Origin of the sequence: Frankia sp. Mgl5 (genome assembly GCF_023242985.1) — a bacterium.
Taxonomy (GTDB): Bacteria; Actinomycetota; Actinomycetes; order Frankiales; family Frankiaceae; genus Parafrankia; species Parafrankia soli.
The window spans coordinates 1-57,184 of sequence record NZ_JALKFY010000682.1 but is presented as its reverse complement, the minus strand read 5'-3'; the positions used below and the strand labels follow the sequence as shown (position 1 = coordinate 57,184).

General features: G+C 70.5%; 44 protein-coding genes. 29 read left to right on the top strand and 15 right to left on the bottom strand.

Annotated elements, in window-relative coordinates:
- Positions 1-718: 718 nt before the first annotated feature.
- The 5 genes from MXD62_RS24630 to MXD62_RS24610 all read left to right on the top strand — a co-directional run bounded on the left by MXD62_RS24630 (position 719) and on the right by MXD62_RS24610 (position 13,528).
- The gene (locus MXD62_RS24630; RefSeq protein WP_248831825.1) at positions 719-1,078 is read left to right on the top strand and encodes a hypothetical protein; all 360 of its coding nucleotides are present in this window, start codon (positions 719-721) and stop codon (positions 1,076-1,078) included.
- Positions 1,079-2,798: 1,720 nt separating this feature from the next.
- A complete protein-coding gene (locus MXD62_RS24625; protein WP_248831824.1) occupies positions 2,799-4,433 on the top strand; it encodes a GMC oxidoreductase in 1,635 nt (544 codons plus the stop codon).
- Positions 4,434-4,520: 87 nt separating this feature from the next.
- The gene (locus MXD62_RS24620; protein WP_248831823.1) at positions 4,521-5,276 is read left to right on the top strand and encodes a response regulator; all 756 of its coding nucleotides are present in this window, start codon (positions 4,521-4,523) and stop codon (positions 5,274-5,276) included.
- Between the two features lie 92 nt (positions 5,277-5,368).
- Positions 5,369-6,694, top strand: a complete 1,326-nt coding sequence (locus MXD62_RS39845; protein WP_248831822.1) for a beta-ketoacyl synthase — start codon at positions 5,369-5,371, stop codon at positions 6,692-6,694.
- Between the two features lie 144 nt (positions 6,695-6,838).
- Positions 6,839-13,528: a type I polyketide synthase gene (locus tag MXD62_RS24610; protein ID WP_248831821.1), complete on the top strand. Its 6,690-nt coding sequence runs from the start codon at positions 6,839-6,841 to the stop codon at positions 13,526-13,528.
- Positions 13,529-13,802: 274 nt separating this feature from the next.
- Here the strand turns inward: MXD62_RS24610 and MXD62_RS24605 are convergent, their stop codons facing one another.
- Positions 13,803-13,976 carry a hypothetical protein gene (locus MXD62_RS24605; protein ID WP_248831820.1) on the bottom strand — a complete coding sequence of 58 codons (174 nt, stop codon included), beginning with the start codon at positions 13,974-13,976 and terminating at the stop codon, positions 13,803-13,805.
- Between the two features lie 456 nt (positions 13,977-14,432).
- On the opposite strand from MXD62_RS24605, the gene MXD62_RS24600 reads away from it, so the two are divergent.
- From MXD62_RS24600 to MXD62_RS24585, 4 genes are all read left to right on the top strand, one after another.
- Positions 14,433-14,702, top strand: a complete 270-nt coding sequence (locus MXD62_RS24600; RefSeq protein WP_041254262.1) for a metal-sensitive transcriptional regulator — start codon at positions 14,433-14,435, stop codon at positions 14,700-14,702.
- Positions 14,703-14,903: 201 nt separating this feature from the next.
- The gene (locus MXD62_RS24595) at positions 14,904-16,304 is read left to right on the top strand and encodes an MBL fold metallo-hydrolase (protein ID WP_248831819.1); all 1,401 of its coding nucleotides are present in this window, start codon (positions 14,904-14,906) and stop codon (positions 16,302-16,304) included.
- Positions 16,301-16,894 carry a rhodanese-like domain-containing protein gene (locus tag MXD62_RS24590; protein ID WP_248831818.1) on the top strand — a complete coding sequence of 198 codons (594 nt, stop codon included), beginning with the start codon at positions 16,301-16,303 and terminating at the stop codon, positions 16,892-16,894. The genes MXD62_RS24595 and MXD62_RS24590 overlap by 4 nt, the downstream gene beginning before the upstream one ends.
- A gap of 27 nt (positions 16,895-16,921) precedes the next feature.
- Positions 16,922-17,701 carry a sulfite exporter TauE/SafE family protein gene (locus tag MXD62_RS24585; RefSeq protein WP_248831817.1) on the top strand — a complete coding sequence of 260 codons (780 nt, stop codon included), beginning with the start codon at positions 16,922-16,924 and terminating at the stop codon, positions 17,699-17,701.
- 142 nt (positions 17,702-17,843) lie between these two features.
- Here MXD62_RS24585 and MXD62_RS24580 read toward each other — a convergent pair whose 3' ends face one another.
- Positions 17,844-19,799, bottom strand: a complete 1,956-nt coding sequence (locus tag MXD62_RS24580) for a M13-type metalloendopeptidase (RefSeq protein WP_308301316.1) — start codon at positions 19,797-19,799, stop codon at positions 17,844-17,846.
- A 321-nt stretch (positions 19,800-20,120) separates the two neighbouring features.
- On the opposite strand from MXD62_RS24580, the gene MXD62_RS24575 reads away from it, so the two are divergent.
- Positions 20,121-21,011 carry an SDR family NAD(P)-dependent oxidoreductase gene (locus MXD62_RS24575; protein ID WP_368862448.1) on the top strand — a complete coding sequence of 297 codons (891 nt, stop codon included), beginning with the start codon at positions 20,121-20,123 and terminating at the stop codon, positions 21,009-21,011.
- Between the two features lie 86 nt (positions 21,012-21,097).
- Here MXD62_RS24575 and MXD62_RS24570 read toward each other — a convergent pair whose 3' ends face one another.
- Entirely contained in the window at positions 21,098-22,312 is a 1,215-nt protein-coding gene (locus MXD62_RS24570) for an ABC transporter substrate-binding protein (protein WP_248831815.1), read from the bottom strand.
- Between the two features lie 778 nt (positions 22,313-23,090).
- Here MXD62_RS24570 and MXD62_RS24565 point away from each other — a divergent pair.
- The 5 genes from MXD62_RS24565 (at position 23,091) to MXD62_RS24545 (ending at position 28,598) form a co-directional block, all read left to right on the top strand.
- Positions 23,091-24,539: an aldehyde dehydrogenase gene (locus tag MXD62_RS24565; protein ID WP_248831828.1), complete on the top strand. Its 1,449-nt coding sequence runs from the start codon at positions 23,091-23,093 to the stop codon at positions 24,537-24,539.
- A 194-nt stretch (positions 24,540-24,733) separates the two neighbouring features.
- Positions 24,734-25,732: an aldo/keto reductase gene (locus tag MXD62_RS24560; RefSeq protein ID WP_248831827.1), complete on the top strand. Its 999-nt coding sequence runs from the start codon at positions 24,734-24,736 to the stop codon at positions 25,730-25,732.
- Between the two features lie 853 nt (positions 25,733-26,585).
- Entirely contained in the window at positions 26,586-27,035 is a 450-nt protein-coding gene (locus MXD62_RS24555) for a hypothetical protein (protein ID WP_248831814.1), read from the top strand.
- 100 nt (positions 27,036-27,135) lie between these two features.
- Positions 27,136-27,495, top strand: a complete 360-nt coding sequence (locus MXD62_RS39350) for a hypothetical protein (RefSeq protein WP_285224168.1) — start codon at positions 27,136-27,138, stop codon at positions 27,493-27,495.
- A gap of 80 nt (positions 27,496-27,575) precedes the next feature.
- Positions 27,576-28,598 carry a TIGR03621 family F420-dependent LLM class oxidoreductase gene (locus tag MXD62_RS24545; protein WP_248831813.1) on the top strand — a complete coding sequence of 341 codons (1,023 nt, stop codon included), beginning with the start codon at positions 27,576-27,578 and terminating at the stop codon, positions 28,596-28,598.
- A 146-nt stretch (positions 28,599-28,744) separates the two neighbouring features.
- Here MXD62_RS24545 and MXD62_RS24540 read toward each other — a convergent pair whose 3' ends face one another.
- Positions 28,745-29,695, bottom strand: a complete 951-nt coding sequence (locus MXD62_RS24540; RefSeq protein WP_368862447.1) for a LysR family transcriptional regulator — start codon at positions 29,693-29,695, stop codon at positions 28,745-28,747.
- Between the two features lie 155 nt (positions 29,696-29,850).
- On the opposite strand from MXD62_RS24540, the gene MXD62_RS24535 reads away from it, so the two are divergent.
- From MXD62_RS24535 to MXD62_RS24525, 3 genes are all read left to right on the top strand, one after another.
- A complete protein-coding gene (locus tag MXD62_RS24535; protein WP_248831812.1) occupies positions 29,851-30,723 on the top strand; it encodes an SDR family oxidoreductase in 873 nt (290 codons plus the stop codon).
- 120 nt (positions 30,724-30,843) lie between these two features.
- The gene (locus MXD62_RS24530; protein ID WP_251082252.1) at positions 30,844-31,617 is read left to right on the top strand and encodes an SDR family NAD(P)-dependent oxidoreductase; all 774 of its coding nucleotides are present in this window, start codon (positions 30,844-30,846) and stop codon (positions 31,615-31,617) included.
- A gap of 432 nt (positions 31,618-32,049) precedes the next feature.
- The gene (locus MXD62_RS24525) at positions 32,050-32,715 is read left to right on the top strand and encodes a TetR/AcrR family transcriptional regulator (RefSeq protein WP_248831810.1); all 666 of its coding nucleotides are present in this window, start codon (positions 32,050-32,052) and stop codon (positions 32,713-32,715) included.
- Between the two features lie 223 nt (positions 32,716-32,938).
- On the opposite strand, the gene htpG is transcribed toward MXD62_RS24525, so the two are convergent.
- The gene (htpG, locus tag MXD62_RS24520) at positions 32,939-34,870 is read right to left on the bottom strand and encodes a molecular chaperone HtpG (RefSeq protein ID WP_248831809.1); all 1,932 of its coding nucleotides are present in this window, start codon (positions 34,868-34,870) and stop codon (positions 32,939-32,941) included.
- An 886-nt stretch (positions 34,871-35,756) separates the two neighbouring features.
- Between htpG and MXD62_RS24515 the strand changes: the two genes are divergently transcribed.
- Both MXD62_RS24515 and MXD62_RS24510 read left to right on the top strand, forming a co-directional pair.
- Positions 35,757-36,173 (top strand): OB-fold domain-containing protein, encoded by a 417-nt coding sequence (locus tag MXD62_RS24515; RefSeq protein ID WP_248831808.1) that lies wholly within the window; start codon positions 35,757-35,759, stop codon positions 36,171-36,173.
- Positions 36,174-36,207: 34 nt separating this feature from the next.
- On the top strand, positions 36,208-37,350 hold the full coding sequence (locus tag MXD62_RS24510; protein ID WP_248831807.1) for a thiolase family protein: 1,143 nt from the start codon (positions 36,208-36,210) through the stop codon (positions 37,348-37,350).
- Positions 37,351-37,407: 57 nt separating this feature from the next.
- Here MXD62_RS24510 and MXD62_RS24505 read toward each other — a convergent pair whose 3' ends face one another.
- The 3 genes from MXD62_RS24505 to MXD62_RS24495 form a co-directional block, all read right to left on the bottom strand.
- A complete protein-coding gene (locus MXD62_RS24505; protein WP_248831806.1) occupies positions 37,408-38,082 on the bottom strand; it encodes a response regulator transcription factor in 675 nt (224 codons plus the stop codon).
- Positions 37,985-39,322 carry a sensor histidine kinase gene (locus tag MXD62_RS24500; RefSeq protein WP_248831805.1) on the bottom strand — a complete coding sequence of 446 codons (1,338 nt, stop codon included), beginning with the start codon at positions 39,320-39,322 and terminating at the stop codon, positions 37,985-37,987. Before MXD62_RS24500 ends, MXD62_RS24505 begins: the two co-directional genes overlap by 98 nt.
- A gap of 115 nt (positions 39,323-39,437) precedes the next feature.
- A complete protein-coding gene (locus MXD62_RS24495; protein ID WP_248831804.1) occupies positions 39,438-41,672 on the bottom strand; it encodes an MMPL family transporter in 2,235 nt (744 codons plus the stop codon).
- A 313-nt stretch (positions 41,673-41,985) separates the two neighbouring features.
- Here MXD62_RS24495 and MXD62_RS24490 point away from each other — a divergent pair, with 313 nt between their 5' ends.
- Positions 41,986-43,500, top strand: coding sequence for an MFS transporter (locus MXD62_RS24490; RefSeq protein ID WP_248831803.1), 1,515 nt, complete (start codon positions 41,986-41,988; stop codon positions 43,498-43,500).
- A 7-nt stretch (positions 43,501-43,507) separates the two neighbouring features.
- Here the strand turns inward: MXD62_RS24490 and MXD62_RS24485 are convergent, their stop codons facing one another.
- From MXD62_RS24485 to MXD62_RS24465, 5 genes are all read right to left on the bottom strand, one after another.
- Positions 43,508-45,091 carry an ABC transporter substrate-binding protein gene (locus tag MXD62_RS24485; RefSeq protein ID WP_248831802.1) on the bottom strand — a complete coding sequence of 528 codons (1,584 nt, stop codon included), beginning with the start codon at positions 45,089-45,091 and terminating at the stop codon, positions 43,508-43,510.
- 27 nt (positions 45,092-45,118) lie between these two features.
- Positions 45,119-46,687, bottom strand: a complete 1,569-nt coding sequence (locus tag MXD62_RS24480; protein WP_248831801.1) for an acyl-CoA synthetase — start codon at positions 46,685-46,687, stop codon at positions 45,119-45,121.
- Positions 46,688-46,806: 119 nt separating this feature from the next.
- Positions 46,807-47,895, bottom strand: coding sequence for a hydrogenase expression/formation protein HypE (hypE, locus tag MXD62_RS24475; protein WP_248831800.1), 1,089 nt, complete (start codon positions 47,893-47,895; stop codon positions 46,807-46,809).
- Positions 47,892-48,980, bottom strand: coding sequence for a hydrogenase formation protein HypD (gene hypD / locus MXD62_RS24470; protein WP_248831799.1), 1,089 nt, complete (start codon positions 48,978-48,980; stop codon positions 47,892-47,894). The genes hypE and hypD overlap by 4 nt, the downstream gene beginning before the upstream one ends.
- Positions 48,977-49,219 carry a HypC/HybG/HupF family hydrogenase formation chaperone gene (locus MXD62_RS24465; protein ID WP_071065878.1) on the bottom strand — a complete coding sequence of 81 codons (243 nt, stop codon included), beginning with the start codon at positions 49,217-49,219 and terminating at the stop codon, positions 48,977-48,979. The genes hypD and MXD62_RS24465 overlap by 4 nt, the downstream gene beginning before the upstream one ends.
- Positions 49,220-49,354: 135 nt before the next feature.
- Between MXD62_RS24465 and MXD62_RS24460 the strand changes: the two genes are divergently transcribed.
- From MXD62_RS24460 to MXD62_RS24440, 5 genes are read left to right on the top strand one after another with little or no spacing between them, the layout of a single operon-like run.
- Positions 49,355-50,533, top strand: a complete 1,179-nt coding sequence (locus MXD62_RS24460; RefSeq protein WP_248831798.1) for a hydrogenase small subunit — start codon at positions 49,355-49,357, stop codon at positions 50,531-50,533.
- Positions 50,530-52,251 carry a nickel-dependent hydrogenase large subunit gene (locus tag MXD62_RS24455; RefSeq protein WP_248831797.1) on the top strand — a complete coding sequence of 574 codons (1,722 nt, stop codon included), beginning with the start codon at positions 50,530-50,532 and terminating at the stop codon, positions 52,249-52,251. The genes MXD62_RS24460 and MXD62_RS24455 overlap by 4 nt, the downstream gene beginning before the upstream one ends.
- The gene (locus MXD62_RS24450) at positions 52,248-52,934 is read left to right on the top strand and encodes a cytochrome b/b6 domain-containing protein (protein ID WP_248831796.1); all 687 of its coding nucleotides are present in this window, start codon (positions 52,248-52,250) and stop codon (positions 52,932-52,934) included. The genes MXD62_RS24455 and MXD62_RS24450 overlap by 4 nt, the downstream gene beginning before the upstream one ends.
- Positions 52,931-53,470: a HyaD/HybD family hydrogenase maturation endopeptidase gene (locus MXD62_RS24445; RefSeq protein WP_248831795.1), complete on the top strand. Its 540-nt coding sequence runs from the start codon at positions 52,931-52,933 to the stop codon at positions 53,468-53,470. The genes MXD62_RS24450 and MXD62_RS24445 overlap by 4 nt, the downstream gene beginning before the upstream one ends.
- Entirely contained in the window at positions 53,463-53,783 is a 321-nt protein-coding gene (locus MXD62_RS24440) for a hydrogenase maturation nickel metallochaperone HypA (protein WP_248831794.1), read from the top strand. Before MXD62_RS24445 ends, MXD62_RS24440 begins: the two co-directional genes overlap by 8 nt.
- Positions 53,784-53,791: 8 nt before the next feature.
- Here the strand turns inward: MXD62_RS24440 and MXD62_RS24435 are convergent, their stop codons facing one another.
- Positions 53,792-55,546 carry a serine/threonine-protein kinase gene (locus tag MXD62_RS24435; RefSeq protein ID WP_248831793.1) on the bottom strand — a complete coding sequence of 585 codons (1,755 nt, stop codon included), beginning with the start codon at positions 55,544-55,546 and terminating at the stop codon, positions 53,792-53,794.
- 63 nt (positions 55,547-55,609) lie between these two features.
- A complete protein-coding gene (locus MXD62_RS24430) occupies positions 55,610-55,777 on the bottom strand; it encodes a hypothetical protein (protein WP_248831792.1) in 168 nt (55 codons plus the stop codon).
- A 96-nt stretch (positions 55,778-55,873) separates the two neighbouring features.
- On the opposite strand from MXD62_RS24430, the gene MXD62_RS24425 reads away from it, so the two are divergent.
- The 3 genes from MXD62_RS24425 (at position 55,874) to MXD62_RS24415 (ending at position 56,863) form a co-directional block, all read left to right on the top strand.
- Positions 55,874-56,104: a hypothetical protein gene (locus MXD62_RS24425; RefSeq protein WP_248831791.1), complete on the top strand. Its 231-nt coding sequence runs from the start codon at positions 55,874-55,876 to the stop codon at positions 56,102-56,104.
- A complete protein-coding gene (locus MXD62_RS24420) occupies positions 56,101-56,265 on the top strand; it encodes a hypothetical protein (protein ID WP_248831790.1) in 165 nt (54 codons plus the stop codon). Before MXD62_RS24425 ends, MXD62_RS24420 begins: the two co-directional genes overlap by 4 nt.
- Positions 56,266-56,362: 97 nt before the next feature.
- The gene (locus MXD62_RS24415) at positions 56,363-56,863 is read left to right on the top strand and encodes a DnaJ domain-containing protein (RefSeq protein ID WP_248831789.1); all 501 of its coding nucleotides are present in this window, start codon (positions 56,363-56,365) and stop codon (positions 56,861-56,863) included.
- Positions 56,864-57,184: the final 321 nt, after the last annotated feature.

The window sequence follows — 57,184 nt, the reverse complement described above, 5'->3', positions numbered from 1 at the left end:
CGACCCTTGGGGCCGAGCGTGACCTTGACCGCGTCGGCCAGCTGGTTCATGCCGCGCTCCAGGCCGCGCCGTGCCTCTTCATCGAAGGCAATGATCTTCGGCATATGGGGTGTTTCCTCCTGGGCTTGGGCCATGCGGAGGAGTGCCGGCCGCCGGCGGGTGCCTGACAACGAAGACGATGGGCTCGCGTGGCCCAGGCACCCGTCGCTCCGGAGGTTGGCACTCGACCTAGCTGAGTGCCAGCCACTGTATAGCTCTCGGCACCCCCGGAACCGAGGCCATCACCACCCCGCGTGATCGAGCCGAAGGGAAGAGTGCGGTGTACTGGCGACCACGCCGGGCGCCGATCCCGCCCGGCGCGAGAATTCGCAGGGGGAAGGCCTGGGTCCGCCTGCGTTCGGCCCGCGCCGGTGCCCACCGGCGCCCGCGCTGGCAGCCGGCAGGTCGGCACCGAGGTGCTCCGCCTCGTGGGCAACCCTGTTGGTCGGGCCCGCCGTCCAACCCTTCAGTGCCAGTGCCGCTTGAACCCGTCACCTGGAAGGCCTGACATGCGACGCAGCGAGTTCACCGTCACCGCCGACCATCACCAGTTCCTCGTGTAAAGCGGGAACTCGCTGGTGATCACCGCTGCTTCTGTCAGCGACACCGGCGACGGTCTCGTTGCCGTCAGCGATGGGGACTGAGGACAGTCGCGGGGACGAACTACGGTCCGCTCGCCGTGCGGGTCGAGCTGCACAACAACGAACCGCCGCCGCCCACGGCCGAGTGGACCGAGGTATCCGAGATATCCGAGGTGAGTTTCCGCGTCCAGGTCGGCCCGGTGGAGGTCGGCACCCTCATGGGCGTGCCGCTTCTGGACGGCCCGGATCTCGCGTTCGCCGGCCCCGGCTGGTACCGGATCAGGATCGCGGCGCGGGGAAGGGACGAGGCGAGCGGTGGCTCCGAGTCCCTGACCGGCCCGTTTTTCGAGCACGATGCGATCGCGGTCCGGCGGGCCCCGCGCGCACCGGCGATATCGCGGGAAAGGCTGCCTTCGGCATCGGTGGCGTCGTCACATCCTGGGATTACCGGAGGTTGACAGAACCCTCGTAGGACGACCCATCTCCTCGCTTCGAGTCGCTTCTTCCGGAGCCATCCGTGGTGGACATCGGCTGGGTCTCCGTGGAGGGGGAACACGCGTCACGTTGCGGCACGAGAACCTTCCGGAACTTCTCGGTCCCGCTGTGACCGATCTGTGGCGCTACTATCTTGCCAGGCTCACGCGCCATTGCGAAACGGGGCCTGGGGCGACCACCCGTGGGACGACGCGCGCCGTACCGACGGGCGTCCCCGGGCCTCTCGACGCCCTGCTGGATGATCTCCTGTTACTGCTGTTGCGAAACCGCGGACAGGGTGTCGCTGTCGAGAGTGACGTCGAGATCGGACTCCAGGTGCGGGACGGAGTTCGAGCGGAGCCGGGTCAACCGCACCGGCGAGATGCGCCATCTGCGGTCCGGGCGGCGAACCGGTGAGGTAGTCGTAGTCGAGGCTGTCCGCCGCCTCGGCGATCCGGCGCACGTCATCGGACCCGCCGTCCCGTTCCCAGTCGGGATGCGTTCCCGGCGCAAGTGGCAGGACGGGCATGAGGAGACCGAACTCCGTCATGAGAGCCGACCCTGACGTGACTGGACCTTAGTGAATGAGCGAGCACTTATCTCGGTGGTGGCGTGCTCGCCGGCTTCGCCGTTGACGGCGCCCACGCTGTGCCGCGTGGTGCCGGCTGCTCCGGGTGCGGCGGGCCCGACGCGGCTGCGGCCGCGCCTGACGCGAAGTCGGTGATCTTCGACGGCGTGGGCCACCGTCTGCCCCGCGAATGTGGGCGGGTGCTCGGCGGCCACATCCCTGACCTCGGTCATCGCGCAGAAGGGCGACCATCGGCTGGTCGGCCATCCGTGTCACCCGCGGGTATGACCTGTGCCGGCATCCTGCTCGTCGCGCATGCCGAACGCGAGCCGGGTATGGATCTTCAAGCGGTCCGGAATCGGCCGACCAACTGCGGAAATGCATGCTCGTAGGTCGACCAGTTGACAGAAAAGTGATCGCTCACAATACTGGGCGCCATCCCGGAGTCGAGTGCTGGAGGCGGCATGGACGACCGGGGCGACAATTCGGAGAGCGACAGCCGCGCCGGCGTCGTCTGTTGTGTTCGAAGGGAGAGGTGGGACGGGGCGCGGGCGATATGCGCGACCCTGTGCTGGCCGGCATGGGTCGCATCGCGGGGGCGGTGCGACCGGTATCCGGCGGTGGTTCGAGGTGGAGTGTTGCCACGGATGAGCGGGTGTTGATTTTTCGCGGAGGTCGTCCGGGGTAGTTACGCTGCCTGTGCTCATGCGTGACCGCCTGAGTCGCATGGTGTTGTGTCCGCGTGGCGATTTTTCCTGCGACGGGTTTCGTGGCGCGGGCGGATTCCGAAGATCGCGAGCGCGCCCCACCGGCGCTGGGAACTTCGAATCGCCTGTCCGGGCGGTGGTTGCTGTCCATTTTCCGCATTGCACCGCGCCGCGCACCGGTGTCGTGAGTTGACGCATCCTTTTTCGCGCCGCTGGATGGGGAGGTTCAGACGGCCCTGTGCGCCTGCGCGAAAAACGTCCAACTGATTTCTGTGTGCCGTAGGTCCTCAGGGGGCGCCGAGCGGCCTCTGTTCGGCGCGCCGGCAGGCCCGGAACCGGCCGAACCACTGCGTTCCCCTGGATCCATACAGCGCACCGCCGATACGGGGCGGCGGCCTTTCGTAGTGCGACGAAAGAGATGGAGACACCATGTCTGACAACGCTTCCACACCCCTGGAATCCGGCCCGGGGCTGACCCGTCGGAGGATCCTCGGCACAGTGGCGCTTGGCGCGGCTGCGGCTGGTGGGCTGGCGGCCGGCCCTGGCAGCGGACGGGCACGGGCCGCCACAGCCCCGCCGGACGCGGCCGTCACCGAGCAGCGGGAACGGGCCGTCGTCATCGGCAGCGGATTCGGCGGCGGCGTGACCGCGCTGCGGCTGGCACAGGCCGGAGTGCCCACTCTTGTCCTGGAACGTGGCCTGCGGTGGCCGACGGGGCCGAACGCGACGACCTTCTGCCGCTGGGCGAACATCGACAACCGGTCCGCCTGGCTGACCGACCACAGCACGACCCCGGGCGTGGACAAGACCTGGACGCCCTACACCGGGGTGATCGAGAGCCTGCCGGGCGACGGCATAACGGTCAACTGCGGTGCCGGCGTCGGTGGCGGCTCGCTGGTGTACCACGGGATGACACTGCAGCCGACCAGCCAGAACTTCGCGGCCTCCATCCCGGAGGCCGCGAGTCTCTACCGCGACCTGAACCAGTGGGCCTACCCCACCGTCGCCACCATGCTGGGCGTCTCCACGGTGCCGAACGACGTGCTGAACGCGGATCAGTACCGGTCGTCCCGGCTCTTTCTGGATGTGGCCGCCAACAGCGGCCTGGAGCCGTTCCGGGTTCCGCTGCCGGTCGACTGGAGCTATGTCCGGGGTGAGCTCACCGGTCAGTACGAGCCGACCTACACCACCAGCGACATCGTCTTCGGCGTCAACAACGGCGGCAAGCACTCGATAGACGTCACCTACCTCGCCTCGGCCGAGGCCACGGGCCGGGTACGGGTGAGCCCACTGCACGTGGTGCGGGACGTCCAGATGGACCCGGACGGCCGCTGGGTGCTCTCCGTCGACCGCATCGACACCGGCGGCACCGTGCAGGAGCGGAAGCGGATCACCGCGGACGCGGTGTTCCTCAACGCCGGTTCCGCCGGTACCACGCGGCTCCTGGTCAAGGCGCGAGCCAAGGGGCTGGTACCCGACCTCCCCGACGCCATCGGCACGAAGTGGGGAAACAACGGTGATCGGATCTACGCCTGGGTCGGCATGAACGGTGATCCTGGCACCCGGCAGGGCGGCCCGGCGTGTGTGGGCGGCCGGGACACGCAGGGGCCGATTCCGGCCACCATCATCCATGCGGGTGCGCCCGCCGACACCGGCGGCGTGAAGCTGATGACGGTCGTCGGTTTCGGGATCGTCGACGCCGCCGGCACGTGGGCCTACGACCCGAACACGGACGACGCCAGGCTCACCTGGCCGGCGACCGGTGACGCCGCGCTCCAGACCCAGATCGCCGCCCGGATGCAGGCGATCGCCGCCGCGGGTGGCGGGATGATGATCGACACGAACGCCCAGGCGAACTCGACCTGGCATGCCCTGGGCGGGGTGCCGATGGGATCGGCGGTCGACCTGTACGGCCGGATCATCGGCCACAAGGGCCTCTACGTACTCGACGGGTCGCGGATCCCGGGCTCCACCGGTGCCTGTAACCCCTCCATGACGATCGCGGCCCTGGCCGAGCACAGCATGTCCACGATCATCCGTGAGGACGTCGGACGTGTCTTCTGACGGCACCACCGCTTCCTGAGCCTCCGCGCGGCCGCATCCGGCGGGAGCCGTCCAGGCTCCCGCCGTGAGGGCGGCGCTCCCCGCCCGATGCCCGATGTCCGACGCCTGCACCTGGAGCGTGAGCGTATGCCCGACGGCCGGATTCGCACGCTGATCGTCGAAGCCGACCCGATGACCGCTGAGGCCCACAGCGTCTATGTGGAGAAGCTCGCCGGCTTCACCGTCAGCGGGGTGACCCACACCGGCGCCCAGTGCCTGCGGCAGCTCACCCGAGACGGCCACGATCTCGTGCTGCTTGATCTCAACCTGCCCGACATGACGGGCTTCGACGTGTGTCGCACGCTGCGGTGCCGGGGGGCCGGACCGGACATCATCGCCGTCACGGCGGCCCGGGACGTCGCGACCGTGCGCACGGCGGTGGCCTACGGGGCCGTCCAGTATCTGGTGAAGCCCTTCGGTTTCGCCGCGTTCCGGAGCCGGCTCGAGTGCTACGCGGCGTTCCGCAGCGAGCTCATGCTGGGGCGCACCGGCCCGATCGGCCAGCGTGAGGTGGATGCGGCCCTCGCGGCGCTGCGGCCCGGAACCACCCTGTGGCCCGAGCAGCCCAAGGGCACGTCGATCGCGACTCTCGACGCGGTTGTCGCCTACCTCCGGCAGGCGGCCGGGCCGATGTCGGCGGACGAGATCGCCAGCGCTGTGGGCCTGTCCAGGGTGACGGCGCGTCGATACCTGGAGCGTCTCACCGATCAGCGGCTCACGAGCCGGACGCAACGGTACGGGCGGCCCGGCCGGCCGGAGCACCTGTACCAATGGCGAGACGTCCGCGTCGCTTCGACCAGATAAAGAACACTATGACCGAAATCGTGACTTCTCCCTGATGGTGCGCGATCTTGTGTGTCAAGATGCCGACCATGTTGGAGACCTGAGTGGACGAAGTGAGCGCACAGCCGGCTGACCGCGGCGAGCGGGACGTCCTTGTCACCGGAATGGGCTTCTGCCTCCCCGGCGAAGACGGTCCGGTCCTCACCGCCGAGGAGGTGTGGGACATCGCGTCGAACGGGCGTTCCTGCCTGGTCAAGGACGGTATTTACCACGGTCGGGTCGACCTGGCGCCGGAGATGTTCGAGGAGCGGCTGCCGGAGATTCCCAAGCTGTACTCGGCTCAGCTCACCAAGTCGCACCGCTTCGGGCTTCTCTCCTTCGTGGAGGCGTGCTCGGACGCGAAGATCGATTTTCGGGCGGGCGCCCTGCGTCACGCCGCGATCCTCACCGGGCGAGGGGGGCTCGACGACAACGTCGACCCGTACCGGGCCCTGCACGAGGCGACACCCGAGACGCTTTCCGCGGACGCCGCGACCGCGTTGTTCATCCGGGCCCAGCTCGGCATCACCTCGTACGACGTCACGCTCCTGCAGGCGTCGATCGCCCGGTCGACGGGCCCGAGCTTCACGGTTTCCTGTGGCTGTTCCTCCTCCACCATCCAGCTCGGCAACGCCCTGCGGATGATCGCCGCCGGGGAGGTCGACATCGCGGTCGTCACCGGTGTCGACGCGTTCAGCATGGACCTGATGCGCAACGCGCAGCGGCTTCTGCTCGCCGCGACGCGCGGCGGCCCGCGGCCCGGCGCGGACACCCTGCCCGAGACGCTGCCGTCGATGGACCGGCCGATGCGCCCCTACGACGTCCGCGCCGACTGCGTGAACTTCGGCGAGGGCTCGGTCACCGTGGTCCTGGAGAGCCGCCGGCACGCAGAGTGGCGCGGAGCACACGTCTACGGGCGCCTGATCGCGCAGGCCACCACACGTGACGGCCTTGCCAGCCCGCTGTCGCTGGACGACTCGGGCGCCTCACTGGTCGCCGCGGTGCGCAAGTGTCTCGGGGACCGCTGGAGCATCGACCAGATCCCGTACATCAACGGTGGCAGCGACGGTGACACGAACGTCACGAACACCGAGGCGAACGCCGTCCGGGAACTGTACGGGCCGGCGGTCCCGTCGGTTCTTCTCAGCTCGCAGGAGGCGTGTTTCGGGCACAGCGGGGCCCAGTCCGGAAACCTCGGCCTGGCGTTGACTCTCCTCATGATGGAGAAAAGCCTGGTGTGCCCCACCGCGAACTGCGAGCAGCCGATCGAGGGCCTGCCTTTCGACCCGATTCCGGGAACGCGGCCGCGGCCGTTGCGGTTCGATCACGCGCTGAGCTTCACCTACCAGATCGGCGGCCTGAAGAGCGTGATCCTCATGAGTTCCGCCGATGCTTCCTGACGATGGTTCCTGAACATCTGAACATCTGAATACCTGAACACCTGCTGAGATCGGCCTGGGATCTCGGCTGGCCGTTTCGCGCGCGACCGGGTCCGCGCGGCCGATTCGGCCGCACACCTGTAGAGAGGCACGGACCGACCGAGAATGAGCACATTTGCCGACGCGTGGTCGAATACCACGGCCGCCGACAAGGAATCCTGCGTCAAACGGGATGACATAGCGATCGTGGGGATGGGGTGCCGCCTTCCGGGCGGCGTGGATTCGCCGGCCGCACTCTGGCGGCTCCTGGTGGAGGAACGGGACGCGGTCGGCGATCCACCTGCGGGCAGGTGGGAGGCCGACGCGTTCGTCGACCCTGTCCTGACCGCGGCGGGCCGCTCCGTTCCCCGCCAGGGCGGTTACCTCGAGGACGTGTCCGGTTTCGACGCCGACTTCTTCGGCGTCTCACATCGGGAGGCCGCCGTCCTCGACCCGCAGCACCGGCTGCTGCTCGAGGTCGCCTGGGAGGCTCTGGACAACGCCGGTCTCCCTGCCGACCGGCTCGAGGCCACGCCGACGGGCGTGTTCACCGGGCTCAGCTACACCGACTACATGGATCGGCTGGCCGGGCACCCGGACGAGCTCGAGGGCTCGGTCCTCACCAACGGGATCTGCGTGGCGGGTGGCCGGATCTCCTACCTGCTCGGCCTGCGCGGGCCCAGCATGTCGGTGGACACCGCCTGCTCGTCGTCGCTGGTCGCCGTGCATCTCGCCTGCCAGAGCCTGCGGTCCGGGGAGTGCACGGTGGCGCTCGCGGGCGGGGTGACTCTCATGCTGTGGCCCCGGGTGACCAAGTCGTTCGTCCGGATGGGCATGCTCTCGCCGACGAGCCGCTGCCACACCTTCGACGCCGCCGCGGACGGGTTCGTCCGCGGCGAAGGTTGCGGAGTCGTCGTCCTGAAGCGGCTTGCCGACGCCAACCGCGACGGTGACCGGGTCCTGGCCGTGATCCGCGGGTCGGCGGTGAACCAGGACGGCCACACCGACGGGCTGACCGTTCCCTCCGCGCAGGCCCAGTACGAGGTGGCGGCCGCCGCGCTGCGGCGCGCCGAGGTCGACCCGGCCGAGGTCGGGCTGGTGGAGGCGCACGGCACCGGCACGAAGGTCGGCGACCCCGTCGAGTTCGCCGCACTGAGTCGCGCCTACGGCACCGATGGCGCGCGGTGCGCGCTCGGTTCGGTGAAGACGAACCTGGGGCACCTGGAGCCCGCGGCGGGTGTCGCCGGCCTGATCAAGGCGGTGCTGTGCCTGCGGCACGGCCAGATACCGGCGAACCTGCACTTCATCCGGTGGAACCCGGCGATCGACGCTGACGGGTCGCGGTTCTTCGTGCCCACCGGGCTGACCGACTGGCCTGGCGCCGCGCCGTCGCGGCTGGCCGCCGTTTCCTCGTTCGGGTTCTCCGGGACGAACGCGCACCTGGTGCTCGAACAGGCCACGGCCGGGGTGAGTCGTCCCCCGATTCCAGCCGCGCGTACTCCGGCACGGGCCGAACACGAGTCCGGCCGGGTCGACGGCCGGTCGTCGGCCGTCCGGGCCCGCGGGGCCCGCGGGCCGGAGGTGGTCCTGGTGCCCGCCGGGTCGCCCGCGGTGCTGCCCGCCGCCGCGGCGCGGCTCGCGGACTGGCTGGAGCGCGAGCCCGGAGATGCCGCGGCCACCGGAGGTGATCCCGCGGCCGGTGCCGGCGTGCCTGCCCGGGGCGCGGGTCTGCGGGACGTCGCCTACACCTCGGCGCGCAGGCGGTCCCCCGGGAACGGCCGGCTGGCTGTCGTGGCAGCCTCGCGGAAGGACCTGATCCGGGACCTGCGCGCCTACGCGGACGGCCGGTTGGTCCCCAACGTCGTCTCCGGGGCCGCCGCCCGGGGCGTGCGGCGCGGCGCGGTGTGGGTGTTCTCCGGCCAGGGCTCGCAGTGGGCGGGCATGGGGGCCGACCTGCTGGACGCGGAGCCGGTGTTCTCGGCCGCGTTGGCCGAGGTCGACCCTCTCATCGCCGCCGAGGCCGGTTTCTCGGTGCTGGAGGTGCTGCGCCGCCGGGAGGCGGTCACCGGGTGCGACCGGGTGCAGCCCCTGCTCTTCGCGGTACAGATCGGGCTGGCCGCGTTGTGGCGCGCCCACGGTGTCGAGCCCGCGGCGGTCATCGGTCACTCGATGGGGGAGACGGCCGCGGCTGTCGTCGCCGGCGCGCTGACCCTGGCCGACGGTGTCCGGGTGATCTGCCGCCGTTCCCGGCTGCTCACCCGGGTGGCCGGCCTCGGCGCGATGGCCACCGTCGGCCTGGACCGGTACGCGACCGAGGCCGAGCTCGCCGCGGCCGGCGCGAGCGGCGAGGTCGCTGTCGCGGTCCTGGCGGCTCCCGGCTCCACCGTCGTCTCCGGCGCCGCGGACAGGATCAGGGATCTAGTCATCGACTGGACCGCGCGTGGCCTGGCGGCCCATCAGATCGCGGTGGACGTCGCCTCGCACTCACCCCAGGTCGACCCGCTGCTCGCCGACCTCACCGCGGAACTGGCCGAACTGCGCCCCCGGCCGGCCGAGGTCCGCTTCTACTCGACCGCGGCGGAGGACCCGCGGGGGAAGCACGAGCTCGACGCCGCCTACTGGTGCGCGAACCTGCGCCGTACCGTGCGCTTCAGCGACGCCGTGACCGCGGCCGCGGCCGACGGGCACCGGGTCTTCGTGGAGATCTCCCCGCATCCGGTCGTCACCCGGTCGGTCACCGACATCCTCGCCGCGGCCGGGCGGGAGCCGGTGGTACTGCCGACGCTGCGTCGCGACGAGGACGGCGTGGCCGCCTTCCGTACCAGTCTCGCGACCGCGCACTGCGTGGGAGTTCCGGTGGACTGGTCCGTGCTCTACCCGACCGGCGACCTCGTGGACCTGCCGACGATCTCCTTCGACCGCCGGCGCCACTGGGCGGACCGCGCGGCTCCGGCGGCGGCTCCGGCGGCCGCCGGTGGCCGTGGCGGGCCGGCGGCGCTCGACGGCCGGGAGGCCGTGGACCGGTCGCTGCCCGGGGAGCACCTGGTGGTGCCCGGCGAGCATCTGCGCCACGTCTGGCGGGCCGACGCCGGGACCGCGGTCATCCCCTGGCTGGCTGACCACCTGGTACACGACCGCGTGGTACTGCCCGGCGCCGCGTACTGCTCGCTGGCGGTCACCGCCGCCGCCGAGGTGTTCGAGGTGGGGCCGGCCCGGGTGCGGGTCACCGGCATCGCCTTCGAGGAGGTGCTCTACCTGGGCGAGCACACCGAGATCACGATGACGGTCGCCGTCACCGGCCCCGGCGAGGCGGAGTGCGAGATCCACGCGCGGGCCGGTGACGGCGCCTGGACCCGTCACATGGCCGCCACCGTCACGTGCGCCGACGACGACCCGCCGCCGGACACCGCCGCCGGCGGCCTGGCGGAACTCGCCGGTGCCCATCCTCGTCGGGTCGGCCCCGCGCGCCTGTACGAGGCGATGCGGGAGCGGGGCATCCACCACGGCCCGGCGTTCACGGCGCTGTCCGATCTGCACCTGTCCGAAGACGGTAGGAGCGCCTGGGCGGGCATCGGGATCCCGACCGAGGCGTACGCCACCGAGGACGCGTTGGCCGTGCACCCCGTGCTGCTGGACGCCGCCGCCCAGACGTTGCTGACCTGCATGCCCGGCCTGGTCGCCGGCTCGGCGTCCGGTGGTCTGGTGCTGCCTGCCGGGACGGACAGCATCCGGATCCACGGCGATCCGGCGACCGTGCGCTACTGCCACGCCCGCCTGGACGCCACCGGGACGGGCACTCTCACCGGCGAGGTCCGCCTGCTGGACGAGGCCGGCGCGCTCGTCGTCGCCATCGACGGCATGAGACTCGTCCACCAGGACGGCCAGCGTCGCCTCGACGGTTCCGGGTACGCCCGGGCGTCCGGCGGTCCCGGGGGCTGGATCTACGGGATCGACTGGGAGCCGTCACCCCGCCCGGAGCCGGCCCAGCCGCGGGCCGCCGGCCGATGGCTGCTGCTCGGCGACGCGAGCGGTTCGGTGGGCGCGCTCGGCACGGCCCTGTCCGCCGCCGGGGCGGACGTCGACGTCCAGCCGCTGCCCGGTCCCGACGACGCCCGGCGGGCCTGGGCGGCGTCCCTCACCGGGGACGCCGGGGGAGCCGTCGGCCGGCGGGTGGTCGTCGTCCTCGACGGCGCGACCGCGCAGCCAGCGCCCGGTGCCCAGGCCGACCCGTCGGCCCTGGCCGGCCCGCCGTTCCCGCCGTTCCCGCCGGATCCGGCGGGGGCGCAGCAGCGGACCATGACGGTGCTGGGCGTCGCCGCGGCGTTGGCCGAGCTGCCCGGAGTGCCGCCCGGCCTGACCGTGGTGACCCGAGGTGCACACGCCCTGGGCGGGAACGCGGCCCCTGATCTTGATCACGGCGGGATCCGTGGACTGCTCCGGGTGCTCACGCTGGAACACCCCGAGCTGCGCGCCGCCCACATCGACGCCGATCCCGGCCCGGATGTGGCGGCCGTCGCCGCCGAGTTGCTCGGCGATGTCCACGGCGCCCGCTCCGGCCCCGCCGATGACGAGGTCGCGCTGCGGGCCGGTGTCCGTTTCGTCGCCCGGTTGACCCCCGCGCCGGTGACCGCCGCCGAGCGTGGTGCCGCCGGGCGGCGTACGGTCCGGTACGGCCACGACCGGTTCGCCCTGCAGCCGCCCGGCAACGGGAATCTCGACGACCTGCGGCTCGTCGCCGCCGACCGGCGCCCACCCGGGCACGGCGAGGTCGAGGTCCGAATCCAGGCCGCCGGCCTGAACTTCCGGGACGTCCTCATCTGCCTGGGGGCATTGCCGCAGACACCGATCGGCTTCGAGTGCGCCGGCGTGGTCACGGCGGTCGGGCCGGGCGTCACCGACCGCCGGCCCGGCGACGCGGTACTCGCGGTGAACTTCACTGACGGCGGCGCGTTCGGCTCGTTCCTGACCATCGACGCCGACCTGACCATGCCTGTACCCGTCGGACTCGACCCGGCCACCGCCGCGGGCATCCCCACCGGCTTCCTCACCGCCTGGTACGCGCTGCGGGACGTCGCCCAGCTGCGGGCTGGCGAGCGGGTGCTGATCCACTCCGGCACCGGCGGGACCGGTCTCGCCGCGATCGCCGTCGCGCGGCTGCTGGGAGCCGAGGTCCTCGCCACCGCCGGCACCCCGGAGAAACGCGCCTATCTGCGCGGCATGGGCATCACCCACGTCATGGACTCGCGTTCGGTCGACTTCAGCGCGCAGACCCTGGCCGCGACCGGCGGGCAGGGCGTCGACGTCGTGCTCAACTCGCTGTCGGGGCCGGCGATCCGCGCAGGAATGGAGTGCCTGCGGCCCTTCGGACGTTTCGTCGAGCTCGGGCTGCGCGACATCCTCGCGGACTCGGCGCTCGGGCTGGCGCCGTTCCGCAACAGCATCACCTTCGCCGGGGTGAACCTGATCGAGCTCTACCGGCACCAGCCGGAGCGGGTCGCCCGGCTGCTGCGGGAGCTGACGGCGGCGCTCGCCGCCGGCGAGCTCGCGCCGCTGCCTGTCACGACCTATCCGCTGGAGGCCGCCACGGATGCGTTTCGGCTGATGGCCGGTGCCGCGCACATCGGCAAGGTCGTGCTCGAGGTCCCCGACGACGCGGTGACCGAGGCCGTGCTGCCCGACGGGCCGCCGTCGCCGGTCGGCGTGGACGGCTCGTACATCGTCACCGGTGGCCTGCGCGGCGTCGGCCTGGAGACCGCCGCCTGGCTGGCGGAGAAGGGCGCGGCCAGAGTGGTGCTCAACGGGCGGTCCGAGCCCACCGAGGCGGTCCGGGAGCGCGTCGCGAAACTGGTCGCGGGCGGCACGGACGTCCAGGTGGTGCTCGGCGACGTCGCCGAGCCCGGGGTGGCGGAGCGCCTCGTCGCCGCCGCCACCGCCGGGGGCGGCCGGCTGCGTGGCGTCGTTCACGCGGCGATGGTCCTGGACGACGCCACGCTCACCACGATCACCGCCGACCAGGTGCGTCGGGTCTGGCATCCGAAGACGTTCGGCGCGTGGCGGCTGCACGAGGCGACGGCCGGGGCGGACCTCGACTGGTTCGTGCTCTACTCGTCGATGGCCTCCCTGCTCGGCAACCCCGGGCAGGGCGCGTACGCCGCCGCGAACTCCTGGCTCGACGGCTTCGCCGACTGGCGGTGCGCTCAGGGGCTGGCGACCACCGTCGTCAACTGGGGTCCGTGGGCCGAGGTGGGCGCCGCCACCGACTTCGCCGAGCGTGGGTACGCGATGATCCCGGTGCGGGCCGGGCTCGCCGCGCTGGAGACGCTGCTCGTCCACGGGCGGCGGCGCGCGGGTGTGCTCCCCGGCGAGCCGGGCTCCTGGATTCCGGCCACGGGCCGTTCCTCGTCGCTGTTCGCCCGGTTCGTCGACGACGAGCACGCCCCGTCGGCCGCCGCCGGGGGCGCCGTGGCCGTTCCGGGCGCCGGGGGTGCCGCCACCGCGGTCGCGGACGGGCCGGGCGCTGTCCTGGCCGGGCTACGCACGGTGGCTCCCGGCCTCCCGCGGCGCACGGCCTTCGAGGCGTACCTGACCGAGCACCTCAGGGCCGTCCTCCGGCTGGGCCAGTCCGTGCTCGACCCGGACATCCCGCTACGGTCCCTCGGCTTCGACTCCCTGCTGGCTCTCGAACTGCGGTCCCGCCTGGAACCGGGGCTCGGGATATCCCTGCCGGGGAACTTCATCTGGAAGTACGACACCGTCGCGGCTCTCGCCGCCGGTCTCGCCGACCACACGAAGCTCCCGCTCGACGGCGGCGAATAAGACTCACTGCGAACTGAACCGTCGGCGCTGCTCGAAGGGCGGCGCCGGCGGTTCATGCGTGCGGCCCGGATCCGTAGTTGTGCCTATACCCTCTGGGGTATATAGAGTGGCGGCGCGGAGGTGGTCAGGTGGGGAGGTCGGAATGGGCCTGAGCGGTGCGGTCATGATCTCGCCTTCCTGTCAATGCGTACGCGGTTGGCGTTCCAAGCCGCGTCCGCAGGTGGCGGAATGGCGGGCCGAGAGTTCGGCGGTTGCTCTCCGGAAGGGGGCATTGTCAGCTCCAGGTGACGACGGTGTGGTCGTCAATGAAGCCCATCATTGCTCCTAGCGTGGTTCGGCTCTGAGTGTCATCCGTGTTCGGCTCGACAGCGTGGACGTGGGCGCCGTTGAAAACATAGACGTCGCCGGCGTTGATTTTGATCAGATTCGCCTCGTGGCCGTCGACCAACTGGGCCGCTCCTTTCGCCCTTCCATGGCTTCGCGTCCCCGGCGACGCCAGCTGCCATCGGGCTTGGACGAGCTCTGTATCGTCCGTCTACTCTGCCACAGACGGGCCGGTCGGCGGCTCCTTTTGCTGGCGAGTGGGTTAATTCCGACAGATAGCCGAACGCCGGCTCCTCGACGGTTCGTATCCCCTGGCGAGGTTCCGGCATATTGGGGCCATGTCCGTCGTGTTGGAACCGGGGTATCCATCGGGTTCTCAGGGCGACTTCGGGACGCGGTGGATCGTGGATCCGGCGGTAGCACCACCTCGCGCCGTAAGCGGCCGCGGCCGCGGTGGCGGTGGCGGTGGCCTCACGAGTGCAGGGGCGGAGCCGTTGGGATCGGGTGGCCAGCGTCGCCGTCCGCCTCGTTCGCGCGATACCCCCCGGGGTATGTAGGGTGAGGTTGTGGAGGTGGGCGGATGGAGATGAACGCGACGGTGCTCGCGGATGCGCTGACGCGGTTGCGGCGGGCGCATGGTCAGTTGGGCGCCGTGGTCAACATGATCGAGAACGGCGACGAGTGTGAGCGGGTGCTGATCCAGCTCGCCGCGGTCTCGAAGGCGCTGGACCGGGCCGGATTCAAGATCATCGCGACGGGGATGCGGCAGTGTCAGGCCGCCCGCGAGCGGGGGGAGCAGCCGCCGCTCAGCGAGGAACAGCTGGAGAAGTTGTTCCTCGCCCTGTCATGAGAGCCGTGTCGTGAGGGCGTGACGTCGGTCGGCCCGCCAGGCTGACCGGCTCGACCCCTACCTGCTCGACCGGCTCGATGGGAGATGGGTGGCTGTGTCGCCCATCTCCCGGCGTTGCCATGGCCCAACTCTGTCGTCGATATACCCCCGGGGGTATCTGGATGGGTATCCCCGGCGGTGAACGAAGGGTGGATGGATGAGATGACGATTGCCGTTGAGGTCGTGGAGACCTCCATGCTCGGCGACCGCAGCTACCTGGCGCACGACGGCCGGCTGGCGGTGGTGGTCGACCCGCAGCGTGACATCGACCGGATCCTGGCCCTGGCCGGCGGGATCGGCGTGCGGATCAGTCACGTGGTGGAGACCCATCTGCACAACGACTACGTCTCGGGCGGGCTCGCGCTGGCCCGGGTGACCGGCGCCCGCTACGGGGTGGCGGCGGCCGACGACGTCCACTTCGACCGGCTGCCGCTGTCCGACGGCGACGAGATCACGATCTCCGACGAGGCCGCGATGACGGTGGTGGCCACCCCCGGCCACACCTTTCATCACCTGTCGTTCCTGCTCCACGGCCCGAAGGGTCCGGTCGGGGTGTTCACTGGCGGGTCGCTGCTGTTCGGCACCACCGGCCGCACCGACCTGCTGGGCACCCAGCACGCGCACACCCTTGCCCGGCACCAGCACGCGTCGGCGCGGCGGCTGGCCGACCTGCTGCCGCAGGGGGCGCAGGTCTGGCCGACGCACGGCTTCGGCAGCTTCTGCTCGGCCAGCCAGTCCGACGTTCCCGCGTCGACCATCGGACAGGAACGGACGATCAATCCGGTGCTGCGGCTGGCGGCGGACGACTTCGTCACCGAGATCCTCGCCGGCCTGGACGCGTTCCCCGCCTACTACGCCCACATGGGCGCGCGGAACGCCGGCGGGGCCGACCTGGTGGATCTCACCCCGGTCAGGGTCGCCGACGCGGGCGAGCTGCGCTCCCGGATCACGGCCGGCGAGTGGGTGGTCGACCTGCGGTCCCGGAAGGCCTTTGCGCACCGGCACCTGACCGGGACGCTGAGCCTTGGCCTGGACGGTCCGATGTCGACCTGGCTCGGCTGGCTGATGAGCTGGGGGACGCCGGTGACGCTGCTCGGCGAGTCCGACGCCCAGATCGGCCAGGCACAGCGGGAGCTGGCCCGCATCGGCATCGACCGCCCGGCGGCCGCCGCGACCGGAACCCCCGAGCAGTGGGCCGCGGGCGACCAGTCGAGCCTGGGCCCGCTGCCTTCGGCGACGTACCCGGAGCTGGCCGCGGCGCTGGCCGGACGTCCGCCGCGTGGCCTGCCCGCTCCCGATGTCGTGCTGGACGTCCGGCTGCGCAACGAGTGGCGGAACGGACACCTCGCCGGGGCCGTGCACATCCCGCTGCCCGAGCTGCCCGGCCGGATCGGGGAGGTGCCGGGCGAAGCCGTGTGGGTGTACTGCGGGTCCGGGTACCGCGCCGCTGCCGCCGCCAGCCTCCTTGCCCGCGCCGGCCGCACCGCGGCGTTCATCGACGACTCCTACACAGCTGCCGCCGACGCCGGCCTGCCGATCGTCGCCGGGGAGGGAGCGGAATGAACACCCACGATGCCGCCAGGACGGCCCACATCGACGTCGCCAGCCTGCGCGAGCTGATGACGGTGGCAAGCCCGCCACCGCGCCTGATCGACGTGCGCACGCCGGGGGAGTTCGAGGCCGTCCACATCCCCGGCTCCCGCAACGTGCCGCTCGATCTGCTTCGCAAGCATCGCGACGAGCTGCGTGGCCACCTCGGCGCGGGCGCGATGCTCGTCTGCCGTACCGGTGCCCGGGCCCGGCAGGCCGAGCAGGCGCTCGCCGCCGCCGGCCTGGCGAACCTGCGGGTGCTCGACGGCGGGATCGTCGCCTGGCAGGCCGCGCAGGCCCCGGTGCGTGCCGGCCGCCCGCGCTGGGCGCTGGAACGCCAGGTCCGCCTGATCGCGGGTTCGGTGGTTCTCGCGTCGGTGCTGGTCGGGATGGCGGTGCCGCCGGTGACCTGGCTGGCGGCGGTGATCGGCGCGGGGCTGACGATCGCCGCGCTGACCGACACCTGTCTGATGGGCATGCTCCTCGCGCGGCTGCCCTACAACCGGGGGCCGCGGGCCGATCTGGAATCCGTCCTGGCCGCGCTCGCCGGCGACCGGGCCTGAGCGGCCGGGCTCGGGTCCGGGCATCCGATGACTATTTCGCTGGGACTGGGCCTGATCGTCGGTGCGCTGCTCGGGCTGTTCGGCGGCGGCGGGTCGGTCCTGGCCGTGCCGGCCCTGGTCTACGGCGCCGGACTGCCGTTGCGCGCGGCGGTGCCGGCGTCCCTGCTCGTTGTGGGGATCTCCTCGGCCACGGCCGCGGTGGCTCGCGTGCGGGCCGGGCAGGTGCGGTGGCGGATCGCCGCCGTCTTCGGGGTGACCGGCGCGGCCGCGGCCTTCGTCGGCGCCGCGGTGAACCGGCGGCTCGACCCGGCCATCGTGCTGATCGGCTTCGCCGCGCTCATGGTGGCCGCCGGTGCCCAGATGCTGCGGGGGCGCTCCAGGCTCGGTGCCGACTGCGCGTTGCCCAGCGGCGGGACGAACTGGCGCGGCTGCCTCCCCAAAGCGCTCGGCGCCGGCCTGGGCGTGGGGTTCCTGACCGGCCTGTTCGGGGTCGGCGGCGGCTTTCTCATCATCCCGGCCCTGGTCCTGCTGCTGGGCCTGCCGATGCCGGCCGCGGTCGGCACCTCGCTGGTCGTGATCGTGACGAACGCGGTGGCCGGGTTCGCCGCACACGCCGGGGACGGTGCGCTGGATGTTCCCGTCGTGGCGGCGTTCACCGGCGCGGCAGTGGTCGGTGCGCTGGGTGCCGGGCGCGTGGCCGACCGGCTGCCCGCCGACCGGTTGCGCCGTTGGTTCGCCTACCTGGTCTTCGCCGTGGCGGCCTTCGTCGTGGCGCAGGCTGTGCTGAACCCGTCAGCGGGAGGCTGAGCCAGCGCCCGAGCGCTTCCGCCTGACCCCTTCGGCGCGGACCCCACGGCGGGGGGCGGGTACCTCGGCGGCGGGCCGGAGGTGCGCCCGCGGGCCGAAACCCGCGGGCGCGATGCCGGTGAACAGTCCGAACGCGGAACGCCTACCAGATGCGGACCCGGTCGGCCGGGTCCAGCCACAGCCCGTCGCCGGGCTCGGTGCCGAAGACGTCGTGGAACTCGTCGAGGTTGCGCACGATGTTGGCGCGCAGGTCCGGCGGGCTGTGCGGGTCGGTGGTGAGGTACTGCCGCTCGAGCTCGAGCCGGCGCTTGCTGCGCCACACATAGGCCCAGTTCATGAACAGCCGACGTCGGTCCTCCCGCGACGCCTCGCCGCCCTGGGAGATGACGTAGGCCTGGTGGGCGATGGTCAGGCCGCCGAGGTCGCCGATGTTCTCGCCCACGGTGAGGGCGCCGTTCACCTTCTCGCCCGGCAGGTTGCGTGACTCGAACCCGTTGTACTGCTCGACCAGCGTCTTCGACTTCACCTCGAAGGCCGCCTTGTCGGCGGGCGTCCACCAGTCGTTGAGGTTGCCGGCGCCGTCGTACTGCGCGCCCTGGTCGTCGAAGCCGTGACCGACCTCGTGGCCGATCACCGCGCCGATGCCGCCGTAGTTCTCGGCCGGGTGGCCGTCCGGGCTGAAGAACGGCTTCTGGAGAATGGCGGCCGGGAAGCAGATCTCGTTGGTGCCCGGGTTGTAGTAGGCGTTGACGGTCTGCGGGAGCATGAACCACTCGTCGCGGTCCACCGGCGAGCCGATCTTGGCCAGCTCCCGGTCGGTCTCGAACGCGGCGGCGGCGCGGGCGTTGCCCATCAGGTCGCCGCGGCGCACCGGCAGCGCCGAGTAGTCCCGGAACCGGTCGGGGTAGCCGATCTTCGGCCGGAACGTCTCGAGCTTCTCGTACGCCCGCTGCTTGGTCTCCTCCGTCATCCAGTCCAGCTGGGAGATCGACGAGTGGTAGGCCGCGAGCAGGTTCGCGACGAGGTCGTCCATCTGCGCCTTGGCGCGCGGCGGGAAGTGCCGGGCGACGTACTCCCTGCCGACGGACTCCCCGATCGCGCCCTCGACGAACGCCACCGCGCGCTTCCAGCGGGCCCGCAGCTCGGGCGTGCCGCTGAGCGTGCGTCCGTAGAAGTCGAAGTGGGTCTCGGTGAACACGTCGGGCAGGTAGGCCGCGGCCGAGCGCAGCACGCGGCTGACCAGCCAGTCGCGCCACACCTCGACCGGCGTGTCGGTCAGCACGGTCGACAGGTGCTCGAAGAACGACGGCTGCCGTACGCATGCCTCCGCCAGCGTGGCGTTCGGGCCGGTCAGCGACCCACCGAGGCCGGTGACGTAGGCGTCCCAGTCGAACGCCGGGCAGAGCGCGGCCAGCTGTCCGCCCGTCATCAGGTTGTAGGTCTTCTGGACGTCGCGGGTCTCGGCCCGCTCCCAGTGGCCCTTCGCGAGCAGGGTTTCCACGTCGAGGATCCGCTGCGCGGCGCCCTCGGGGTCGGGGTGCCCGCCCAGCCCGAGCATCCGGGTCAGGTAGTCGACGTACTTCTGGCGGGTCTCGGCGAACTTGTCGTCGTGGTAGTACGACTCGTCCGGCAGGCCGAGGCCGCCCTGGCGCAGGTGGAACAGGTAGCGGTCGGAGTTGCGGTCGTCGGTGTCGACGTAGGAGCCGAACAGTCCGGCGCCGCCGATCCGCTCGAGCTCGCCGAGGAACGCGGCGAGGCCGCGGACGTCGCTCAGCCCGCGCGCGCCGTCCAGCAGCGGCCGCACCGGGCCCAGGCCGAGCGCCTCGATCGCCTCGGTGTCCATGAAGGAGTTGTAGAGGTCGCCGATCTTCCGCGCGTCCTCGCCCTGGGTGGCCGGGTCCCGCGCGGCGAGGTCGGTGATGATGTCGCGGACCTGCCGCTCGGCGTCATCGGCCAGCTGCACGAACGGGCCCCAGCTCGACCGGTCGGACGGGATCTCCGTCTCGGCGAGCCACCGGCCGTTCACGTGGCCGAACAGGTCGTCCTGCGGTCGGACGTCGAGGTCCATGCCCTCGCGGGCGTCGTCGAGGATGCTCACAGAACGGAAGTCTCCAATCGATTGCCGCCGGGCCATGGAGCAACGCCGAGCTGTCCAGCCCGTCCGGTGCACCCCCTCGACGGTATCTGCCCGCATGTAGGCATCCGTTCTGTTCGCGGACACCCGTTGTCGATCACGGGCGGTCGACGGGCCGGCCGTGATCAGGTGCTGTCGGGCTTGACAAATGACACCTTGTGGGTGTCATTATGGCCGGGCGCGCGATCTACGCCCGCTGCGCGGACAAGGCCCCACTGCTCCGGGCCGCGGTGCGGCACGCCACCGTTCGCCTGCTCCGCGACGGCCTCCGGCCCCGCCGACCTGATGGAGATGTCCTTGCCGCCTTACGCAGACCGGCCCGTCGCCGTCGTCACGGGCGCCAGTTCGGGGATAGGCCGGGCGACCGCCCGCACTCTCGCCGAGCAGGGCTGGCAGGTGATCGGCGTCGGCCGAGATCCGGTACGCAGCGCCGCCGCCGAGGCCGAGATCGCCGCGGCGGCGCGCGAGGACGGCGGCTTCACGATGCTGCGCGGCGACTTCACCCTCATGGCGGACGTCCGGCGCGTCGCCGGCGAGATCCAGCACCTCACCCCGCGCCTCGACGTCCTCATCAACAACGCCGGCGGCGTGCGAGACCGGCAGATCATCAGCGCGGAGGGCACCGAGGCGACCTTCGCCGTCAACCACCTCGCCCCGTTCCTGCTGACCCGGGAGCTCACGCCCCTGCTGCGGGCGAGCGCGGCCAGCCTGCCCGCCGGATCGACGCGGGTGATCGCCGTGTCGTCGAGCGGCCACCGCGCGGTTGACGGGCTCGACTGGGACGATCTGCAGAGCCTCGGCGAGTTCCGTCCCGCCGTCGCCTACTGCCGGGCCAAGCTCGCCAACATCCTGTTCACCCGCGAGCTGGCCCGGCGGGCCGGGCCGGACGGGATCGTCGCCCAGGCCATGCATCCCGGCGTCGTGGCCAGCAACTTCAGCGCGCACGGCGACGCGGCGATGCGGGCGCACATGGCCGCGGCCGACACGGTGCCACCCGACGAACCGGCGGAGACGCTGGCCTGGCTGGCCACCGAGCCCGAAGGCGGCCGCACCGGCGGGCGCTACTTCCATCGCAGGGCGGAGGAGCTACCCGCCGAAGCCGCGCGGGACGATGCCGCCGCCGCCCGCCTCTGGACCGAGAGCGAGCGGCTGCTGGACGGGCTCGGCTTGCACTGATCCGTTGATCCGTTGATCTGTTTCCGCCTCCGTCGGTCCACCCTCGGCGGGCGGGCGCGGAAACCGTGGCGCTCCTGGAACGAAGATCAGAGCGTGTTGCCGCACAGGCCCGGCTCGACGACGAGGAACGCGTCGCCCGAGCCGTTGACCTGGACGAACGAGTAGCACGTGGTGGGCCGGCCCGCGCCCGTCCGGAAGCTGATCGGGCTGATCAGGCCACCGGCGGCGTAGCTGTTCTGGGCGCGCAGCCGGTCGATGAAGCCCTGACGCGTCGGGCAGGCGTCGGCGAGGCGCAGGCCCTCCAGGAACATGTCGGTGCTGATGTAGGCGAGCACCGAGCTGTCGTTCTCGGGCTGGGCGACCTGCGGCGCGTACCGGTTCATCGCCTCCAGGTAGGTCCGGATCGCCGGGCCGCCGAGCTCCAGTGGCCGGTAGACGAGCGGCACGGTGATTCCCGCCGCCTGCGCGCCGAAGGTCTTCAGGAACCCCTTGTCGTAGCCGTTGCCGGAAAGGACGACCTTCGGCGGGTGGCCGGCCTGCCGTAGTGTGCTCAGGATGCCGACGAGGCTGTCCGGCGGGATGAGGCCGATGACCGTGTCCGCCTTCGCCGCGACGATCCTGGAGGCCGCCGCGGCCGGGTTGTCGACGTTCGGGGTGAAGCTCACCGTGTCGACCACGGGTATTCCGCTGGCGGCGAGGCTGCGCGCGTACTTGTCGGCGGTATCCGAGATGCCCGCGGACAGCGCGGGCTGCAGGATCACCGCGCGCCGGCCCCCCTGGGAACGCACGAACTGGCCCTGGGTGTCGACGGCGACGCCGGTCCCATAGGTGAAGGCGAACATGTTCCGCATCGTCGACCAGACCTGCTCGTGGGCCAGGCCCGTCACGGGAACTCCCTGGTCGGCGAGGTAGCGCGCGCTTCCTGAGGCCGCGACGGACAGCTCGATGAGACCGAAGACGTTCTGGTGCTCGACAAGGTCGCGGGCGCCCATCGCGTTCTCCGTGGCGGACCCCTTGTCGTCGCGCCACTGGTAGACGACCTTGCGGCCGTGCACGCCCCCGGCCGCGTTCACCTCACCGATGCGGGCGTCGATCCCGCCCCGGACGGCGTCGGAACGCTCCGCGGCCGGCCCGGTGTCCGGGTACAGCACACCGAGATCGATCTGCTGGGCGCCCACACCCGGTGCGGCGCAGCCGGTCGCCGCGCTGGCCTCGGGCGACGAACAGCCGGCGAGGAGACCCGCCGCGCCGACGGAAACCGCGGCCAGCACCGAGCACAACATTCGACGACGGGAGAACATCGGGCCCCCTGGATGATGGTCTCGAAAGAAAAACGGGACCGGGAAGTTTCGCGTGTCACACGCGCCGTGAACGTGGCATCCCGGTCACTGGTGAATCTCCCGTGGAGCGCTGCCTCTGAACGGTGATCCGTCCGCCGGCCGTCTGAATGGTCGGCAGGTGCGCCCCGACGATACCAAGACAGGCGGCCTTGCCTGCGGTCAGTTGGTCCGTGCGGGACCAGACGGCTGTGTCGTGGATCTCAGGTTTCGAGTTCGTAGGCTCCGCTTTTCCTTTGATTCATCGGGAAGTCATTTGTGTGTGGCAAAAGAACACCTCGCTGTGCTACCCGCGCCACCGCTCGGTGCGATATCCGATGCGTGCGGCGCCCCCGTTCGCCGTCGGCGGGACGGTCGGCCGGCGGCCTTCGGGGACGTGTCGTCCCGCGGGGGCCTCCGCGGCTCCAAAAGCGGGCTTAGGCCCGTGAGCTGGCCTTCTGCTGCCGGCGTGATCTTTCTTAGTCAAGCGACGGGAACCGGCGGATCTGGATCGCGGCCGCGTCGAGGTCCCCGGCACCGGACAGGGCGATGTGTTCGACATCGCCACGCTGGGTCACGTTCACCTCCGCGCGCGACCAGTCGGCCTCCACCGGAACACGGTGCGGAGCCTGGAGCATCGACCTGGTGCGCGGAAGGACATGAGCCGGGCAGCAGATGTGGCGCCGGCACGTGGAGAACCGGGAAGCTGACCGTGTCCCAAAGATCGCGGTTCAGGGTGTTGGCGTCGGCGCAGGGAGCACTCATGTGGGAGCGGGAGCAGATGTTCGTCGGAGGCGCATGGGTCGCGCCGAGCACCGACAGCAGGATCGAGGTGACCTCGCCGCACACCGAGAAGCTGATCGGTCGCGTCGCCGCGGCGAGCACGGAGGACGTCGACCGCGCCGTCGCCGCGGCGCGGCGGGCCTTTGACGAGGGGCCGTGGCCGCGGACCGATCCGGCCGAGCGGGTCGAGGTGATCCGGCGGCTGGCCACGCTCTACCGCGGGCATCGCGACGGGCTGGCCGAGCTCATCACCGCAGAGCTGGGCGCGCCGATCTCGTTCGCCAGACGCGCGCAGGTCGCCCTGCCCGGGGCGCTGATGACCGCGCTGGCCGACACAGCGGCCGGCTACTCCTGGCAGGAGAAGCGGCCAGGCGTATACGGCCAGGACATCATCCTGCGCAAGGAGCCCGTGGGCGTCGTCGCCGCGGTGGTCCCCTGGAACATGCCGCAGTTCCTGACCGTCACCAAGGTCGTCCCGGCGCTTCTCGCCGGCTGCACCGTCGTGCTCAAGCCGGCGCCCGAGTCGTCGCTCGACGCGCTGTTCTTCGCCGACCTGCTCGACCAGGTCGGCCTGCCGCCGGGCGTCGTCAACGTCATCCCCGCCGACCGTGAGGTGAGCGCCTACCTCGTCGCCCACCCCGGCATTGACAAGGTCTCCTTCACCGGCTCGACGGCGGCCGGCAGGCAGGTGGCGGCGGCATGCGCTCCCAACCTCACCAAGGTCAGCCTCGAGCTCGGGGGGAAGTCGGCGGCCATCGCTTTGGACGACGCCGACCCGGCCACCGTGGCGCGCGCCGTCCGCCTCTCGGGCATGGGCATGGCCGGGCAGATCTGCAACTCCCTCACCCGGGTACTCGTGCCCACGAGCCGCGTCGGCGACTACGCCGATGCGCTCGCGGCAACCCTGTCGGCCATCAGAATCGGCGATCCGGCCGATCCCGCGACCGAGATGGGCCCGCTCGTGGCCAGGCGTCAGCAGGAACGGGTCCGCCGGTACATCGACACCGGCGTGCGGGAGGGCGCCCGGCTCGTCGTCGGCGGCACCGATCTGCCCGACGGGATCGATCGTGGATGGTACGTGCGACCGACCGTCTTCAGTGAGGTGGACAACTCGATGACGATCGCCCGGGAGGAGATCTTCGGCCCGGTGCTCGTCGTCATCCCCTACGGCGACGAGGACGAGGCCGTTCGCATCGCCAACGACTCGGAGTACGGCCTGGCCGGCTCCGTGTTCACCGCGGACACCGAGCATGGGCTCGAGGTGGCGGGCCGGGTCCGGGCCGGTACCTTCGGCGTGAACCAGGGCTACTCCATGGACCCCGCGGCTCCCTTCGGGGGAGTGAAGGCCAGCGGCTACGGCCGTGAGCTCGGCCGTGAGGGCCTCGAGGGCTACCTCGACGTCAAATCGATCTCCGTCGCCACCGCGTAGCGGGTTCTACCCGCGTATCGGCCGCAGCCGGGAATCGAGCTGAGCGCCGCCCGGCCCGGCCCGGCACGGCCCCGGCACGGCACGGTGCACCGGATTTTCCGCCTGTATATCAGGGGAAAATCTCGCTTCCGGTCAGGCTGGGGGGCACTGGCGGTGCCTCCCGGCAGCGGTGGGTACCGGTGTTGGATGAGCACATGGAGTACACCCGGCTGGGATCATCAGGATTGAAGGTCAGTCGCATAGCGCTCGGCTGCATGAGCTTTGGCAAGCCCAACACCGGGCGAAACTGGGCGCTCGACACGGACGCGGCGGAGCCGATCTTCCGGCAGGCCGTCGAGCTCGGCATCACGCTCTGGGACACCGCGAACATCTACGGTGTGGGCACCTCCGAGGAGATCACCGGAGAGGCGATCGGGCGCTACACGAGCCGTGACCAGGTCGTCATTGCCACGAAGCTGTTCGCCCCGATGAGCCAGGGGCCTGGCGGAGGCGGTCTTTCCCGCCGCGCGGTGTTCGAGCAGATCGACGCCTCCCTGCGCCGCCTCGGCACCGACTATGTCGACCTGTACCAGATCCACAGGTTCGATCCGGAGACGCCGGTCGAGGAGACAATGGAAGCTCTCCACGACATCGTGAAGGCGGGGAAGGTTCGCTATCTGGGCGCCTCGTCGATGTGGGCCTGGCAGTTCTCCAAGATGCAGTACACCGCTGATCTGCACGGCTGGACCAAATTCATTTCGATGCAGGATCAGTACAGCCTTGTGGCGCGCGAGGAGGAGCGCGAGATGTTCGGGCTGCTCGCCGACCAGGGCGTGGGCAGCCTTCCGTGGAGCCCGCTCGCCGCGGGACTCCTCACCCGGCCGTGGGGTGATGTGAGCACGACTCGTGGGTCGTCCAATCCGACGACCGACGGATCGGGCAGGCCCCTTTTCCTCGACAGCGACCGAGGCACGGTCGACGCGGTGCAGCAGATCGCGGAGACGCGAGGCGTCTCCATGGCACAGATCGCGATGGCCTGGGTGCTGAAGAATCCTGTCGTCACCGCGCCGATCGTCGGCGCGACGAAACCACACCACCTGGCGGACGCGGTCGCTGCCCTGGACATCGACCTCAGGGACAAGGAAGTAGCCGCGCTCGAGGAGCACTACTCTCCGCGTCAGCCTACCTACTACGGGTCGAAGTCCGGTTACTGATCTCGCGGGCGACCTGACCCTGTGGGCATAGACACGTCGTCCGCCGCCCTGGCCCCGGTCGATGGTCTACCGGATCGTGGAAGCCGACCCGTATCCCGCGAGCTGTATCGCCACCGTCCAGCGCAACGTGCGGGAAACCGGGCAGCCGCCTGGATGCCGATCCGCGCCGCGACAACCTTCAAAGCCGCAGAGAACCGGGAAAAGGCCATTCCACCTCGCCGGACAACGTCCGGCGACGAACACGGTCCACGCCGGGCCCGCGCCGATCCACAGGTGGTTCGGGTTCGGCGGTTCCACCATGCCGTCGTCGTGACGATACGTGCCTGAAATCCCCTCCAGTGCGGCCTACGAGTTCGCGACGCGGCCGAGGTGATGTTCGACGCTCAGTGGACTTCGGGTGAGGCGACCGCCTGCGGACCGAAACCCTACGTTCCGATGCGCTGATGGCCCAGATCGTCATCGACACGCGGGTAGCAGGGTTGCCGGCGTGGCCGGAGATTCACTGGCTACCATCGCGCGGTGCTGGTCCTGGACCTTCGCTCGAACAAGGAGCCAAATGGATATCGGGAGATACTCGAGAAGCGTGTTTCTTACCGGCGGACTGTCCGCGGCAGCCCTGCTGTTGGCGACTCCTGCGTCGGCGAGTACTGTTTCCGCCAATCCGTCGAAGGAGGGAAAGAAGGGGGCGAGCTCGGCTGCGGCTCCGATTTGCTGGGGAAGCGGTGGCGGAGTGCCCGGGAACACCGGAAACGGTGTGACGTGCTATCAGCTCGTTCCCGCTGATGAAGCCACGACGGCGGCGTGGTCGCAGTCGCAGGCCGGCCCATGCCTCGTGGATCCGGCCGGTGGGGCGGTGGACTCGGACGGGGACGACTGGTTCGAGGACGACTGGTTCGATGAAAAGCGGGCGGTCAACCTGATCATCGGAAGTCTCACGATCGGCGGCCTTGGGCCGACTGTGGGCGGCACCGGAATCGTCGGTGGAACGGGGAACACGGCCGGCGGTACGACTGCCGCATTCGGGGGGATCGCCGCGGGCGGGACCACCGTCGGCGGGTCCGGTAACTCCGGCAACATCGGGGGAACCACGATCAACGCCCCGGCCGCCGCCGACACGGCCGCTGTCGCAGGTCCTCGACCGGCGATCGTCGTGTCTGGTCAGCAGTGTTCGGTCGGCTCGACTGGATCCGGTCAGGCGCCCACCACGGGCCTTCAGGATCAGCAGGGCGCTGCGGAAGACGAGTGGGCGATCCTCGAGGACGACGACCTGACCGAATGGGAGATCTCCCTTCCTGAGCTGTGAAGGTGTGCTACTCGAGGATCCCGCTAGGGCGTGTATCCAGTTGTGATCTATCTGTGGGATTCGCTCTCGTGGCGGGGCCTGATCCGGTAGATCGTCCTGCATGACGCGGGTGCAACTGACGGACGAGGAGTGGGAGTTCATCGAGCCCTACCTGCCGATCGGCAGGCTCGGCCTGTACCCCGAGCGGTTGCGGCGGCAATTCGAGCGCCTGATCAACAAGCTGAAGGCCTGGCGAGGCATCGCCACCCGCTATGACAAGACCCCGCAGAGCTATCTCGCCGGCCTCCCGACGCACGGCTACCGGGAGGCGCCGGGCGGCAGCTCTTGCTGCTCGACCAGGATGCGACTACCGTCGCATGTTGATGTTGGTGTCAGATTGTGTCGGATCTCCCAACTGACGGCGTGCTCCGCGGACGTCGGCGCCGCGCCGGGGCGTGTGAACGGTGAGGTGGCCCCCTAGCGCAGTCGATGCCGCTGGAGCGGAGAGCGGGACGAGTGATAGCGGAGCCCGCGAAGGCCCACCCGAGGCCGAGGCCGAGGATGCCGGTAACGGGCGAGCCGAGCGAGGCTCATCCGTCACCGGCGCGGCCGATCCGGTTCAACACCGGCCCGGGCCGGATCTCCGACCTCTCGGAGCTCCGGGAGGCCGGGCAGGCCATCGAGCGTCTCGGCTATTCGACCTTCGCTCTCGCCGACCATTTCATGATCCGGTACGCTCCGCTGATCGCGCTCCAGGCGGTCGCCGACGCGACCAGCACGCTGCGGCTGACCCAGACTGTCCTCAACCAGGATCTACGGCATCCCGCCGTCCTAGCCAAGGAGCTCGCCACCCTGGACGTGCTGTCCCAGGGGCGTCTGCAGGTGGGGCTCGGCGCGGGATGGATGCAGGCCGAGTACCAACAGGCCGGCATCCGGTACGACCCGGCCGCCGCGCGGATCGCGCGGCTCGAGGAAGTGGTCATCATCCTGAAAGGCCTGTTCGGAGACGCTCCGTTCAGCTACTCAGGCGCGAACTTCACGATTGATGCTCTTCGTGGCACCCCACGACCTCTGCAGCGCCCGCACCCGCCGATCATGATCGGTGGCGGTGGCCGCAAACTGCTCTCGGTCGCCGGGCGCCACGCCGACATCGTGCAGATCATGCCCCGGCTTCCGCAGGAGGTCCGGCCGGCCGAACCGCATCCGTTCAGCGGCGAGGCCTACGAGGAGAGAATCGGCTGGGTCCGCGCTGCCGCCGGGGACCGCTTCGGCGACATCGAGCTGGGAGCCCAACTGCTGAACGTGACGATCACCGATGATCCGGAAGCGGCGTTCGAGACCTGCTTCCAGAGCTTTGGCCGGCAGGTCCGAGGATCGTCCGGGGGCGCCGTCCCGTCGCGAGCGGACCTCGGCTCGTCGCCGATGGTCGCCATCGGTTCGCTGGACGACGTCTGCCGGAAAATCCTGGACGTCCGTGACCGGTTCGGGATCAGTTACTTCACAACGCCGCTCGGTGCGAGCCCCGAATCCTTCGCGCCGGTCGTGGAACGGCTGGCGGACGCGCCAGCCGGCGCCGCGGCGTGACTCCGGCGGGGAGCCATCGACCCTTCGGTCCTGCGCCGCGAGCCGGCGGAACAGGCAGCGGCGCAGGTAAAGGCCTGACCGTCGGACCGGGCCCTGCGCAAGCCGTGGGGCCCGGAGCGGCGAAAGCCGCGCGCGGGCAGCCGAGATCAGGCCCCCCGCTGTGGCGGGGAGATCCGCGCTGCCCACACGCCGGACCCGACGAGCCGCTCCGCCTCGTCGCGGATGACCTGGCCGACCTTCGTCGCGAAACCGCGCGGCAGTTCCAGGTGGGACGTGGTGCCGGTGCCCAGCTGTTGCGTGAGTGCGGGATCGCGAAGCGGGGCGTAGCGCAGCCTTTTGTTCTCGATTTCGGTAGCGCAGGCGGAAAGCGGGAGAATTCCGTATCCGCGGCCTGCGGCGATGAGATCCTTTGCCACCTGAAGTGAGTCGGTCGCGAATCTGGACGTCAGTTTCAGCTTGAGCTTCAGCGCCGTGTTCTCGAGACTGTTGCGGATTCCGGTCTGGGAGGCCGGCAGGACGAGCGGGAAGTCGGCGAGCTCGGCGAATCCGATCGCTCGGCCAGGCATGAGGTCCGACGCGGCGCCCCCGACAACGACAAGATCCTCCACCAGTAGCTCCTCCTGGAACAGTCGGCCGTCCAGGACGGGATGGATCACGGCGATATCGACGGAGCCCTTCAACATGCCGTCGACGAGTTCGTCGGTACTCCCGACGCGCACCTGGAAGTCGACTTTGGGAAAAACCATGCTCAGGCTGTCCAGTAACGGTGCGGCCAGCACGCAGGCGGCGGTCGTCGGCAGGCCGATATTCAGCGCCCGCTCAACTCGCGCCAGGCGGGACCCGACGTATCGCATAGCGAGCTCCAGCTGACGCAGCGGCGCCGTCGTGGTGGCGCGCAGCCGTTCTCCCTCTTCTGTCAGTTGCACACCGCGAGCTGTTCGCCGGAACAGTGTGACGCCGAGGTCCTCCTCGAGGAGTCGGACCTGACGGCTCAGTGCGGGTTGAGCGATCCCCAGCACGCTCGCGGCGCGATTGATCGATCCTTCGTCGGCGACTTGTAAGAAGTATCTGAGGCGATGTGTGTCCATGGCACGCATGCTACACCAGTCATGCCGAACCGGTATACCCAGGCGTCGAAATTTGTATTGGCATGCTCCGGCGGTATGGCCGTAACATCCTTGGAACCAGACGAGATGGTGCGCCTTGCTGTGCTGGATAAAACCTTTTCTTTGGGTCGGCGATAGGGGATCTCATGGATTCGGATACGCAGTACCTGACTCAGGCGCTGGGGCTGGACCGGCTGCCCACCCATATCATCGACAAGCGGGTAAGTGAGCTGCTGGACCTGAGTGGCCAGAAGGCGATTGTCATCGGTGCGGGGGGTGACGGATTAGGTCATGCGATCGCCAATCGGCTGGCTGGTTCCGGTGCCGATATCGCGCTGGTCGGCCGGACCTTCGAGAAGGTCGAGCGGCGCGCGGGGGAGATCACGAAGCGCTGGGGCGTGAAGACCGTTCCGATCCGCGCGGACATGTCGGACTGGGACCAGGTCCATCGGGCGGTGCGGGAGAGCCGGGAGGCGCTCGGCGGCCTGGACATCATGGTGAACAACCCGGTCATGGTGGCCGCCGGGGCCTTCGAGAAGCACACGAAGGAAGAGATCGACCGGACCGTCCTGGGTAGCCTGACCATGATGATGTACGGCGCGCACGCGGCGCTGGAGTACCTGCTGCCCCAGGGCTCAGGGAAGATCATCAATATCGGGGCGGTGGGTGGGCGGATTCAGCAGCCCGGCCTGACGGTCTACTGTTCGTGCAAGGCCGGGGTCATCGGTTTCACCCGTAATCTCGCGCACGAGGTCGCGTCCCGTGGCGTCAACGTGCTTGGTGTGGCTCCGGGTATCATGATCAAGTCCGAGATGAAGGCGATGCTCTTCGAGCCGCAGAACGAGGCGCAGCTCGCGGGCCGGAAGTCCATCATCGATGCGCTGAAGAACCAGGTGCAGCTGGGCCGGGTCTGCCTGCCGGAAGAGGTCGCCAACATGGTCGCGTACCTCTGCTCGGAGGCCGCCGACTACATGTGCGGTCAGACCATCGACGTCGCGGGCGGTCAGTGGATGGGATGATCTGATCGCTGGGCGATTGGACGGTATGTGCTGTCGTCGCGCCAGGGGCGCGGCCGATGATCCTGGCGCGACGACACGCGGGGGAATGGCTTTTCAGTACCAGAGTGCGGGAGCAGTGAGATGCGCGGACTGGCGGACAAGGTCTTCATCGTGGCGGGCGGGGCCACCGGAATCGGTGCGGGGGCGGCAAAAAGGCTCGCCGAGGAGAGTGCCAAGGTAGTAGTTGGCGACATCAACCTCGCCGGAGCGCAGAGCACCGTCAGCAAGATAAACGAGGCCGGCGGCAGTGCGGTCGCTGTCTACTTCGACCTCGCCGACGAGCGCTCGGTCAATGAGATGGTCGATACGACGCTGGAGGAGTTCGGCGCCGTCCACGGCCTGTTCAACGTCGGCGCGGACCTGTCGCCCGGCAACCTCGGGCGGGACAAGTCGGTACTGGACACCGATCTCGACGTGTGGCATCGAACACTGGACGTCAACGTGGTCGGGTTCGTGCGGACCATTCGCGCCGTCCTGCCTCATCTGCTCGCGAACGGTGGCGGTGGCATCGTCAACACCTCGTCCGGTGCGGCGGTCAGCGCAGGCGACCGTCTCCGGCCCGCCTATGCGGCCTCGAAATCGGCGGTCAATGCGCTCACGCGGCACGTCGCCGGGAACTGGGGATCCAGGGGCGTGCGCTGCAACGGGGTGATGCCGGGTCTGGTGATGGGTGAGACGCAGGAGGTCCAGAACGACGTCGCGCTCCAGGAAAGGTTCCTGAAGGAGGTCCCCACCACCAGGCTGGGCCGCCCGAGCGATCTGGCCGCCGTTGTGTCCTTCCTGCTCTCGGACGACGCCGAATGGATCAACGGTCAGGTCTGGGCGATCGACGGCGGCGCCAACATGCGTGCCTGACGAACGACCCGGCATCCGGCCAGGGATGGCCGACACCGTGAACGCGGTGACCGGCGTCGGCAGGTCGGCTGGGAGGCACAGGTCGTGCTGCGCGACATCCGCGGGCTCGACTCCGAGCAGGAACGCGAGGTTCCGGCTTGGGCCGCCCGGGCGCTCGTCGATGATACGGCTGGCCTGCCGTCGCCGTCCGGTCGGCCCCGAACCAGACGTGCCCGCTCGGATGGCCGCCGTCCTCGGCGGGGACCTCGGCGCGCTGGCGCAGCAACTGCGGGACGACCACCACGTCGGAGCGGCGGGGTGCCCCTGACGGCACGCCTCCGCCCCACCTGCCTGGCTGCCCCACCTGCCCGGCCCCCGACTTGTCCGGGAACCATCCCGCGATCCGAGAAGGGGTGTCCTGCAAGATCGGAATGGTCGCGGTCCGCGCTGCGTATGATTCCCGTGATGGAACCCGGCCGAACGCGTACCCCGCCCCGCCAGCGGGCGACGCTTGTGAACACCAGGTCACGGGAGAGTCGTCTGGCCCTCACTCGCGCCGCCCTTCGTCTTTGGAGCGAGGGTGACTTCGATGCGGCGTACGAAGCGAGCACTGTAGCTGATATCGCTCACGCAGCCGGGGTCAGCAAGGGAACCTTCTATTTCCATTTTCCCAACAAGGAGGCGATTCTCCTTGAGATGAGCTCGGCGACGATCCAGGCGATGATCGACGAGGTTGAGGCTGGAACCGCGCGAGGTGTCCCCCTGCGCTCGTTGAGCGAGCAGGTGATGACCTCGATGGCTCGACGCGTTGTTCGCGCGCCCAGGGGGGCCGCGCTGCGGGCCGGCGCCCTTGGCTTCGTGGGGCGGCCGGATGATGGAACCCTGGCGATCCCTCGCCTGAGTGTCGCCTTCGAATCCCTCCTCCGCCACGGTAGGGAACGCGGCGAGCTTGGCGAGCAGATCGATGTGGAAGAAGTCGCCGCGATGATGACGGCCGTGACAATGGAAGCAATCACCCGCTGGGGGGCGGGAGACCGCTCCGCCTCCTGGCTGCGCCAGACGCTCCGTGATCGAGTGACCGTCATCCTGCGCGGTATCAGCCACCCGGATGAGAGTTAGCCGACCGCTGCGCAGGCGGGCGTCCGAGGCGACGGCGGTCGCCGTCGCCTCGGGCCCGGACCTGCACGCTGACTCGTACCGGACGAAGCGAGCCGGTCATCCGAGGTCTGCCTCAGTTGTTCCTCGGACGGGCGACCCCGGCGCCGAGCATGTCGCCGGCGCCGAGGTCGGCTGCGCGAGCCTGGGCCCGCGGAGCTTCACCGTGGTTTCGGGTGCACGCCCCCTACAGGGTGTTCGCGAGCCGGTCGGCGAGAATGCGGGTGAAGCGGGACGGGTCGGCGAGCTCCCCGCCCTCGGCCAGCAGCGCCATCCCGTACAGCAGCTCCGCCGTCTCGCTGAGAACGTCGGAGCTCGCGTCCTGCTCGTGGGCCTTCCGTAGCCCCTCCACCAGGGGATGCGTCGGATTGAGCTCCAGGATGCGCTTGGAGTGCGGCACGTTCTGCCCCATGGAGCGGTACATCTTCTCCAGGGTCGGCGTGATGTCGTGGGTGTCCCCCACGATGCAGGCCGGCGACGTGGTGAGGCGTGAGGAGAGGCGGACCTCCTTCACCTGCTCGTGCAGGGTTCTGGTCAGCCAGGAGAGCAGCTCGGCGAAGTCCTTCCGCTGCTGCTCCCGTTCGGGCTCGGTGCTCTCCTTCTCGTCGGCCGTGCCGAGATCGACCTGGCCCTTGGCGATCGACCGCAGTGGCTTGCCGTCGAACCGCGCCACCCGCTCGACCCACACCTCGTCGACCGGGTCTGTCAGGAGCAGCACCTCATACCCCCTGGCGAGGAAGGCCTCCATGTGTGGCGACTTCTCGATCATCAACCGGGAGTCGCCGGTCATGTAGTAGATGTCGTCCTGGCCGTCCTTCATCCGGTCGACGTACTCCCGCAGGGTCGTCGTCTGCTCCGGGTCGCGCGTCGAGGCGCAGGAGACGATCTCCAGGATCGCCTCCTGGTTGTCGACGTCGTCCAGCAGCCCCTCCTTGACGACGGGCCCGAACTCCTTCCAGAAGGTCCGGTAGCGCTCGGCGTCGTCCGTCTGCAGGCCGCGGACCGTCGAGAGCACCTTTTTCACCAGCCGGCGGCGAACCAGCTGGATCTGGCGGTCCTGCTGGAGGATCTCGCGGGAGATGTTCAGCGACAGGTCGTGCGCGTCGACGACACCCTTGACGAACCGCAGGAAGTTCGGCATGAGCGCCTGGCAGTCGTCCATGATGAAAACGCGCTTCACGTACAGCTGGACGCCACGCTTGCCGTCCTGCGCGAACAGGTCGAACGGCGCGTGGGACGGGATGAAGAGCAGCGCCTCGTACTCGAAGAGGCCTTCGCCCTTCATGTGGATGGTCTCGAGCGGGTCGGTCCAGTCATGGCTGAGGTGGCGGTACAGCTCGTTGTACTCGGCCTGGTCGACCTCGGCGGGCGGGCGCGCCCACAACGCCTTCATCGAGTTGAGCGTCTGGACGTCGGTCGTGACCGTGCCGTCTTCGTCCGTGCTCGCCGCCTGGTCCGGGTTCTCGGTAGCCATTCGGATGGGCCACGCGATGAAGTCGGAGTACCGCTTGACGATCTCCCGGATCTTCCGCTCGGCGGTGTAGTCGAAGAGGTGGTCCTCGCTGTCCTCCGGCTTGAGATGCAGGGTGACGGCGGTGCCCTGCGGCGCGTCGTCGACATCCTCGATGACGTACGTGCCCTCGCCGCCCGACTCCCAGCGCGTGCCACCGCTCTCGCCGGCCCGGCGCGTCAGCAGCGTGACCTTGTCCGCCACCATGAAGGTCGAGTAGAAACCGACACCGAACTGGCCGATGAGGTCCAGCGACGCGGCGGCGTCCTTCGACTCCTTCGCCTTCCGGAGCATCTCGGCCGTTCCCGACCTGGCAATGGTGCCGATGAGCTGGACGACGTCGTCGCGGGACATGCCGATGCCGTTGTCGCGCACGGTGAGGGTGCGCTGCTCCCGGTCGACCTCGAGGGCGATGTGCAGGTCTGACGTGTCAGCCGAAAGGTCCTTGTCGACAAGTGAGGCGATGCGCAGCTTGTCGAGGGCGTCGGACGCGTTGGAGATCAGCTCGCGCAGGAAGATATCTTTGTCGGAGTAGATCGAATGGACCATCAGCTGCAGAAGCTGACGGGCCTCGGCCTGAAATTCAAGCGTCTCGATCCGATTGCTCACGGGACCTCCATGCGGACACGAACAGTTCGCGGAACAGGATACCGACGCGCAGCACCCGTTCGGTGCCCGCACGGCATCCGCTCAGTCGAGCATCGGGCGCACCGGAACCCGCCGGAGCCACTGGCCGAGGCTGAGTACCATCTCGACCACGGACGCCGACCTGCGGCCGGCGTCCGGTAGGACACGAGGGCGCGGGTCAGGTCGACGATTTGCGCGGCGGCCTGCTCACCGGCGCCCCGCGTATCTGGGTCCCGTCGGGGTAGAAGGCGACTACGTCGAGGCCGTCGATCCGGTCGGCCGACCGGCACCGAGCCGCCCGCGGAGGCGGGGGCGGGGGCGGGGCGAAGGAGCCGGGGTCGAACAACCTGGACCGCCGCCGGCGGGGCTGCGCACATCCTGCGTCGGGATTACGACGCCCACACGGTCGCCGCTGACCAATCCTCTCATTACCTCGATTTCCCGGAATCGCCTGTGAATGCGATGGTAATCGGCCTCTCGGCAAAATTCAGTGCTCTGGATGGTCTGACGCAGAAGTAACTCCAGATACAGGCGAACAAATCTGGCTGACAACGACCGCACGGCGGTGAACGAAGATGCCCCGGGCTGCGACGTCCCGGGTCGCTGGAGGCGCGGACGACGTCCCGGCCAGCGGCTGCGGAGGGCATGCCCGGCAGCGGATCACATCGGCGCAGCTGCACTGATGGTGCTGGCGCAGCGGTGCTGATCGAGCCTGGTGGCCGCGTGCGCGGATCAAACCGGTGCGTGGCGCCCCGGGCCGGCCGGCCCCGGAGCACGCCCGGCCGTCGTTCCCGAGGCGCCGGCTCCCGGCCATGATGGATACTCCCCAGGACGAACAGGCCGTCGGCCGGCAAGAAGGAGCAAAAGGATGCAGAAGGCGCTCGCGCCCGAGATCTCGACCTGGCCTGCCGAGCAGCCGCAGCTCATCGGTAGCCGCTGCGGCGACTGTAGCGCCACGACGTTCCCCACCCAGGCCCTCTGCCCCCGGTGCAGCGGCGACAAGATGAGTGACGAGCTGCTGCCCCGTCGCGGCACCCTCATCGCGTGGACGACGCAGGGCTTCGTCCCGAAGCTGCCCTACGCCGGTGGGGAGACGGCCGAGACCTTCAAGCCGTTCGGCGTCGGGCTGGTCCAGCTCGACGACGTGATCCGCGTCGAGGGCCGGCTCACGGAGGCCGACCCGGAGAAGCTGAAGTTCGGCATGGACGTCGAGCTGACGATGGTGCCGTTCTACACCGACGCCGACGGCGACGAAGTGATCACGTTCGCCTTCGCGCCAGCCTGACCCACGCCGCACGAGCCAGAGAGGAACCATCGAGATGAACGACGTCGCCATCATCGGCGTGGGCCTGCATCCCTTCGGTCGCTTCGAGAAGTCGGCCATGGAGCTCGGCGCGGACGCCATCCAGCTGGCGCTGAAGGACGCCGGGGTCGGCTGGAAGGACATCCAGTTCGGTGTCGGCGGCAGCCTGGAGATCGCCAACCCGGACGCGGTGACGAGGCTCGTCGGGCTGACGGGCATCCCGTTCACCGACGTGTTCAACGCCTGCGCGACCGCGGCCAGCGCCATCCAGCTGTGCGCCGACACGATCCGGCTCGGCAAGTACGACATCGGCATCGCCGTGGGCCTGGACAAGCACCCGCGCGGCGCGTTCACCGCCCATCCGTCGATGCTCGGCCTGCCGGCGTGGTACGCCGAGAACGGCCAGTACGTCACCACGCAGTTCTTCGGGATCAAGGCCAACCGCTACCTGCACGAGCACGGCATCTCGCAGCGGACGCTGGCGAAGGTGGCGGCCAAGAACTACCGCAACGGTGTGATCAACCCGAACGCGTTCCGGCGTAAGGCGCTGAGCGAGGAGGAGATCCTCGGCTCGCCCATGCTCAACTATCCGCTGACGCACTACATGTTCTGCTCGCCGGACGAGGGTGCCGCCGCCGCCATCATGTGCCGCGCCGACATCGCGCACCGGTTCACCTCGCAGCCGATCTACCTGCGCGCCACGGAGATCCGCACCCGCCGTTTCGGCGCCTACGAGGTGCACAGCACCTTCGCGCCGGTCGACGAGGACGTCGCGCCGACCGTCTACGCCGCCCGCGCCGCCTTCGAGGCCGCCGGCGTCGGCCCGGGGGACGTCGACGTGATCCAGCTCCAGGACACCGACGCCGGCGCGGAGATCATCCACATGGCCGAGTGCGGCTTCTGCGCCGACGGTGAGCAGGAGAAGCTGATCGCCGAGGGCGCGACCGAGATCAGCGGCTCGCTGCCGGTCAACACCGACGGCGGTCTCATCGCCAACGGCGAGCCGATCGGCGCGTCCGGGCTCCGCCAGGTGCACGAGCTGGTTCGCCAGCTGCGTGGTCAGGCGGGTGACCGTCAGGTCGCCGGCAACCCGCGCGTCGGGTTCGCCCAGGTCTACGGCGCCCCCGGTACGGCCGCGGCCACCATCCTCACCGTCTGAGCAGGAAAGCCTGGGCGAGCGGGCCACCACCGCGGATATCGCGCGGTGGTGGCCCGGTCAGTCCGGTTGAGCGGCCTGCAGCAGGCCGGACTGGTACGCGATGACGACCAGCTGCGCCCGGTCGCGGGCGTTGAGCTTCGCCATGGCCCGGTGGACGTGCGTGCGGGCGGTCAGTGGGCTGATGACGAGCCGGTCGGCGATTTCGTGGTTCGAGTGTCCTTCGGCTACCAGCGCCATGACCTCGCGTTCGCGAGCGGTGAGCGCGGCGAGCGCCACGGGATTGGCGGTGGCCGCGGGCTCCGGGGCGGCGAGGAAACGGCTGATGAGAACGCGGGTGGCCGCCGGTGAGAGAAGGGCGTCGCCGCCGGCGACGGTGCGGATGGCGGAGAGCAGCTCGTCCGTTCCGACGTCCTTGCCGAGGAAGCCGCTCGCGCCGACGCGGAGCGCCTGGGCCACGTACTCGTCGATCTCGAAGGTCGTGAGGATCAGGACACGGGTGGCCGCCAGCGTCTCGTCGCCGCAGATGGCGGCGGTGGCGGCGAGCCCGTCGGTGCCGGGCATGCGGATGTCCATGACCACGACGTCCGGGCGGTGCTCCCGGGTCGCCGTGACGGCCTCGTGGCCGTCCGCGGCCTCACCGACGACCTCCATGTCGCTGCAGGAGTCGATCAGAATCCGGAAGGTCGCCCGCAGGAGGGTCTGGTCGTCGGCGAGGAGCACTCGAATGGTCATCGGCTTCCGTTTTCGTGGGAGTTCTGGGGTGCAGGGGCAGGACGGCGGTGACGTGGAAGCCGACCTCGGGATGATGACCGGCCTCGAGATGCCCGCCGACGGACAGCGCGCGTTCCCGCATGCCGATCAGGCCGAACCCGCTGTCCGAGGCCGGGATCGACGTCCCGGCGCCGGGACGCGCGCCGCGGCTGACCGGGCCCGCGTTCTCCCCGCCGCCATTTATGATCATCAGGGTGACGCTGTGCGGGGCGTAGGTGATGTCGACACAGGCGTTGTCGGCCCCGGCGTGCTTCGCCACGTTGGTGAGCGCCTCCTGCGCGATCCGGTAGGCCGTGAGATCCACGCCGGGGGAGAGCGGGGACGGTTCGCCACGGGTGGTGATCGTGACCGCGAGCCCGGTCGCGGCGAACGTGCCGGCGAGCTGGGGGAGCTGGGCGAGCGAGGGGGCCGGCTCCAGCGGCGCGTCCAGGTCGTCGCTCTGCCGCAGGAGGCCGACGGTGGCCTTGAGGTCGCGCAGCGCGGAGGAGGTGGTGGCGGTGAGGCTGGCGAGGATCGGTTCCGCCTGGTCGGGGCGGGTGCGGACGAGGTGCGCGGCGGTGCCGGCCTGGGCGTGCGCCAGGGTGATGTGATGGGCGACGACATCGTGCAGCTCGCGGGCGATGCGGGTGCGCTCGTCGGCGACCCGGCGGCGTGCCTCGGCCTCGCGGGTGCGTTCGGCATGCTCCGCGCGGGCACGGACGGCGTCCAGGTAGTCCTGTTTGATCCGCCGCGCGCCGCCGAGTGACGCGGCCATCAGCAGCCAGGCGGTCGGGCCGATGGTCTTGAGCTCCAGGGGATAGCCCTTGGGGTCGGCGACCAGCGCCGTCGCGACCACCGCCGCGCAGCCGGGGAGCAGGAAGCTCAGGGTGGTCCTGCGGTCGGTGCGCGCGGACAGCCAGTAGACCGCCGCCATCGCGGGAGCGATCATCAGCGAGGTGAGCAGGTAGCCCAGGCCGGCCAGGACCACGGTGCAGGCGATGGCCACCACGGCGGTCGCGCGGGGATGGCGCTCGTTCCAGAGCAGGGCCGTGCAGGCGACGGCGGCAAGCAGGACCGCGGGGTATGGGGAGCTGTCGTGGGCGACATGCTGCGGGTTGAGCCTGCTGGCGGGACCGGCGGCCGCGAAGGCCAGAACCGCGATCACCACGGTGCTTGTGCGGTGATGGTCCCGGAGGCGCCGCCACCGGCTGGTGATCGTCATAGTGGTTCCCGTCCGATGCTGGGCCGTCGCTGGGCCGTGGTGCCCACGGTACGGGCCCCGTCCGAGGGTCGCAGTGCCGCCTGCCGGGTGCCGGCGGCCCTCGGACGGGGCGTGCTTATCGCGCGGACGTGGATTCCAGGGCGACGGGGTCCTCGCGGCCGGTGACCGGTGCCGCAACGGCCGGTGCCACGCCGGTCGGCCGGTGCAGCGTCTCGCCCTCGACGTCGATGTGGGGCAGGACCCGGTCGAGGCGGCGCGGGATCCACCACGCCTTCTCCCCGAGAAGGGCGAGGACGGCCGGGACGATGGTCATGCGGACGACGAACGCGTCGAGCAGGACCGCCGTGGCCAGGCCGAACCCGATCATTTTGATGATCGGTTCGGCGGTGCCGACGAAGCCGGCGAAGACCGCCATCATGATCAGTGCGGCGGCCACCACCACCCGGGCGCTGTACCCGAACCCGGACGCGATCGCCTCCCTGGCGCTCTCGCCGTGGACGTGGGCCTCACGGATCCGCGCGACGAGGAAGACCTCGTAGTCCATGGCCAGGCCGAAGACGATGCCCACCATGAAGATCGGCATCATGCTCATGATGGGTCCGGTCTGGTCGAGGCCGATGAGCCCGGCGAGCCAGCCCCACTGGAACACCGCGACGACCGCCCCGAGTGCCGCCAGGACCGAGAGCAGGAACCCGAGGGCGGCCTTGAGCGGGACGAGGACCGAGCGGAACAGCACGAGCAGCAGCAGGAACGCCAGGCCCACCACGATCGCGAGGTAGGGGACGAGTGCGTCCTGCACCTTCTGCGCGATGTCGATGTTCACGGCGGTGGTGCCGGTGACCTGGAAGGTCACCCCGGTGGCGGCGGTGACCGCGGCGCGTTGCGCGCGGATGGTGTGGACGAGGTCCCTGGTCGCCGCCTCGCTCGGTCCGGTGGCCGGCACCGCGGTGAACACCGCCGTGTCGCCCGCGGCGTTGAACCGGGCAGCCGAGACGGAGACGACACCGGGCGTTGCGCCGATCCTCTCGGCGGCCGCGCCGACCGCCGCCCGCGCGTCGCCGGAACCCGCCGCGTCGACGACGATGGTCAGCGGGCCGTTGAAACCCGGCCCGAAGCCCGCGGCTAGATCGTCGTAAGCGCGCCGCTCGGTGGTGGACGTCGGCTTCGCCTCGTCCCCGGCCGTACCCAGGCGCAGGTCCAGGACGGGCAGCGCGATCGCCACCAGCGCGAGCACGGCGAGCACGAGGACGGGCAGCGGGCGGCGAACGATCAGGTTCGCCCAGCGGGTGCCCGCGTTGGGCCCGCGGCGCCCGGTCCTCCTCGTGGTCCTGCGTGCGGCGCGGGGGAGCACGGCGCGGGGGAAGAACCCGAGCAGCGCCGGCACCAGGGTCAACGCGACCAGGACGGCGACACCGACGGTGCCCGCGGCGGCCAGGCCCATCTTCGTCAGGGTCGGGACCCCGACGATGAACAGCCCGGCCAGCGCGATCACCACGGTGAGCCCGGCGAACACCACCGACGACCCGGCGGTGCCGGCCGCGACCGCCGCCGCGTCCCGCGGCTCCAGCCCGCGGGCACGTTCCTCCCGGTAACGGGAGACGATGAACACGGCGTAGTCGATCCCGACGGCGAGCCCGAGCATCATCGCCAGGGTGCTGGTGGTCGAGGACAGACCGAGGATGCTGGCCAGGGCCATGATCGAGGCGATCCCGACGCCGACGCTGACGATCGCCGTCAGCAACGGCAGCCCGGCCGCGGCCAGCGAGCCGAAGGTGACCAGCAGCACGATCGCGGCGACCGCGATTCCGACGGCCTCGGTCACCCCACCCGCCCCCGGCCGGGTCGTGAGCGCGTCCCCGCCCAGCTCGACGGTCAGGCCCGCCGCCTGGCCGTCCGCGACCGCGGTTCGCAGGGCTTCCTTGGTGGCGTCGGTGAGATCGTCACCGATCACCGTGTAGGAGACCGTGGCGTACGCGGTCGCCGCGTCCGTGCTGACCGCCCCGTCCTGGAAGGGGTCCGCGGTGCCGGCGACCTGCGGGCTGGCGGCGGCCGCCGCGACGACCCTCTCAACAGCGGCGTGGTTCTCGGGCGTGGTCAGGGTCTGGCCCGGCGGGGCGACGAAGACGATGCGGGCGACCGCCCCGTCCGCCCCGGTGCCGGGGAAACGTTCGTCCAGGAGGTCGAACGCCCGCTGGGATTCGGTACCTGGCATGGAGAACGCGTCGTCGGGGGCGGCGGGCGCTCTGGCCGCGCCGAAACCGACAGCGACCAGCACTCCCACCCAGAGCAGAAGAACGTATCGGCGCCGCCGGAACGACAGACGGCCCAGCCGATAAAGAAAAGTCGCCACGGGGGAGGTCTCCACATCATCTCGGGTACCCGAGAAGCCTGCGTGAGCCCGGTGGGTCCCGTCGTCGTCCGTACGCCGGCACTTCCGACTACGAAGACCGCAGTACCCGCCCGCCCGGCGGGGTGCCGCCGGGACGACTACCAGCGCAGTAGCCGGACGTCCGCCTACCGAGCCCGCAGCACCTGACGGGCCGGCATGGCTCGACCACTCCGAGACGCGGCAGGTGTGACCGGTTCCGCTCCGTCGTGCACTGACATTCGGGAGGTATGCATGATACATATGTATGTATAGTACAAAGAAGTGAGGAGGGGGCATGGTCTCCAGCGCAGACAGCGGCGGTTCCGTCCCGGTCGCTACCCGTCGTGTGGACGAGTCGCGCGTCAACGCGATCATCGCTGTCCTGGGTGGGATAGGCGTCGTCGTCGCGATGATGCAGACGTTGATGGTGCCGCTGCTGCCGTCGCTGCCGTCGCTGCTGCACACCAGCTCGGCGAACGCCTCGTGGGCGATCACGGCCACGCTGCTCACCGCGTCCGTCGCCAACCCGGTGTACGGGCGGCTCGGTGACCTCTACGGCAAGCGGCGCATGGTCTTCGTCGCCGGCACCGCGCTCGCCTGCGGCTCGGTGGTGTGTGCCCTGAGCGGCTCGCTCGTGCCGCTGCTGGTGGGCCGGTCGATGCAGGGCCTCGGCATGGCGATCATCCCGCTGGGCATCAGCATCATGCGTGACCTGCTGCCGGCGAAGCGGCTGATCCCCGCCATGGCGCTGATGAGCTCCTCGCTCGGGATCGGGAGCGCGCTGGGCCTGCCGATAGCGGCGGCGGTCGCCCAGCAGGCCGACTGGCACGTGCTGTTCTGGGGCTCGGCCGTCGCCGTCCTCGCCCTGATGGTGCTGATCTGGCGGGTCGTTCCCGAGTCGCCGGTGCGCGGCACGGGCCGGTTCGACCTGCCGGGGGCGATCCTGCTCTCCGGAGGGCTCGTCGCGCTGCTGCTCGCCGTGTCGAAGGGAAGCACCTGGGGCTGGACCAGCACCACCACCCTCGGCCTGGGCATGGTGGCCGCCGCCCTCCTCGTCGCCTGGACCTGGTGGGAGACCCGCGCCGAGGCCCCCCTCGTCGACCTGCGCACCACCATCCGGCGCCCGGTGCTGCTGACGAACATCGCTTCCGTCGCGCTGGGCTTCGCGATGTACGCGAACTCGCTGATCAACCCCCAGCTCCTGCAGCTGCCGAAGGCCACCGGGCACGGGCTCGGCCAGTCGCTGCTCGCCACCGGCCTGTGGATGGCCCCCGTGGGGCTGGTGATGATGGCCGTGTCGCCCATCGCCGGCAGGCTGATCACGGCGCGCGGACCGAGGACCTCGCTCATCGCCGGCTCGGTCGTGATCGCCGGTGGCTACTGCCTCGCACTCGGGCTCACCGGCAGCCCGCCGGGAGTCCTTCTCGTCAGCTGCGTGATCAGCACCGGCGTCGCACTGGCGTACGCGTCCATGCCCACCCTGATCATGCAGTCCGTGCCGGCCTCCGAGGGCGCCGCGGCGAACGGCCTCAACACCCTCATGCGCTCCATCGGAACCACGGGGGCGAGCGCGGTGATCGGCGTGGTCCTGGCGAACATGACCATCCCGTTCGGATCGACCCGGGTGCCCTCCCTCGCCGGCCTGCACGTCGGATACCTGATCGGCGCCGGTGCCGCGCTGATCGCCGGCCTGCTGGCCCTCGGCATCCCCGGCCGCGCGGCGTCGACGTCGACCGTCACGCTCCCGGAACCACGCCGGACGTCCCCGCAGGCGACCCAGCCCGCGGCGACGTCCACCTCAAGCGTCTGAGGTCAGGTCATGGCTGGAGCCACAGGGGCTCGGGCAGGAGTGATCCGAGGCCGTACTGGGTGACGCCGCCGACGTTCCTGGCGGCCATGACGCTCGGGTTCACCCGGACGGTGAAGACCGCGGGAACCAGCGCGGTCAGCCGCTCCTGGAGGGTGGCGTACGCGGCCTTGCGCTCCTGTTCGGTCGCCGCCGTGCGGCCCGCCTTCAGGGCGGCGTCGATCCGCTCGTCCTTGACGCCCGGGAAGTTGCCGCGGGAGTCGCTGCGGAACACCGTCCACATCCGTGGGTCCGGGTCGATGAAGTTCGCCGACCAGACGACCATGTCGAAGTCGTTGCTCGCCTGGATCTTGGGATACTCGGAGAAGTCGACCACCCGTACCTGGACCTTGACGTTCTTGTACGAGCTGAGCTGGGCCTGGACGTTCTCGGTCGTGTCCCTGATCTCCGACGAGGTGAAGCTGGTGAACGTGAAGGTGACGGGTTTGCCGTCGGCGGCCAGCTCGTCGAACAGCTGCTGCGCCTTCGCCCGGTCGTACGTCCGCAGCGGCTTGTCGGAGTAGAACGGCGAGGACTTGGTGAACAGCGTGTCGGCGGTCTGGGCGGCGCCGTTGTACACGGCCAGATTCAGTGCGTCCAGGTCGACCGCGGCGGCGATCGCCTGCCGGGCCCGCAGGTCGTCGAACGGCGCCCTGCGCATGTTCATCGCGAGGAACAGGCCGCCGCTCAGCGGCGCGACGTCCGTCGAGTAGCCGGCCTTCCCGGCCTTGGCGACGCTGTCCGCGTTCGTGTCGATGACCACGTCGGCGCCACCGCTGACGAGGGTGTTGTACCGCTGGCTCGAGTCGTTCGACGTGCGGATGGTGATGCTGTCGAGATAGGGCCGGGGAGCGTCCCAGTAGCCGGGGTTCTTCGCCAGCTCGATGCGGTCCTGGCGGGTCCAGGTCCGCAGGGTGTACGGCCCCGCGCCGACCGGCTTCGCGTCGAAGGACGTCTTGCCCTTCCGTAGCGCGGTGGGGGAGGCGATCCAGTTCATGGACGTGGTGAGCATCGCGGCCGGGAAGCTGGGCACCGGTTCGGTCATCGTCACCTTGAGGGTCGTGGCGTCCACGATGTCGGTGGCGGCGATGAGGGACGCCTCCGGCAGGTAGGGCGAGGCCATCGCCGGATCCCGATGGCGATCCCAGTTGAACTTCACCGCCGCGGCGTCGAGCGGGGTGCCGTCGGTGAACGTCAGGCCCGGTCGCAGTTTCAGCGCGAACGTGGCGCCCTTGTCGGTGGTGGCGAACGACTCCGCCATCGCATATCTGATCTCGCCCGTGTGCTCGTCGTTGGTCATCAACGTGCCGTACAGGGCGTTGCCCACGAACGCGTTGACCTGCCACGCGTTCGTCATGGTGACCGGATCCATCGAGCGGGGCTCGGAGAGCTGCATGACCCGCAGCGAGCCGCCGGCGACCGGCTCGCCGGTGGGCCCGGTGGCGGTGGTGGTGCCGGTCGTCGTGGACGAGCCGTCACCGCCGCCGCAGGCGCCCACGGCGAGCGCCACACAACAGGCGATGACGGCGGTGAGTAACTTCTCTCTGCGAGACATCGCAGTCCTCTCACTGGTTCCCGGCGGCTAACGGGTGACGGTGGAGGCCTCGGCGGCCCAGTAGGCGTCGCGCAGCGGCTTCTTGTAGAGCTTGCCGTTGTCCAGGCGGGGGAGTTCGGGCACGAAGTCGATCGACCGCGGCCACTTGAACGGCGCGAGCCTGGTGCGGCAGTGCTCCAGCAGCCGCGCGGCCAGCTCGTCGCCGGCGTCGGCCATCCGCACCGGCTGGACGACGGCCTTGACCTGCTCGCCGAGCTCGGGGTGCGGCACGCCGAACACGGCGACGTCCACGACCTCGTCGTGCAGCACCAGGACGTCCTCGATCTCGCGCGGGTAGATGTTCACCCCGCCCGCGATGATCGTGAAGTCCTTCCGGTCACTGAGGTAGAGGTAGCCGTCCTCGTCGACGTGGCCGATGTCGCCCAGGGTGCGCCAGCCGGGATGGGCGGGATGGCTGACGGCCCTGGTGCGGTCCGGGTCGTTGTGGTAGCGGAAGCCCGCGCCCTTGGCCTCGAAGTAGACCACCCCGTCCTGGCCGGCCGGGAGCTCCGCGTCATCCTCACCGCAGATGTGCAGCACCCCGCCCTGCGCCCGGCCGACCGATCCCGGGTGCGCCAGCCATTCCTCACTGGTCAGACCGGTGCTGCCGACATTCTCGGAGCCGGCGTAGTACTCGAAGATGATCGGGCCCCACCACTCGATCATCTGGCGCTTGACCTCGACCGGGCACGGCGCGGCCGCGTGGACGGCGATCCGCAGGCTCGACAGGTCGTAGCGGGCACGGACCTCGGGTGGCAGCTTGAGCATCCGGACGAACATCGTCGGGACCCACTGGGAGGTGGTCACCCGGTACCGTTCGATCGCGTGCAGGGCCCCCTCGGCGTCGAACTTCGGGAGGACGACGACCGTGCCGCCGACGCTGTGCATCAGCGCGGACACCCGCAGCGGGGCGGCGTGGTATAGCGGCGCGGGGGAGATGTAGACCGCTTCGGCGTTGAAGCCGAAGGCCCCGCGGGCGCCGGGAAGCAGCGGGACGTCGCCCTCGCTGGCGGGCCAGTCGGGCAGCGGGAACTGGATTCCCTTCGGCCGGCCGGTCGTCCCGGAGCTGTAGAGCATGAACGTGCCGCGGATCTCGTCGTCCCGGGGCTCGGCGGAGAAGCCGGCGGTGGCGGCGTCGAGGTCCTCGTAGTGCTCGGAGCCCCCGTCGAGCATGAGCCGCCGGACGACCCCGGGGGTCTCGGGGACGACGGCTTCGGCGACCTCGGCGAGCGCCCGGCTGCTGATCAGTGCCTTCGCCCCGCTGTCGTTGATCAGGTACGCGACCTCGGGCGGGGTGAGATGCGAGTTCACCGGGGTGATGTAGAGGCCGCAGTTGAGGCCGGCCCAGACCAGCTCGAAATAGCGCAGGTGGTTCTCGGCGAGAATCGCGAGGCGGTCACCCGGGCGCAGGCCCGAGTCGACGAGTAACCGGCCCAGGCGGTTGGAGCCCTCGACGAGCTCACGGTAGGTCAGGATCCGTTCCTGCCCGCGGGGGCCATCGGCGAGGATCACGGCGGGCTTGTCAGGGGTCAGCGTCGCGAAGTCTGGTGGGTACATCTGGTCCTCCAGGGAGAGAACAACGGTTCGCCATGCGGGAAACGTAGCTCTTTCAATGGGTGATACCAGATTCTTGGCGGTGGAGATAGATGGCCCGCGCGGTTCCGCGGAACCGCGGCTCAGCAGATGCGGGGGAGCTGCTCGCCGACGAGCATGTCGACGAGCCGGGTGCTGCCCAGCAGCGTGCGCATCACCACCCGGCCGGGATGACCGGCGACGACGTCGCCCAGGCGGGTGGCGTGCCGGCTCTCGGGGCGCGAGCGCATGACGGCCAGGATCTCGTCGGCTGCCTCGGGCGCGACAACGGCGATCAGGCAGCCCTCGTTGGCGACATGCAGCGGGTCGAGACCGAGCAGGTCGCAGGCGGCGGCGACCAGCGGCGGCACGGGCAGCGCCGTCTCGTCGATCTCGACACCGACTCCGGACGCCGCGGCGATCTCGTTGAGCGCCGACGCCACTCCGCCGCGGGTCGGGTCGCGCATCACGTGGATGTCGCCGCCGCGGCGTTCCACCATGGCCCGGACGAGACGGTGCAGCGGGCGGGTGTCGGAGGCGATGTCGGCCTCGAAGCCGAGGGCCTCCCGCGCCGAGAGCACGGTGGTGCCGTGCGCGCCGATCGGCCCGGAGACGAGCACCGCGTCGCCGGGGCGGGCGAAGGCGGCCGAGACGCGTGCGGCGGGCAGGCGGCGTCCGATGCCGGACGTGGTCACGAAGATGCCGTCGGCCGCGCCGCGGGGGACGACCTTGGTGTCGCCGCTCACGACGGGGACCCCGGCGGCGGCCGCGGCCGCACCGACCGAGGCGATGATCCGCCGCAGGTCGTCGAGGGGGAAGCCCTCCTCGATGATGTAGGCGACGGTGAGCGCGAGCGGCGTCGCGCCCATCATGGCCAGGTCGTTGACGGTGCCGTGGACGGCGAGCGTGCCGATGTCCCCGCCGGGGAAGAACAGCGGGCTCACGACGAACGCGTCGGTGCTGGTCACCAGGGTGACGCCGGCGACGTCGAGCACGGCGGCATCCTCGAGGACGCCGCCGCCGGGCTGGCCCGCCCGCGCCGTCAGGGCCGAGCCCGCGCCGAGGGCGGGCAGCAGGACGTCCCGGAGCAGCTCGGCGGAGAGCTGCCCGCCGCTGCCGTGCCCGAGCGTGACCCGCTCGGTCTCGGCGCGGGGGAGCGCGCAGCTGGCGAAGGTGGGGTCAACGGTGGTCACGACGCCCTCCCGGCGGAGTGGTAGGCGGCGCAGGTGCCCTCGGTGGAGACCATCGGCGCGCCGAGCGGGGTGCGTGGGGTGCAGACCGTCCCGTAGGCGGTGCAGTCGGTCGGCTCGCGGGCACCGGTGAGGATGTCGCCGGCGATGCAGGCCGGATGCTCCCGGGCGGTCAGCCCGGAGACGGCGAAGCGGGTCTCGGCGTCGTAGCGGGCGAACTCGTCGGTGAGGGCCAGGCCGCTGTCCGGGATGGTGCCGATGCCGCGCCAGGCGCGGTCACGCACCCGGAACACGCGGCGGATGGCCTCCCGCGCCCGGCTGTTGCCGTCGCGGTGGACGGCACGGGCGTACTGGTTCTCCACCCGCGCGTGGCCCGCCTCGAGCTGGCGGACGGCCATCAGGATGCCCTCGAGCAGGTCGAGCGGCTCGAAGCCGGTCACGACGACGGGCACCTGGTAACGGTGCGCGATGGGTTCGTACTCCGTCCAGCCCATGACGGCGCAGACGTGGCCGGCGGCGAGGAACCCCTGGACCTGGCGGTCGGGCGCGTCGAGGAGCGCCGTCATGGCCGGTGGGACGAGGACGTGGCTGACCAGGATGCTGAAGTTGGGCAGGCCGAGCTGGTGGGCGCGCAGCACCGCCATGGCGTTCGCCGGCGCGGTCGTCTCGAAGCCGACCGCGAAGAAGACCACCTGGCGGTCCGGGTGCTGTTCGGCCAGGCGTACCGCGTCCAGCGGGGAGTAGACGACGCGGACGTCGGAGCCGCGGGCGCGCAGGGCCAGCAGGTCGGTCCCCGTTCCGGGCACCCGCAGCATGTCGCCGTAGGAGGTGAAGATGACCTCGGGACGGGCGGCGATGGCCAGGGCCTTGTCGATGAGTTCGAGCGGGGTCACGCACACCGGGCAGCCCGGCCCGTGGATCATCCGCAGGCCCGCGGGCAGCAGGTTGTCGATGCCCTGGCGGACGATGGTGTGCGTCTGGCCGCCGCAGACCTCCATCAGGGTCCAGGGCCGGGTGGCCGTCGTGTGGATCTCGTCGAGGAGCTGCCGCGCGAGGGCGGGGTCGCGGTACTCGTCGAGGTATCTCACAGCTCCGCCTCCAGGGAGGTGCCCATCGAGCGGAGCATCTCCAGGGTGCGGTGCGCCTCGGCCTCGTCGACCATGCTGATGGCGAACCCCACGTGGACGATTACGTACTCGCCGACCCGCGCGTCGGGGAGGTAGGCGAGGCAGACCTCGCGGGTCAGCCCGTCGAAGTCGACCGTGCCCATGAGTAGGCCGGCGACGTCGACGGTCGCCACGATCCGGCCAGGTATCCCGAGGCACATGCTGGGCCAGTCTCCGGGGCGGTGGACAGGTGCGGCAAGGGACGTCCGGCCCGTCCGATCGGCTCGTACGGACTCCCGCGGTCGAGGCGATGAGGCTGCCGTCCGGCACCAAGGCGCGCACTAACGTCCACTCGCATGACGAGCGAATCCGGCCGGCCGTTGTCCGCGCGGCTGGCGGACGCGGGGGTCGACCGGCGGTCTTTCCTGAGATTCTGCGCGGGTGTCACCGCGACGCTCGCCCTGCCGGCCCAGTTGGCGCCCAAGGTCGCCTACGCGTTGGACAAGGTCGACCGTCCCACCGTGATCTGGCTGGAATTCCAGGACTGCGCCGGTGACAGTGAGGCGTTCCTGCGCTCGCGTAATCCGTCGGCCGCGGACCTGATTCTGGGCATGATCTCGCTCGACTACCACGAGACGGTGATGGCGGCCTCCGGCACGGCCGCGGAGAAGGCCCGCGACGACGCGGTGGCGAAAGGCGGGCACCTCGTCGTCGTCGAGGGCTCCATTCCGACCGGAATTCCCGGGGCGTGCACGATCGGCGGCAAGTCGGCCGAGGACATCCTGCGTGAGGCGGTCCGTGGCGCGGCCGGCATCATCAACGTCGGCACCTGCTCGGCCTTCGGTGGGATCCCGGCGGCCGGGCCGAACCCGACCGGGGCGGTCCGGGTCGAGGACGTCGTCGGCGGGGTTCCGGTTGTGAACCTGACCGGTTGCCCGGTCAACGCGGACAACCTGACCGCCACCATCGTCCACCACCTGACCTTCGGTGAGTTCCCGGCGCGGGACAGGTTCAGCCGGCCGCTGTTCGCCTACGGGCAGCGCATCCACGACACCTGCCAGCGGCGCGGCCACTTCGACGCCGGCGAGTTCGCCGAGCAGTGGGGCGACGCGGGCCACCGCAACGGCTGGTGCCTGTACCGGCTGGGCTGCAAGGGGCCGAGCACCTTCCACAACTGTCCCAGCGTCCGGTTCAACGGGGGGACGTCCTGGCCGGTGGCGGCCGGGCACGGCTGTGTGGGCTGCTCCGAGCCGGGCTTCTGGGACACCATGTCGCCCTTCTACGACCGGCTGCCGCACGTGGCGACCTCCGGTTTCGACCTCACCGCCGACAAGATCGGCGTCGGCGTGCTGGCGGCCACGGCGACCGGCTTCGCGGCGCACGGCGTCGGCAAGGTCGTCCAGCACCGGGTCGCCGCCCACCGCGAGAAGCAGGCCGCGCGGGACCAGGCGGCAGACGCGGAGGACGCCGCAGACGCCGCAGACGCCGCAGACAACGAAGCGCACAGCGACGAAAGGACGGGCGAAGCGAGATGAGTCGGCTTGTCATCGACCCGGTGTCGCGGATCGAGGGCCACCTGCGGGTCGAGGTCCAGGTGGACGGCGGTCAGGTCACCGAGGCCTACGCGTCCTCGACGATGTGGCGCGGCATCGAGACGATCCTGACCGGCCGGGACCCCCGGGACGCCTGGCTGTTCGCGCAGCGGATCTGCGGTGTGTGCACCTCGGTGCACGCGCTGGCCTCGGTGCGGGCGGTGGAGGACGCGGTCGGCGCCGTCCCGCCGCTGAACGCCCGGCTGCTGCGGGACCTGATCGCCACGTCACTGTGCGTACATGATCATGTCGTCCACTTCTACCACCTGCAGGCCCTGGACTGGGTCGATCCGACCGCGGCGCTCGCGGCCGACCCGGTGCGTGCCGCGGCGCTGGCGCAGTCCATCTCCGACTATCCGCGTTCCACGGCCGGCCTGTTCGCCTCGGTACAGACCCGGCTCAAGGTCTTCTTGGAAAGCGGGAAGATCGGGCCGTTCACCAACGGCTACTGGGGGCATCCGGCCTACCGGCTGAGCCCGGAGCTGAACCTGATCGCGTTCAGCCACTATCTCGACGCGCTGGACTTCCAACGAGACTACATCCGGGTGCACGCCCTGCTCGGTGGAAAGAACCCGCACCCGCAGACCTACGTGGTCGGCGGAATGGCGTCCCCGATCGACCTCAACAGCCAGGACGCCATCAACGCGAACACACTGCAGGAGGTGACGCAGATCCTGCAGCGGGGCCTCGAATTCGTCGAGCAGGTCTTCCTGCCGGACCTGCAGGCGATCGGCGCCGCCTATCCCGAGTGGGCGACCTACGGTCGGGGCCTGGGCTCCTACATGGTGTTCGGTGACTATTCACTGTCGCCGCCGGGAATCGCCCGGCCACCCCGGGACGGCCTTTTCCCCGGCGGGATCATCCGGAACGGGAACCTCTCGGCGAAACCGGAACCCTTCGACCCGTCCGGTATCGCCGAGTCCGTCGCCCATTCGTGGTTCCGCTACGACGATCCCGGCGCCGCGCTGCCCCCCTGGAAGGGTGAGACGACCCCGCAGTACACCGGACCCGAACCCCCTTTCGAGCAGCTCGACGTCGCCGGGAAGTACACCTGGCTGAAGGCGCCGCGCTACCAGGGAGCGGCCATGGAGGTCGGCCCGGTGGCCCGCATGCTCGTCGGCTACACCTCCGGGGACGCCCGCATCCGCCCGCTCGTGCAGGGTGCGCTCGACGCCCTGCACCTGCCGCCCGAGGCGCTGATGTCCACCCTCGGCCGGGTGGTGGCCCGCGGCCTGGAGACCAGGCTGATGGCGCAGTACTCCCTGGAGCTCGTCAACCGGCTGCGCGACAACGTCGCCGCCGGCGACCTGGCCGTCGCCGACACCGGGCGATGGCGCCCGACCTCCTGGCCGGAGGGCGCCCTGCTCGGCGTCGGCTTCCACGAGGCGCCCCGCGGGTCGCTGTCGCACTGGGTCGTCATCGAGGACGGCCGGATCCGCAACTACCAGGCCGTGGTGCCGACCACCTGGAACGCCAGCCCGCGCGACGCCGAGGGGAACCCCGGCGCCTACGAGGCCGCGCTGGTCGGCACACCCGTCGCCGATCCCCAGCGGCCGCTGGAGATCCTGCGCACCCTGCACTCCTTCGACCCCTGCATGGCCTGCGCGGCGCACATCTACGACGCCGAGGGCCGCGACATCATCGAGGTGCGGGTCCAGTGAGCGTGACCGCGCCCGCCCCGCACACCGAGCACGCGGAGCTCGTCCGGTTCCGGGTCTGGGATCTTCCGGTCCGCCTCATCCACTGGCTGCTGGTGCTGGACCTCGTCGCCCTGTCCGTCACCGGCTACCTCATCGGGAACCCGGACATCCACCCGGGCGGCCACGTCTACTGGGTCACCTGGACGAGGAGCATCCACAAGGTCACCGCGTACGTCTTCATCGCGCTCATCCTGGCCCGGGTCATCTGGCACCTCCGCTCGCCCAACCCCTGGTCCCGGTGGACGGAGTGGATCCCCAGCACCCGGGAACGGCTCGGCCAGATCGTCCCGTCGGTGCGCTTCTACACCTTCCTCTCCCGGGAGGCACCCCCGGTCATCGGCCACAACCCGCTCGCCGGCCTCACCTACACCGTGCTCTACACGATGTTCGGGGTGGAGATCGTCACCGGCCTGGTGCTGTGGGGTGTGGAGGGCACCGGCTGGGCGGCCTGGCTCACCGGCTGGCTGCTCCACGTGGTGTCACTGCCGACGCTCCGGCTCGTCCATCACCTGATCATGTGGCTCACCTGGGGATTCATGATCCACCATCTCTACAGCGCCATCCTGGTCGACCGGGTGGAGGGCACCGGCGTCCTGACCTCGATCTTCTCCGGCCACAAGTTCCTCCCGAAGGACCACCTGTGACGGACCCGGCCGACCTCCGGGCGTCCACCACCCCGACGGACGCCCCCGTTCTGGTGCTGGGCATCGGCAACGAGCTGCTCGGCGACGACGGCGTCGGCGTGGTCGCCGCCCGGCGGCTCGGCACGCCGCCGATCCCCGGGGTTGACGTCCTCGACGGCGGGACGCTCGGGCTGATGCTCATGCCCTACCTGGCGGGCCGCGACGCGGTCCTCATCCTCGACGCCGTCTCCACCGCCCACGGCCGGCCCGGCGATGTCATCGTCATCCCCGACGGGGACGTCCGCCGCGGCCACGGCGTGCGCGCCACCGCCCACGACATCGGCCTCGTCGACGCGCTCGCCGCCACCGAGCTCGCCGGCTGCGCCCCCCGGCACGTCGCCCTGGTGGGCGTCGTGCCCGAATCCGTCACCGAACGCTGGGGCCTGAGCTCCCTGCTCGAATCCCGCGTGGACGCGCTGGTCGACGCGGCCCGCTCCGTCCTCGCCGAATGGTCCGTGCTCGTCGAACAGAAGGTGCAGGTACCCGGACATGCATGAGGCCGGCCTCGCCCGCTCCGCGGTCAGCGCCATCGCCGAGGCCAGCGAGGGAACCCCGGTGCGGACGGTGGTTCTCGCCGCCGCGGCCGGGGTCGACATCGCCTCGGCCACCGCCGCGTGGCAGTCCGCCGCCGCCGGAACCTGCCTCGAGAACACCCACCTTTCCTGGGAGCACGCGGCGGACCGGCTGCGCTGCTTCGCCTGCGGCCACGAGTACGACGGCGCCCGGCTCGACCCGTGCCCCTCCTGCGGCGGCAACGGGCTCGTCGTGACGGCCGCGGACGAGCTGGCCGTGGTCAGCTGGACCACCTGACCAGGTTGTCAGACCGGCGTCACCTGTGAGACCCGCCAGCCGTCCGGCGTGCCGACGAGGTTGATCTCCTGCACCACCGAACTGGTGGCCGGCTGCCGGTTCAGCACGCCGCCGCTCGCGCCGACGATGGCGAACGGCGTCATGTGCGACCGGAAATGCAGAACCGCGATGGACGAGGTCTCGGTCAGCACCGTCACCGCCTCGATGACCTGTCGGCCACCCTGTCCGTGCCCGCCGATCGCGGCCATGGACCGGATCGCGGCCTCGTCGTCGGCCCGCGCGTTGCTGCCTGCGGTGTAAACCCCGGCCAGCAGACTGACATCCACGGTTTCGTAGGCGGCCACCCGGGCCTGGTCGAGCGTGGCGAGGACGCCGATCCAGTACTGCGCGCGGGACGGGTCCGCAGGTGGCTGGAGGCTGGCACCCGCCGGTGCGGGTGTGGTGACGGCGACCACGCCGGAGGCCTGCGGGGAGGACGCGTCGGACGCGGTGCCACCCGTGGTGGGCTGCGGGGGCACGCCCACCACTGTGGGGGTGCCGCCCGGCGCGCCGGGCGCCGCCGGCGCCATGGCCGTGGCCGTGGAAGCGGCTCCGGACGCGACGGCGGGCGGCGGCGCGACCCGGTCGGAGCCCGTCGGGTGGTGGACGACGGCCAGGGCCACGCTCGCGACACCGAGCGTTGCCGCTGTCGCCGCCGCGGCGGCCGCTGCGCGGCGCCGGGCCATCCCGCGCCGGTCTGTCCCGTGACGGCCTGTTCCGCGGTGCCGCTGCGGGCCCGCCGGCTGAACGGCCGCCGACCGTAAGGACGCGAGGGACGCCGCGGGCGGTGGCTCCGCGGGCGGTCCGAGGCCGGCGACGGTCAGGACCGGGGTCGCGGCCCGTGACTCCTGCGCTGACTCCTCCGCGAGTGACCGGGCCGCCAACACCTCGGCCATCGGGCGGGTCGTTGATCCGGTCAGCTCGCCGAGCAGTTCGGCGGCGCTCGGCCGACCGGCGGGATCCTTGCTCATCGCGGCGCGCACGAGCGGGAGCAGTCGGGGATCCAGGCCGTCGAGGCCTGGTTCGTCGTACACCACCCGGTGCATGACGACCGGTATGGCGGCGACCCCGAACGGGGGCTTACCCGTCCCGGCGAAGGCGACGACACCACCCCACGCGAACACGTCGGCGGCTGCGGTTGTGGTCTCGTGGGTGGCCTGCTCCGGTGCCATGAAGGCGGGCGTGCCGACGGTGTCGGAGGCGCCGGTCAGCAGCGAGCCGGACTCCAGCGACAGCGCCACGCCGAAGTCGATGACCCGCGGCCCGGTCTTCGACAGCAGCACGTTGTCGGGCTTGATGTCCCGGTGGACGAGGCCGGCGCTGTGGATCGAGGTAAGCGCGGCCGCGATCGCCACGGCGAGCTGGTGCAGGTCGGTGGTGGACAGCGGCCCGTGCTCGTCGACCGCGCTCGCGAGCGTCGGCCCGTCCAGGAACTCGGTGACGATGTAGGGCCGCCCGTCGAACACACCGAAGTCCAGCACCTCCGCGGTGCAGAACGGCGCCACGCTGCATGCGATCCGGGCCTCCCGCTGGAACCGGGCCAGATACCGCTCGTCGCGGGCCAGATGCTCGTGAATGATCTTGACGGCGACGGAACGGCCGTCCAGCGAGTGGGCCAGGTACACCCGACCCATCCCACCGCTGCCGAGGACACTGTCCAGGACGTGCGCTCCGATGGACCGGGGATCAGCCGCCCGCAGCGGCGTCCCCCGGCTGACCACCATCCACGCACCCCCGAAGCTGCCAGTGTCGGAGCGCCGACACATGCCGCATAACTGGGCAGAACCCTACCCGCCGTCCGCGCGGTCGTCTGTCTGCGTGCGGGCGGTCCGAGCGGCGATGGCGGCGGACCGGTTGTCGCTTGTCAGCCGGAACATGAGGCGCTCGAGAATCGGCAGGATTTCCGTGACGTCGATTTTCTCGTCCGCGAACCGGCCGATGGCGGCGTAGATCATGTTGGTGAGAATGAGATTGAAGTCCGCCAGATACTGCGGGTCGCGACGAAGATTGCGGCCCTCGGCTACGGCGTCTCCGACAACTCGAAGCAGTGCGTGGACTCGATCGTCGCGACGATCAAAAAATACAACGGTGACACGGGCCGGGAGATCGCCTACTCGAACAACTCGTTGCCTTTCGGCCTGCCGAACGGACTCGGGTCGGAGGTGTCCGCGATGAAGCGGGCGGGCGTCCAGGTGGTGATCACCTGTTTTGGCATCAACGGCTCGACGACACTCGAGACCGAGCTCGACCGGCGGGACCCTTCTTCACCCGGGCCTCGATGATCGCCGCCACGAGCAGGTTCACCGACTACAGCGCGGACGGCCTGGTCAACCCGACAGACTGGAGCCGCCAGCACGAGACGCCCACCCAGGACAAGCCGTTCGTCTGCTGGTCCAACGCCAACCGCGACTGGTCCGAGCCGAAGTCGACCAGCTTCGCCTGACCGAACCGCCGCTCGGCGGCATCTCACCACTCGACGTCGGCGGTCTACCGTGGGAAGAGCCTGCCCCAGGGTGCCGCTGCGTCTGGCGAGGTGGACGGTGGATGAGGGATCGCTGTACGAGGTGCTCGGGATCGTCTGCACCGCGACCGACGCCGAGATCCGGGCCGCCTACCGCCGTGCGGCCAAGCACGCCCATCCGGACGCGGGTGGTTCGCCCCGGTCGTTCCAGCGGGTCCATGCGGCGTATCGGGTCCTGGGCGATCCTGCCCGCCGGCGTGCCTACGACCTGGGAGTCGCCCGATCGGCCGAGGCCAGGGCCCGGCCCGGCACGTCCCCGTCCACCCCGGCTGACGCGGGCGGCCGTGCGGGCGGAGTGAGTCGGCCCGTCAGCCGGCCCGATGGCGGTGTTCCCCACCCGGACGCGCGGGAGCGGCGCCGCTACCTCATCGCGATGGCCGTGTGCCTGCTGTTGTTCGTGCTGGCGGGAACAGTCGTGCGGCTGTTCTCCGTCCCGGCGGCGCTGGGAATGATGATCCTCGCCATGGTCATCCCGCCGGCGGCGGTGATCTCCGTCAGCCGCCCACCGCCCCACCGCTGACCGGAGCCCGCCGCACCCGGCGTCCAGCTCGCGGCCCGGCAACATCCTCGTCACCGAGTACGCGCGTAGCGCCTTCACCGGGACGGGTCTGGCGCAGCGGCTCCAGGGTGACGAGGTCACCCTGGTGACCGTCGTGGGGATCGCGACGGGTACCACCCAGGACGTTCCGGCCCTCCTCGCCAGCCGGTCATGACCGCGCCGGTCCGCCGCCCGTGCGCCGTTCGGGTGTTCTGCGAGTCCGTGCGGTGCCGCGGAACACCATGATCGGGAAAGGCGTCATGATCGGCGATGTCGGGGGCGTCGCCGGTGTCCCGGGCCGGC

Bases quoted from the DNA above. Each gene is read 5' to 3' on its own strand.
- MXD62_RS24600 (WP_041254262.1), top strand. From the start codon at position 14,433: ATGGAGATGAACGCGACGGTGCTCGCGGATGCGCTGACGCGGTTGCGG.
- MXD62_RS24540 (WP_368862447.1), bottom strand. From the start codon at position 29,695: ATGCGTGCCATGGACACACATCGCCTCAGATACTTCTTACAAGTCGCC.
- MXD62_RS24460 (WP_248831798.1), top strand. From the start codon at position 49,355: ATGACGAGCGAATCCGGCCGGCCGTTGTCCGCGCGGCTGGCGGACGCG.
- MXD62_RS24480 (WP_248831801.1), bottom strand. From the start codon at position 46,687: ATGTACCCACCAGACTTCGCGACGCTGACCCCTGACAAGCCCGCCGTG.
- MXD62_RS24585 (WP_248831817.1), top strand. From the start codon at position 16,922: ATGACTATTTCGCTGGGACTGGGCCTGATCGTCGGTGCGCTGCTCGGG.
- MXD62_RS24455 (WP_248831797.1), top strand. From the start codon at position 50,530: ATGAGTCGGCTTGTCATCGACCCGGTGTCGCGGATCGAGGGCCACCTG.
- MXD62_RS24420 (WP_248831790.1), top strand. From the start codon at position 56,101: ATGATCGCCGCCACGAGCAGGTTCACCGACTACAGCGCGGACGGCCTG.
- MXD62_RS24570 (WP_248831815.1), bottom strand. From the start codon at position 22,312: ATGTTCTCCCGTCGTCGAATGTTGTGCTCGGTGCTGGCCGCGGTTTCC.
- MXD62_RS24505 (WP_248831806.1), bottom strand. From the start codon at position 38,082: ATGACCATTCGAGTGCTCCTCGCCGACGACCAGACCCTCCTGCGGGCG.
- MXD62_RS24575 (WP_368862448.1), top strand. From the start codon at position 20,121: ATGGAGATGTCCTTGCCGCCTTACGCAGACCGGCCCGTCGCCGTCGTC.
- MXD62_RS24560 (WP_248831827.1), top strand. From the start codon at position 24,734: ATGGAGTACACCCGGCTGGGATCATCAGGATTGAAGGTCAGTCGCATA.
- MXD62_RS24485 (WP_248831802.1), bottom strand. From the start codon at position 45,091: ATGTCTCGCAGAGAGAAGTTACTCACCGCCGTCATCGCCTGTTGTGTG.
- MXD62_RS24620 (WP_248831823.1), top strand. From the start codon at position 4,521: ATGCCCGATGTCCGACGCCTGCACCTGGAGCGTGAGCGTATGCCCGAC.
- MXD62_RS24530 (WP_251082252.1), top strand. From the start codon at position 30,844: ATGCGCGGACTGGCGGACAAGGTCTTCATCGTGGCGGGCGGGGCCACC.
- MXD62_RS24440 (WP_248831794.1), top strand. From the start codon at position 53,463: ATGCATGAGGCCGGCCTCGCCCGCTCCGCGGTCAGCGCCATCGCCGAG.
- MXD62_RS24565 (WP_248831828.1), top strand. From the start codon at position 23,091: ATGTGGGAGCGGGAGCAGATGTTCGTCGGAGGCGCATGGGTCGCGCCG.
- MXD62_RS24535 (WP_248831812.1), top strand. From the start codon at position 29,851: ATGGATTCGGATACGCAGTACCTGACTCAGGCGCTGGGGCTGGACCGG.
- MXD62_RS24465 (WP_071065878.1), bottom strand. From the start codon at position 49,219: ATGTGCCTCGGGATACCTGGCCGGATCGTGGCGACCGTCGACGTCGCC.
- MXD62_RS24490 (WP_248831803.1), top strand. From the start codon at position 41,986: ATGGTCTCCAGCGCAGACAGCGGCGGTTCCGTCCCGGTCGCTACCCGT.
- MXD62_RS24515 (WP_248831808.1), top strand. From the start codon at position 35,757: ATGCAGAAGGCGCTCGCGCCCGAGATCTCGACCTGGCCTGCCGAGCAG.
- MXD62_RS24525 (WP_248831810.1), top strand. From the start codon at position 32,050: ATGATTCCCGTGATGGAACCCGGCCGAACGCGTACCCCGCCCCGCCAG.
- MXD62_RS24625 (WP_248831824.1), top strand. From the start codon at position 2,799: ATGTCTGACAACGCTTCCACACCCCTGGAATCCGGCCCGGGGCTGACC.
- MXD62_RS24435 (WP_248831793.1), bottom strand. From the start codon at position 55,546: ATGGTGGTCAGCCGGGGGACGCCGCTGCGGGCGGCTGATCCCCGGTCC.
- MXD62_RS24510 (WP_248831807.1), top strand. From the start codon at position 36,208: ATGAACGACGTCGCCATCATCGGCGTGGGCCTGCATCCCTTCGGTCGC.
- MXD62_RS24545 (WP_248831813.1), top strand. From the start codon at position 27,576: ATGCCGGTAACGGGCGAGCCGAGCGAGGCTCATCCGTCACCGGCGCGG.
- MXD62_RS24595 (WP_248831819.1), top strand. From the start codon at position 14,904: ATGACGATTGCCGTTGAGGTCGTGGAGACCTCCATGCTCGGCGACCGC.
- MXD62_RS24590 (WP_248831818.1), top strand. From the start codon at position 16,301: ATGAACACCCACGATGCCGCCAGGACGGCCCACATCGACGTCGCCAGC.
- MXD62_RS39350 (WP_285224168.1), top strand. From the start codon at position 27,136: ATGACGCGGGTGCAACTGACGGACGAGGAGTGGGAGTTCATCGAGCCC.
- MXD62_RS24430 (WP_248831792.1), bottom strand. From the start codon at position 55,777: ATGATCTACGCCGCCATCGGCCGGTTCGCGGACGAGAAAATCGACGTC.
- MXD62_RS24610 (WP_248831821.1), top strand. From the start codon at position 6,839: ATGAGCACATTTGCCGACGCGTGGTCGAATACCACGGCCGCCGACAAG.
- MXD62_RS24500 (WP_248831805.1), bottom strand. From the start codon at position 39,322: ATGACGATCACCAGCCGGTGGCGGCGCCTCCGGGACCATCACCGCACA.